The sequence below is a fragment of the Pseudonocardia benzenivorans CB1190 genome (genome assembly GCF_000196675.2).
In the GTDB taxonomy this organism is placed as follows: Bacteria; Actinomycetota; Actinomycetes; order Mycobacteriales; family Pseudonocardiaceae; genus Pseudonocardia; species Pseudonocardia benzenivorans.
This window is the reverse complement of the sequence record NC_015314.1, coordinates 1-57,671: the sequence shown is the minus strand read 5'-3', so window position 1 is coordinate 57,671 and position 57,671 is coordinate 1. Positions and strand designations below refer to the sequence as shown.

General features: G+C 69.9%; 45 protein-coding genes and 8 pseudogenes (1 of these 53 running past the window's edge). 29 read left to right on the top strand and 24 right to left on the bottom strand.

All coding sequences use genetic code 11. The features are described 5' to 3' along the window. The 5 genes from PSED_RS33830 to PSED_RS33810 all read left to right on the top strand — a co-directional run. On the top strand, positions 1–869 hold the 3' portion of the coding sequence (locus tag PSED_RS33830) for a right-handed parallel beta-helix repeat-containing protein (protein WP_013678717.1). Its footprint begins 580 nt before the window's first position; only the last 869 of its 1,449 coding nucleotides appear in the window; its start codon lies beyond the left edge, outside the window; the stop codon is at positions 867–869. A gap of 463 nt (positions 870–1,332) precedes the next feature. Continuing rightward, entirely contained in the window at positions 1,333–1,911 is a 579-nt protein-coding gene (locus tag PSED_RS33825; RefSeq protein ID WP_049803812.1) for a trypsin-like serine peptidase, read from the top strand. Between the two features lie 75 nt (positions 1,912–1,986). After that, on the top strand, positions 1,987–3,144 hold the full coding sequence (locus PSED_RS33820; protein ID WP_013678715.1) for a C40 family peptidase: 1,158 nt from the start codon (positions 1,987–1,989) through the stop codon (positions 3,142–3,144). Beyond that, positions 3,141–5,021 carry a type IV secretory system conjugative DNA transfer family protein gene (locus PSED_RS33815; protein ID WP_013678714.1) on the top strand — a complete coding sequence of 627 codons (1,881 nt, stop codon included), beginning with the start codon at positions 3,141–3,143 and terminating at the stop codon, positions 5,019–5,021. Before PSED_RS33820 ends, PSED_RS33815 begins: the two co-directional genes overlap by 4 nt. 238 nt (positions 5,022–5,259) lie before the next feature. Then, positions 5,260–5,673, top strand: coding sequence for a hypothetical protein (locus tag PSED_RS33810; RefSeq protein WP_013678713.1), 414 nt, complete (start codon positions 5,260–5,262; stop codon positions 5,671–5,673). Between the two features lie 519 nt (positions 5,674–6,192). Here the strand turns inward: PSED_RS33810 and PSED_RS33805 are convergent. The 8 genes from PSED_RS33805 to PSED_RS33770 all read right to left on the bottom strand — a co-directional run bounded on the left by PSED_RS33805 (position 6,193) and on the right by PSED_RS33770 (position 14,182). After that, positions 6,193–6,699, bottom strand: coding sequence for a flavin reductase family protein (locus PSED_RS33805; protein ID WP_407692858.1), 507 nt, complete (start codon positions 6,697–6,699; stop codon positions 6,193–6,195). A 28-nt stretch (positions 6,700–6,727) separates the two neighbouring features. Then, positions 6,728–8,122: an MmgE/PrpD family protein gene (locus PSED_RS33800; RefSeq protein WP_013678193.1), complete on the bottom strand. Its 1,395-nt coding sequence runs from the start codon at positions 8,120–8,122 to the stop codon at positions 6,728–6,730. An 85-nt stretch (positions 8,123–8,207) separates the two neighbouring features. Beyond that, positions 8,208–9,026, bottom strand: a complete 819-nt coding sequence (locus tag PSED_RS33795) for an alpha/beta fold hydrolase (protein WP_013678711.1) — start codon at positions 9,024–9,026, stop codon at positions 8,208–8,210. Further along, positions 9,004–10,611, bottom strand: a complete 1,608-nt coding sequence (locus PSED_RS33790; protein WP_013678710.1) for an amidase — start codon at positions 10,609–10,611, stop codon at positions 9,004–9,006. Before PSED_RS33790 ends, PSED_RS33795 begins: the two co-directional genes overlap by 23 nt. After that, positions 10,608–11,213, bottom strand: coding sequence for an NAD(P)H:quinone oxidoreductase (gene wrbA / locus PSED_RS33785; RefSeq protein ID WP_041763398.1), 606 nt, complete (start codon positions 11,211–11,213; stop codon positions 10,608–10,610). The genes PSED_RS33790 and wrbA overlap by 4 nt, the downstream gene beginning before the upstream one ends. A 47-nt stretch (positions 11,214–11,260) precedes the next feature. Beyond that, positions 11,261–12,424 (bottom strand): acyl-CoA dehydrogenase family protein, encoded by a 1,164-nt coding sequence (locus PSED_RS33780; protein WP_013678708.1) that lies wholly within the window; start codon positions 12,422–12,424, stop codon positions 11,261–11,263. Between the two features lies 1 nt (position 12,425). After that, a complete protein-coding gene (locus tag PSED_RS33775) occupies positions 12,426–13,646 on the bottom strand; it encodes a CaiB/BaiF CoA transferase family protein (protein WP_013678197.1) in 1,221 nt (406 codons plus the stop codon). Continuing rightward, complete coding sequence (locus PSED_RS33770) at positions 13,643–14,182, bottom strand: MaoC family dehydratase (protein WP_013678707.1); 540 nt, start codon at positions 14,180–14,182, stop codon at positions 13,643–13,645. The genes PSED_RS33775 and PSED_RS33770 overlap by 4 nt, the downstream gene beginning before the upstream one ends. A 140-nt stretch (positions 14,183–14,322) precedes the next feature. Between PSED_RS33770 and PSED_RS33765 the strand changes: the two genes are divergently transcribed. Beyond that, entirely contained in the window at positions 14,323–15,087 is a 765-nt protein-coding gene (locus tag PSED_RS33765; RefSeq protein WP_013678706.1) for a FadR/GntR family transcriptional regulator, read from the top strand. Between the two features lie 39 nt (positions 15,088–15,126). Here PSED_RS33765 and PSED_RS33760 read toward each other — a convergent pair whose 3' ends face one another. Then, positions 15,127–16,170, bottom strand: a complete 1,044-nt coding sequence (locus tag PSED_RS33760) for an LLM class flavin-dependent oxidoreductase (protein WP_013678705.1) — start codon at positions 16,168–16,170, stop codon at positions 15,127–15,129. A 250-nt stretch (positions 16,171–16,420) separates the two neighbouring features. Between PSED_RS33760 and PSED_RS33755 the strand changes: the two genes are divergently transcribed. Together PSED_RS33755 and PSED_RS33750 are read left to right on the top strand one after the other, a co-directional pair. Next, entirely contained in the window at positions 16,421–16,672 is a 252-nt protein-coding gene (locus PSED_RS33755) for a hypothetical protein (protein ID WP_407692857.1), read from the top strand. Further along, positions 16,669–18,084, top strand: a complete 1,416-nt coding sequence (locus tag PSED_RS33750; protein ID WP_013678703.1) for an amidase — start codon at positions 16,669–16,671, stop codon at positions 18,082–18,084. Before PSED_RS33755 ends, PSED_RS33750 begins: the two co-directional genes overlap by 4 nt. A gap of 567 nt (positions 18,085–18,651) precedes the next feature. Here PSED_RS33750 and PSED_RS33745 read toward each other — a convergent pair. After that, positions 18,652–19,410: a hypothetical protein gene (locus PSED_RS33745; RefSeq protein WP_013678702.1), complete on the bottom strand. Its 759-nt coding sequence runs from the start codon at positions 19,408–19,410 to the stop codon at positions 18,652–18,654. A 213-nt stretch (positions 19,411–19,623) separates the two neighbouring features. Here PSED_RS33745 and PSED_RS33740 point away from each other — a divergent pair, with 213 nt between their 5' ends. Then, positions 19,624–20,691, top strand: a complete 1,068-nt coding sequence (locus tag PSED_RS33740) for a tyrosine-type recombinase/integrase (RefSeq protein ID WP_013678701.1) — start codon at positions 19,624–19,626, stop codon at positions 20,689–20,691. 232 nt (positions 20,692–20,923) lie between these two features. Here PSED_RS33740 and PSED_RS33735 read toward each other — a convergent pair whose 3' ends face one another. After that, positions 20,924–21,088: a hypothetical protein gene (locus PSED_RS33735; RefSeq protein ID WP_013678700.1), complete on the bottom strand. Its 165-nt coding sequence runs from the start codon at positions 21,086–21,088 to the stop codon at positions 20,924–20,926. A 238-nt stretch (positions 21,089–21,326) separates the two neighbouring features. Between PSED_RS33735 and PSED_RS33730 the strand changes: the two genes are divergently transcribed. Then, positions 21,327–21,563 (top strand): hypothetical protein, encoded by a 237-nt coding sequence (locus PSED_RS33730; RefSeq protein WP_049803811.1) that lies wholly within the window; start codon positions 21,327–21,329, stop codon positions 21,561–21,563. Between the two features lie 154 nt (positions 21,564–21,717). Here the strand turns inward: PSED_RS33730 and merB are convergent. Further along, a pseudogene (merB, locus tag PSED_RS33725) lies at positions 21,718–22,361 on the bottom strand (organomercurial lyase MerB). 35 nt (positions 22,362–22,396) lie between these two features. Next, positions 22,397–23,821, bottom strand: coding sequence for a mercury(II) reductase (gene merA, locus PSED_RS33720; protein ID WP_013678699.1), 1,425 nt, complete (start codon positions 23,819–23,821; stop codon positions 22,397–22,399). Between the two features lie 126 nt (positions 23,822–23,947). Here merA and PSED_RS33715 point away from each other — a divergent pair, with 126 nt between their 5' ends. The 7 genes from PSED_RS33715 (at position 23,948) to PSED_RS33685 (ending at position 28,885) form a co-directional block, all read left to right on the top strand. Continuing rightward, positions 23,948–24,325: an ArsR/SmtB family transcription factor gene (locus tag PSED_RS33715; RefSeq protein WP_013678698.1), complete on the top strand. Its 378-nt coding sequence runs from the start codon at positions 23,948–23,950 to the stop codon at positions 24,323–24,325. Next, positions 24,322–24,621 carry a hypothetical protein gene (locus PSED_RS33710; protein ID WP_013678697.1) on the top strand — a complete coding sequence of 100 codons (300 nt, stop codon included), beginning with the start codon at positions 24,322–24,324 and terminating at the stop codon, positions 24,619–24,621. The genes PSED_RS33715 and PSED_RS33710 overlap by 4 nt, the downstream gene beginning before the upstream one ends. Positions 24,622–24,743: 122 nt before the next feature. Continuing rightward, on the top strand, positions 24,744–25,310 hold the full coding sequence (locus tag PSED_RS33705; protein ID WP_013678696.1) for a TlpA family protein disulfide reductase: 567 nt from the start codon (positions 24,744–24,746) through the stop codon (positions 25,308–25,310). Next, positions 25,310–26,269 carry a cytochrome c biogenesis CcdA family protein gene (locus PSED_RS33700; RefSeq protein WP_013678695.1) on the top strand — a complete coding sequence of 320 codons (960 nt, stop codon included), beginning with the start codon at positions 25,310–25,312 and terminating at the stop codon, positions 26,267–26,269. The genes PSED_RS33705 and PSED_RS33700 overlap by 1 nt, the downstream gene beginning before the upstream one ends. 81 nt (positions 26,270–26,350) lie before the next feature. Beyond that, positions 26,351–26,986, top strand: coding sequence for a vitamin K epoxide reductase family protein (locus tag PSED_RS33695; protein WP_013678694.1), 636 nt, complete (start codon positions 26,351–26,353; stop codon positions 26,984–26,986). Between the two features lie 124 nt (positions 26,987–27,110). After that, the gene (locus PSED_RS33690; protein WP_013678693.1) at positions 27,111–27,461 is read left to right on the top strand and encodes a hypothetical protein; all 351 of its coding nucleotides are present in this window, start codon (positions 27,111–27,113) and stop codon (positions 27,459–27,461) included. A gap of 47 nt (positions 27,462–27,508) precedes the next feature. Continuing rightward, positions 27,509–28,885, top strand: coding sequence for a dihydrolipoyl dehydrogenase family protein (locus tag PSED_RS33685; RefSeq protein WP_013678692.1), 1,377 nt, complete (start codon positions 27,509–27,511; stop codon positions 28,883–28,885). A 10-nt stretch (positions 28,886–28,895) separates the two neighbouring features. On the opposite strand, the gene PSED_RS33680 is transcribed toward PSED_RS33685, so the two are convergent. Then, complete coding sequence (locus PSED_RS33680; RefSeq protein WP_233899518.1) at positions 28,896–29,189, bottom strand: MerR family DNA-binding protein; 294 nt, start codon at positions 29,187–29,189, stop codon at positions 28,896–28,898. A 299-nt stretch (positions 29,190–29,488) separates the two neighbouring features. Here PSED_RS33680 and PSED_RS33675 point away from each other — a divergent pair, with 299 nt between their 5' ends. Next, complete coding sequence (locus PSED_RS33675) at positions 29,489–30,766, top strand: IS256 family transposase (protein ID WP_013672244.1); 1,278 nt, start codon at positions 29,489–29,491, stop codon at positions 30,764–30,766. 183 nt (positions 30,767–30,949) lie between these two features. Here PSED_RS33675 and PSED_RS33670 read toward each other — a convergent pair whose 3' ends face one another. After that, on the bottom strand, positions 30,950–31,618 hold the full coding sequence (locus PSED_RS33670; protein ID WP_013678691.1) for a recombinase family protein: 669 nt from the start codon (positions 31,616–31,618) through the stop codon (positions 30,950–30,952). A 192-nt stretch (positions 31,619–31,810) separates the two neighbouring features. Between PSED_RS33670 and PSED_RS33665 the strand changes: the two genes are divergently transcribed. Continuing rightward, positions 31,811–32,146, top strand: a complete 336-nt coding sequence (locus PSED_RS33665; protein WP_041763300.1) for an ArsR/SmtB family transcription factor — start codon at positions 31,811–31,813, stop codon at positions 32,144–32,146. 1 nt (position 32,147) lies between these two features. Then, positions 32,148–32,870: a cation efflux transmembrane domain-containing protein gene (locus PSED_RS33660; RefSeq protein WP_013678689.1), complete on the top strand. Its 723-nt coding sequence runs from the start codon at positions 32,148–32,150 to the stop codon at positions 32,868–32,870. Between the two features lie 104 nt (positions 32,871–32,974). On the opposite strand, the gene PSED_RS33655 is transcribed toward PSED_RS33660, so the two are convergent. Continuing rightward, positions 32,975–34,231 carry an IS256 family transposase gene (locus tag PSED_RS33655; protein WP_173400073.1) on the bottom strand — a complete coding sequence of 419 codons (1,257 nt, stop codon included), beginning with the start codon at positions 34,229–34,231 and terminating at the stop codon, positions 32,975–32,977. Positions 34,232–34,497: 266 nt separating this feature from the next. Here PSED_RS33655 and PSED_RS35855 point away from each other — a divergent pair. After that, positions 34,498–35,731: pseudogene (locus PSED_RS35855) on the top strand (IS110 family RNA-guided transposase). A 26-nt stretch (positions 35,732–35,757) separates the two neighbouring features. Here PSED_RS35855 and PSED_RS33645 read toward each other — a convergent pair. Both PSED_RS33645 and PSED_RS33640 read right to left on the bottom strand, forming a co-directional pair. Beyond that, entirely contained in the window at positions 35,758–38,961 is a 3,204-nt protein-coding gene (locus tag PSED_RS33645) for a Tn3 family transposase (protein ID WP_013678688.1), read from the bottom strand. 119 nt (positions 38,962–39,080) lie between these two features. After that, positions 39,081–39,422, bottom strand: coding sequence for a DUF6247 family protein (locus tag PSED_RS33640; protein WP_013678687.1), 342 nt, complete (start codon positions 39,420–39,422; stop codon positions 39,081–39,083). Positions 39,423–42,073: 2,651 nt separating this feature from the next. Between PSED_RS33640 and PSED_RS33635 the strand changes: the two are divergent. The 8 genes and pseudogenes from PSED_RS33635 (at position 42,074) to PSED_RS33600 (ending at position 52,508) form a co-directional block, all read left to right on the top strand. Then, positions 42,074–43,116 (top strand): annotated as a pseudogene (locus tag PSED_RS33635) (IS481 family transposase). 1,347 nt (positions 43,117–44,463) lie between these two features. After that, positions 44,464–45,201 (top strand): ParA family protein, encoded by a 738-nt coding sequence (locus tag PSED_RS33630; RefSeq protein ID WP_013678684.1) that lies wholly within the window; start codon positions 44,464–44,466, stop codon positions 45,199–45,201. A gap of 3 nt (positions 45,202–45,204) precedes the next feature. Next, positions 45,205–46,080, top strand: coding sequence for a ParB/RepB/Spo0J family partition protein (locus PSED_RS33625; protein WP_013678683.1), 876 nt, complete (start codon positions 45,205–45,207; stop codon positions 46,078–46,080). A 210-nt stretch (positions 46,081–46,290) separates the two neighbouring features. After that, a pseudogene (locus tag PSED_RS33620) lies at positions 46,291–46,587 on the top strand (transposase); the annotation flags it as partial. A 199-nt stretch (positions 46,588–46,786) separates the two neighbouring features. Next, positions 46,787–47,855 (top strand): annotated as a pseudogene (locus tag PSED_RS33615) (IS110 family RNA-guided transposase). Positions 47,856–47,862: 7 nt separating this feature from the next. Continuing rightward, positions 47,863–48,846 (top strand): annotated as a pseudogene (locus tag PSED_RS33610) (IS256 family transposase); the annotation flags it as partial. A gap of 1,099 nt (positions 48,847–49,945) precedes the next feature. Next, entirely contained in the window at positions 49,946–50,530 is a 585-nt protein-coding gene (locus PSED_RS33605) for a class I SAM-dependent methyltransferase (protein ID WP_158511363.1), read from the top strand. 139 nt (positions 50,531–50,669) lie between these two features. Continuing rightward, on the top strand, positions 50,670–52,508 hold the full coding sequence (locus tag PSED_RS33600; protein ID WP_013678681.1) for a lipopolysaccharide biosynthesis protein: 1,839 nt from the start codon (positions 50,670–50,672) through the stop codon (positions 52,506–52,508). A gap of 6 nt (positions 52,509–52,514) precedes the next feature. Here PSED_RS33600 and PSED_RS33595 read toward each other — a convergent pair. From PSED_RS33595 to PSED_RS33570, 6 genes and pseudogenes are all read right to left on the bottom strand, one after another. Continuing rightward, positions 52,515–52,928, bottom strand: a pseudogene (locus tag PSED_RS33595) (ATP-binding protein); the annotation flags it as partial. Positions 52,929–53,228: 300 nt separating this feature from the next. Further along, entirely contained in the window at positions 53,229–53,732 is a 504-nt protein-coding gene (locus tag PSED_RS33590; protein WP_013678679.1) for a hypothetical protein, read from the bottom strand. 6 nt (positions 53,733–53,738) lie between these two features. Continuing rightward, complete coding sequence (locus PSED_RS33585) at positions 53,739–53,927, bottom strand: hypothetical protein (RefSeq protein ID WP_041763297.1); 189 nt, start codon at positions 53,925–53,927, stop codon at positions 53,739–53,741. 126 nt (positions 53,928–54,053) lie between these two features. Then, positions 54,054–55,499 (bottom strand): annotated as a pseudogene (gene dnaB, locus PSED_RS33580) (replicative DNA helicase). 2 nt (positions 55,500–55,501) lie between these two features. Continuing rightward, positions 55,502–56,494 carry a hypothetical protein gene (locus PSED_RS33575; protein ID WP_143771177.1) on the bottom strand — a complete coding sequence of 331 codons (993 nt, stop codon included), beginning with the start codon at positions 56,492–56,494 and terminating at the stop codon, positions 55,502–55,504. A 576-nt stretch (positions 56,495–57,070) separates the two neighbouring features. Further along, positions 57,071–57,241: a hypothetical protein gene (locus tag PSED_RS33570; RefSeq protein ID WP_158511362.1), complete on the bottom strand. Its 171-nt coding sequence runs from the start codon at positions 57,239–57,241 to the stop codon at positions 57,071–57,073. Between the last annotated feature and the right edge of the window lie 430 nt (positions 57,242–57,671).

Here is a 57,671-nt window from a genome sequence, read left to right as displayed (position 1 = left end):
TGATCACCGGCGGCGGTGAGGGCAACGGGCTGGTGTCCCTCGACGGCCGCTCCTGGGTCCGGCTGGTCGGGCTGACCATCCGCGGCTCGTCCAGCCACGGCATCTACGGCGACAAGATCGACCACATCGTCGTGCGCCGCTGCGAGGTCGCCGACTCCCAGGACGGCGGCATCGTGCTCTCCGACGGCCAGGACGTGCTCGTGCAGGGGGCCAACGTGCACGGCAACAACGCCCGCGGCACCTCGGCCAGCAATGAGGCCATCTCCATCGTCGGCACGAAGACCTTCGAGATCGTCGGCTCGGCCGTGCACGACAACGGCGAGGAAGGCATCGACGCCAAGTACGAAGCCGCCGACGGCCTGATCCACGACAACCAGGTGTGGGGCAACCGCGGCCCGAACATCTACCTCGACTCCGCCCACGACCTCACCGTCACCGGTAACCAGGTGTGGGGGGCCACCGAGGCCAGCAAGTCCGGCATCGGGCTGGCCGTGGAGAACTACTCCACCACCCGCCGGCTCGCGAACGTCACGGTCAGCGACAACGTGGTGCGCGACAACGTCGGCGCCGGGATTGACTTCTGGGTCGAGTCGAGCGGACAGCTCTCCGACGTCACGGTCACCGGCAACAAGCTCGGCGGCAACCGCCGCGGCGCGATCACCTACAACACCGACTCCCTGGCCGGGATCACCGTGCGCGCCAACACCTTCGGCGACGGCAACACCCCACCCGCCGCGCACCCCGGCGTGACCCTGCTCGGCAACGTCACCGGCGCGATCCCCGCCGTCACCAGCGCTCTCCTGGGCAGCGGCTCCGGCTCGGACTCCGGCGCGAGCGGTTCGCAGCCGCTTCTCGGGACGGACCAGTGACCACCGCCGCGCGCCCAGCCGCCTCGACCGCGTCCACCCAGCGGAGCAGGGGGTCAGACCGGTCATCGCGCACGTCCTGGCCGCAGCAGTTGCTATGGCGCTGGTCGTGCCTTCGATGGCTGCCTCCGTGCCGCCAGCTCCCGCACCACAGGCTCCGGTCGCCGCGCTTCCCGCCGCCGGGGCGCCGGCCGCCGCGCTGCCCGCCGCCGGGGCGCCGGGGGCCGAGTCTCGGGTGCTGGTCCTTGCGCCTGCTCGGCCCCTGCGAGACGACGTGGCCGGACCGGCGCAGGCTCGGCCGGCCGCGCCGAGCTCTACCCGCGCGGCCAGCACCGGCGCCAGTGGCGCGTTCTATCAGGCGGAGCAGGCGATCTCGGTCGGGCAGATGCTGTCGTCGCAGAGCTCGTGCACCGCCACGGTCGTCTCCTCGAGGACCGGCAGTGTCGCGGTCACCGCGGCGCACTGTGTGTACTGGCCCGCGTCCGGGCCGATGGCCGGTGCGTTCCCGGGCCGCGGCTGGGTGGCGCTGGATGAGTTCATCCCCGGCCGTACCGGGGACGCGACGCCGTTCGGGCGCTGGCAGATCGAGCGGGCCTGGGTCGACTCCCGGTGGCGCGACACCGGCGACATCGCCTACGACGTCGCGTTCCTGCGAATCCGTCCCCTGAACGGGCGCAGCGTCCAGGACGTCGTCGGTTCGGAGGGCATCGCGTTCACCGCGCCCACGGCCGGTACCGCGATCACCGCGCTCGGGTATCCGGTCGAGGCGCCGTTCGACGGGCGCAGCCTGCGGCGCTGCTTCACCAGCGCCGTCGTCGTCGACCGCAGCAGCGCGAACGCGCTGGCGATGCCGTGCGCGATGACCCCGGGTTCCTCGGGCGGGCCGTGGCTCGCCGGCTTCAACCCGGGCACCGGCGCCGGGACCGTCGTCGCGGTCACCAGCTTCCACAACGACGACACCGGGCTGCTCGCCGCCCGCCCCCTCGGCGACGTCGGCTACGCGCTCTACCAGGCCGCCGACCAGGCACAGGCGGGCGCCGCGTGAACTCCGGCACCGCCCACCAGGGCAAGGGCCGGGTCCGGGTCCGGGGCCGTCGGCCGGTGGGCAGGTAGGCCGGCGGTGGGGTCCTCACGCACGACGGTGGTCGTCGCCGCGGGCGCGGTGTGGTTTCTGCTCTGCACCGCCGTGCTGGGCGGGTTCGCCGCGATCGCCACCCTCGGCGGCGCGCTGGCCGGGGGCTGCGGCGGCGACGGCGGCACCGGCGGAGGCAGCCAGCAGATCGGGCCGCGGTCCTGGTCGGCCGAGCAGACCGGCAACGCCCAGACCATCGTCGAGATCGCCGTCGCCCGCGCCCTGCCGCGGCGGGCGGCGGCGATCGCCGTGGCGACCGCGATCGTGGAGTCCCAGCTCAACAACGTCACCTACGGCGACGCCGACTCCCTCGGGCTGTTCCAGCAGCGCCCCTCCCAGGGCTGGGGCAGCCCGGCCACCATCCTGAACCCGGCCCTGTCCACCGCCACCTTCTACGACCGGCTGCTGCAGGTCCCCGGCTGGCCCACCCTGCCGGCCGGGGTGGCCGAGCAGGCCGTGCAGCGTTCGGCGTTCCCCGAGCGCTACGCCCCCGCCGAACCCCCCGCGGCCGCGCTGGTCGAGCGGTTCTGGAAGGGCCCGGACAATCCGCCCCCGCCCACCGACACCGCGCCCGCGCCCGGCGGCGACGCGGCCGCGCAGGCCGCGGCGTTCGCCACGCTCGGCTGCGCCGACCAGGGCGGGTCGAGCATCCCGCTCTCTCCCGAGGATCTGGACCGCCACCACATGCCGCCCGGGTTCACCCTGCCCGCCGACCCGCAGCAGCGTGCCGCGGTCTCCTACGTCATCTCCAAGATCGGCGCCCCGTACGTGTGGGGGGCCAAGGGCCCCGACGCGTTCGACTGCTCCGGGCTGATGCTCGCCGCCTGGGCCTCCGCCGGCGTCCCGATCCCCGCCGGGACCGTCAGCCAGAAAAACGCCGGCACGCCCGTGGGATCGCTGTCCCAGCTCGCCCCCGGGGATCTGCTGCTCACCCCCGGCTCGCTCGGCTCGCCGTCCAACCCGCGCCACGTCGGCATGTATGTCGGGCACGGCGTCGTCGTCGACGCCTACGACAGCTCCACCGGCGTCATCGTCTCCCCGCTGTCGAAATGGACCCCGCAGATCGTGACCATCCGCCACATCGCCGGCCCGCCCGGCGAACCCGCCCCGCCACCGTCGGCGCTGGCCGCAGGAGCCCCCCGATGACCCGCAGCAGCAGTTCCAGCTTCCTGGGCCGCTCCGCGGTCTCCGACCAGGACCTCGCGCTCGCCGCACTCGGGTTCGGGCTGGCCATGGCCGCCTTCGCCGCCGGCGGCCTCCTGGTCGCCGCACTCACCGTCGCCGCCTCTTTGGCCGGGGGCGGGCTGTTCTGGGCCATGCCCGGGCAGGTCGTGCGGCTGGGGTTCGCGATCCTGACCCACCCTGCCGACCCCGGGGCGGCCGCCGGAGCGCCGTGGTCGGCGAGCCTCGCCGGTCACCCGGGCCTGTACTGGGTCACCGCGGCGGTGCTCGAGCTGGTGTTCTTCACCGCCGCCGGACTCGCGGGGGTGTGGGCGTGGCGGCGGTGGGGGCCCGGCCCGGCCGGGCACGCCACCCGCGCCGAGATTGCCCGCGAGCTGTCCCTGTCTGCTGCGCGGCGCACCGCCGCGTGGACCCGCCCCAGCCTCTCCTCCGCCGAACGGCGCCACGCCCCGCTCGAGGAGGTGGCGGCGCCGCTGCACCGTGATCGCCGCGGCCGCCGGCTGTGCACCCCGTTGGAGAACCCCACCGGCACTCTGGCCCCGACCCAGTCCGGGAAGTCCCGCCGCGACCTCGTGCACAAAGCCCTTGCCGCCCCCGGGGCGCTGCTGTGCTCGACGACCAAACCCGACCTGCTCGAGTTCGCCGCGCTCGCCCGGACCCGCCGCCCCCTGGCCGGGCCCGTGCTGGTGTTCGACGCCACCGGCGCCACCAGCTGGCCGGCGCGGCTGCGCTGGTCCCCGATCCAAGGCTGCCACGACCTGCCCACCGCCTACCGGCGCGCGCACACCATGGTCGAAGCCTCCGCGGTCGCCGTCGAAGCCGGCGGCGGCGCCGGAGCCGGGAACGACCGGGTCTTCCGGGAACGCGCCACGTTCGTGCTCGCCGCCTACCTGCTCGCCGCCGCGCTCTACCACCGCGGGATCGACTCGCTGATCCGGTGGGCCACCACCAAACCCGCCGACCTCGAGCCCGTCTCCATGCTCGAACGCCACTACCCGCAGATCGCGGCGAACCTGGCCGCGGAGATCGGGATGGTCGCCCGCACCGCCGACGCCGTCTGGATGTCGGTGCGGCGGGTCATCGAGCCCTTTCTCGACCCCACCCTGCGCGACCTGTGCTCCCCCCCGCCCGGGGACGGGTTCAACCCCCGCTCGTTCATCGGCCGCCAGGGCTCGGTGTTCCTCATCGCCGGTGAACACCAGGCCGCCCAAGCCACCCCGCTGCTCACCGCGTTCGCCGAGCACTGGCTCACCACCGCCCAGGAGATGGCCCTCGACTACCCGACCCGCCGCCTCGACCCGCCGGCCACCGCGGTGCTCGACGAGCTGCCCAACGCCACCCCGCTCCCCCAGCTCCCCGACATCGTCTCCGACTCCGCCGGCCGCGGCGTGATCATCCACTGGGCCGCGCAGTCACTGGCTCAGCTCGAAGACACCTTCACCCCCGCCCGGGCCCGGCAGCTGCTCGACAACACCACCACCCTCAGCGTCTGGGGTGGGCTCAAGGACTCCCACGCGCTGGAATGGCTGTCCACCCTCGCCGGGCACCACGACCAGGTACGGGCACAGCACCACAGCGAGGGCTGGTGGAGCGGCGGCAGCCGCAGCTCATACGGCATCGAAACCGTCCCCACCCTGCGCCCCGGCGACCTGCGCACCCTCCAACGGGGCCGGGTCCTCGTCCTGCACCGGGCACTGCGCCCGTTCCTCGCCCGCAGCGTCGACGTCACCCAACGCGCGGACTGGGACCAGCTACGGGCCGACGTCGACGGCGTCCGGACTGGCCGCCTGGCAGTCGATGGCCGCGGCTTCACCCCAAGCAGTCAGGCGGTCCAGCGGTAACGCCGGTCGGTTCGGCGCCGAAGCGTTACGTGTGCGCCGCTCCCTGCTCGCTATTGCCGCCCTGACCGCTGTCAGCCTCCTGGCTGCCTGCTCCAATAGCGCGACGAAGTCACCGCCAGTGGGCTTCGGCGTACCCGCAACAACGGCTGTTGCGTCGACAGACACCAACGCTGACGCGAAGACACAAACCCCGGCGGACATCGAGACTTATGGCCCGCGAGTTGAGCTGCCCGGGGGCATGCTGCTCAAGCAGCTTGGCAAGGTCGCGGAGACGAAGGCCACAGACAACCCCGGCCCGTGGGCCGCGCGGATCGTTCTCGACTCGATCACTCTCGATCCGAAGTGCGACCAGTACCTTCCCGCGCCGACCCGCGGGCACCGGCTACTCCTAGCCGTCCGTGTGGAGACCTCGGACACCTGGGGCTCGGGACTGGGAGTCCCGCAGTCGAGTTCGTGGTCCACGGTCGGTGAAGACGGAGTAACGGAGGGCCCAACTCAGATCGGTTACGACTGCCACTCGGGGAAGGCACTGCCCTACGAGATGAGGCCGGCTGCGAAGTACCGCGGCGAGGTCACGCTCGACACCGCGAACACGAAGGGGCAGCTGATCCTGAGCAATCTCTTCGCGTGGGACTATCCGATTCGCGCGTGATGCAACTCAGCCACGGGGGGCGCGCACCGGCGCAGCCGCTATTCCTCGGGTAATCACTCCTTGGCGGCTACCACGACACACGACACCCACGTTGACCCGGGGCACAGCCCCGCTCTTGACGCTATCGTTGAAGGACGCGGTCCGGGCCGGCAGCGAATGCCTCGCCTCGACGTCCGTTCGCGTGGAATACGAAGACTCTTCAGGCCGGCAGGTTCTCGCGATTGGCGTTTTCGGCATTGCTGTCAGTAGGTCTCGGCTCCCGGCCCAGCATTCACCGAATGTGACGGCGAAGGCGTTGATCACAGGGGCTCCTAGCGCATCGCCCATCGGGTGCGACCCAGCTCAGCGCCGGCTTGGCCTTACCCCTGCGTGGACTCACAGGGTCCGATGTCGTCATTTACAGAGCCCATCCCGTCGGACCTCCGCCCGGCGCGTCGGGCAGGAAACACCGATCTTGAAACAGCCCCAAGGCGGACCAGCGTCTGGAACACCCCTCTAGTAGCGTTGCCACTACCCGCGTTAGCAGAGTTCGCGGACGGTGCGGTAACGACTTCCGTGAAAGATGATCGGCGGACTACTAGGTCGAGCGCGGAGTGAGTGAATCCGGAGAAGTACGATCAGGTGGTCACCCGCCGGCACTTCTTGCTCGAGCGAGCAGTTCAGAAAAGACACTGACCCGTCGATTGCTAGGGCGCCTCCATAGGAATCACTGGTCGTAAGCCCGTCGAACCGCCGCTCAGTTGGGCCGGCGAGGCGTGTGGCGATCTTTTCCTGTCGTGCGCCGAGCACGCTGAGTCCGAGTCGTGGGCTAGTTCGCAGATGAGGCCACGTGGTTGACGAGTGTTGGACACAGAACGACACAAGAGGTGGGCGCAGCGACACCGGGACGAAGGAACTGACGACCATTCCACGTGGACGCTTGTCGGCAAGTGCGCAGATTCCGACTACCCCGGTGGGGTGGCACCCATAAGCTGCGCGGAGGCTGGTGTCATTCAACTCGAAAGCACCAGGACTGTTTGGGTCGATCAGGGACTCTAGTGCTGTGGGACTGCGGTTAGACGCCACGGCAGGCCTCCGCGAAGTCCCGGGCGGGGGTGTCGTCGCCCAGTCCGAGGATCGCGGTGCGCACCCGTTCGGTGGTGGCCTCGTCGGTGACCAGCGCCATCGACCCGGCGAACTTCTCGGCGATCTCCGCGTTGGTGAGCGGCCGCTCGTCGTGGCCCCGGTTCACCTGCTCGCGCCGTGTCAGCACCCGCCCGTCGGTCAGCTCGATCTCGACGTACCCGGAGTAGGCGCGTGGGAAGGCGCTCTCGTCGTCGGGCGACACGCTGACCCGGCGGGCGAGGTCGAGGATCTCGGTGTCGTGCAGCGCCTCGTCCTCCAGCTCGGCGAGCCCGAACCGGCCGCGCGAGAGCGCCGCGGACACGACGTACGGGAGGCTGAACTTGGCGTCGTACTCGTCGCGCGGCGCCCACTTGGCCTCGGCGGGCTCGCAGACGACCTTGCCGGGCACCGGGTGGATCGCGCAGCGGACGGCGGCGATGTCGGCGGGTCGCAGACCGTGCTCGGCGCGCAGGTCGAGCACGGCGTCGGCGAACGCATGGATGAAGTGGCAGATCGGGTAGGGCTTGACCGCGGTCCGCATGAGCTCCCACTGCGTGCCCAGGCCGGCGCCGAGCGCGCCGGGGTCGGTCTCCCGCCCGGCGAGGTGGGTGTTGAACAGCCCGAACCGTCCCTCGTAGACGGCGGGCGGGCCGCTCCAGCCGAACCGCGCGAAGCTCGCCGCGGTGATCCCGCACATCGCCGCCCAGCCCGGGTGCTGTCGTTTGGTCCAGGAGCCGTCCTCCAGGAACTCCAGCAGCCCCGCCGACATCGACCCGACGATGCCCTGCGCCGCGACGAGACGGTCCGCGTCGAGGCCCGCGAGCTTGCCGGCGGCCACGGCCGCGCCGAACGCGCCCGCGACGGCCGTCGGGTGGAAGCCCACGTCGTGGAACCCGCCGGCGCCGCCCAGCCCGACCCGCGCGGAGACCTCCACCCCGAGGACGTACGCGGTGAGCAGGTCGCGCGTGGTGGCACCGGCCGTCGTCGCCGCGGACAGCGCCGCGGGCAGCGCCGCCGCCGTCACGTGCGTGACGGCGGGGATGTGGGTGTCGTCGAAGTCCATGCCGTGGATGAGCACGCCGTTGAGCACGGCCGCGTCGCGCGGGTCGAGCCGGTCGGGCATGGCGAGGACGGGATGGTCGCCCGCGGAGAGGGCGGACAGCGCGTCGCGGGCGACGGCCGGGAAACCGTAGGCCGTCGAGGCGAAGGCAAGGCCGACCGCGTCGAGCACGAGGTGCCGCGCGCGCTCCAGCACCTCGGCCGGGATGTCGCCGTACTCCAGCGCGGCGCCGAACTCCGCGATCCGGCCGGACATCATCGTGCGGGCCGGGCTCTCGATGCTCACAGCAGTACCTCCGGGTTTAACGAAACCTTGTGTTGCCGCGACAGACTCCACAGAACGATGGTCATGTTTCGAACTCCGAGCACAATCAAGTCTTCGAATTGGATTTGCGCAAGAAGTTCATCACCGCAGAGGTCAATCGTGTCGCAGACTCGGGGTGGGTACTTATTGCGTGAGGCGCGTCCGGGAGGTAGAGCATCTCGTGGGCGGGTATACGACCAGCGACTTCCGCACCGAGGCGCGGACCGGTGATCCAGTCGTGTGGGCCGGACTGAATAATCAGGGTAGGGCACGATATTTGTGGAAGATCCGGAATGGTGTTGTGAGTACGACTGGCGTCGATCAGTGCCAAATGCCCATCAGTCGCATAACGGATGTCTGCCCAGGATCCCTGGGGGCCGAGGAGGTCGTCGTGATGTGTCGCGAAGTAGTCCGGTAGGTAGCACATGGTCGCGCAGGCACTCTGGAAGGACTCAAACGAGTTGAGTCGGAGCTGGTAGAGCGCGTCGAACTGGGCCGCCAGCAATGGATCTGCGTAAGCCCACGATTGTCCGAGGATCGCGCTGATCACGATGTCTGGATGACGGAGGGCGACCTGTTGAGCGATGCATCCGCCGAGTCCACCCCGTCCGTACAGGTGCGCCTGTGGAATGCCCAGCGCGGTCAGGAGAGCGCGCACATCGTCGGCGTAGAGATGAGTACTGGGTTCCCTGCCCAGCCCGCCAATAGATCGCCCGATGCCTCGATGGTCGTAGACGATCAGCTGGAACTCGTCCAGCAGCTCGCGGGGGTAACTCGCGAACCCGTGCCCGGCGCCCGTCCCCCAGCCGGTAAGGCACACAACGGGCGTCCCCTTGCCTATGACTTCGTAATACATCATGAAGTCATCGATCGGGACGTGTGGCACGACGCCTCCTACGGTGCAGTGATGGGATCGGCTCTTGGGCGGGCACGTGGCTTTGGCTCAGCCCGTTTGCCAGCGGTCCAAGAAATGGGTCAACGCCTCCTGGGTCGAGGCGGCCCGAGAGATACGCCGAGTCCGTCATCGCTCCGTCGGCGCGGACACGAGTCATGGTCGGCCCTCCCTTTAGGAGCGTAAGGTCGGGCGCGAGGGGTGTCTGGCGGGAGAGGCGCTCGAATGCGTGCCCGGCTCGACAACAGGCATTCTCGTTCCAGGGGCGGGCTGTGAACTGGATCGACAGTGGCATTCCGGCGGTGGTGAGACCGGCGGGGACCGCGAGAGCGGGGAACCCTGTGAGGTTTGCGTGTGCGGTCAGCAGCGCGTACCCGTGATGGAGGGGTACGGTCTCGTTGTCTATGGTGAGTTCCAGCTGGTCCAGCCGGGGGGCAGTGGTCACGGTGGTGGGCGTGAGCAGGACGTCGACCGGGTCCAACGCGGCGTAGGTGCGACGCTGCGCGTCGGCGCGTCGCTGGAGGAGCTCGAAGTAGGCGGCTGCGGCCACTCCGCGACCGGTGCCCAGACGGCGGACCGTCACGGGATCCATGCTGTCGTGATGGTTCGCGTGGCTCTCGTGCACCCACGATGCTTCCGCGAAGACGATTTCGTAGGACAAGTCGTGTAATTCCCGGGCCGGCGGCAGTCCGGTGAGCGGAATGATCTGGGCGCCGGCGTCACGAAAGATGTCGGTGGCGTCCGCAACCGCCCGCGCCGTCGCGGAGTCGACAAGCGACTCCCACCACTCCGGCGCGATACCAATACGGAGAGAGCGAACGTCCACCGCTGAGTGCGTCGGCTCATAGTCGGCGGGGACCGTGCGCGGATCATGCGGGTCGAATCCGGCAATGATGTTCAGCAGCCGGGACGCATCCGAAACCGTGCGGGCCATTGGACCGACGACCTCGGCATGCCACGAGCACGGCATCACGCCGCGGCGACTGACTCGCCCCATCGTCGGCTTCAGACCGACGACGCCGCTCCAGGCTGCCGGCATTCGGACCGAGCCGCCGGCGTCGGTCCCGACGGCGAGGGGAATGGTGCCGGCCGCGAGGCCGGCGGCCGCTCCGCACGAGGATCCGCCGGTCCAGTGCTGAAGGTTCCAGGGGTTACGCGTGGGCCCGAAGCTGGGGTTGAGCGGACCACCGATGCCGAACTCGGTCGTCGCGTCCTTTGTCACGACGATCGCGCCCGCGGCGCGGAGTCGGGCGACGACTGTGGCGTCGGTCTGCGCGCGTCGACCCAGATAGATGCTGGAGCCGCCCGTGCACGGATGGCCAGCGACATCGATGACGTCCTTGACCCCAACGGGGATGCCCTCGAGAGGGCGAGGCGCCCCGGCGCGCCAACGCTCCGTGGACTGGGTTGCAGCGTCAATGGCGGCATCCGACGTGGTGTGCCAATGGGCATTGATGACCGGATTGACCGCGGCGATGCGTTCAAGCGTGCGGGAAACTATCTCTCGTGGAGAGAACTCGCCCTTATGGTAGCCGGCGAGGATTTCGGATGCGGTGTCGGGGACGAGGTCGCTCGTCACGTCGGAGTCCCAACGAGTCGTCGGGTGACTTGCGTCAGCCGAACACCTTGGAGCCTGCAGGCCTGCAGGGCCTCGTCGTCGGGCGCGGCCGATTTCCGGGACACGAACGAGCCCCCGTAGGGGTTGCCGGACTCCATCAGATGTGGGTCGGTGTAGCCGAGCGGGACGACGATCGAGCCCCAGTGGTAGAAGATGTTGTTGATCGCGAGGATCGTTGACTCCAGGCCGCCGTGTCGTGTCGAGGCGCTGGTGAAGGCCGTCCCGAGCTTGTCGACGAGCTTGCCCTGCATCCAGAGTCCCCCGGTGGTGTCGAGGAACTCCTTGAGCTGGCCGGCCGGCCCGCCGAAACGTGTGGGGCTCCCGAGTGCGATGCCGTCGGCCCATTCGAGGTCGGCGAGGGTGGCGGTCTCGTCGTAGGGGTTGTCCTCGACCCAGGCGCGCCAGCGCAGGTTGCGATCGATCGCCTCGGCCGGGGCGAGCTCGGCGACGGGCCGTACCCGCACTTGGGCGCCCTCCTTGGCCGCGCCCTCGGCGAGCGCCTCGGCCATCGCCGCGACGTTGCCGGTCGCGGAGTAGAACACCACGGCGATACGCGGCGCCAGGTGGTCACCGCTGATCGGGTTACCGCTGCTCACCTGATCACCGCCGGTCACGAGATCACGGCCTTGCCCGCGAGCAGCGACTTCGCGACGACGGTGCGCAGCACGTCGTTGGTGCCCTCGCCGATCGACATCAGCGGAGCGTCGCGGTAGAGCCGCTCGACCTCGAACTCCGTGGAGTAGCCGTACCCGCCATGAATACGCATGGCATCCATCGCGCACGACAACGCCGCCTCCGACGCCGCGATCTTCGCCATCCCCGACTCGGTGTCCATCCGCACCCCCTCGTCCATCCGCGACGCCGCCCAGTACGTCATCAACCGGGCCGACTGCAGCGCCACCGCCATCTCCGCCAGCCGCAGCTGGATCGCCTGGAACTCACCGATCGGCCCACCGAACGCCGTCCGCTCCCGCGCGTAGGAAAGCGCCTCGTCATAGGCCCGCTGGGCCACACCGACGCTGCGAGCGGCGATGTTGATCCGGCCGGTCTCCAACGCCGACAACGCCTGCTGCAGCCCGCGGCCCTCGACCCCACCGAGCAGCTGCGACGCCGGGACCCGCACGTCGGCGAGCACGACCTCGCACGACTCGGTGCCCTTGTAGCCGAGCTTGCCGATGTCGGCGGTGACCTCGAACCCCGCCGAGTCCGCCTCGACCAGCAGGATCGACATCCCCCTGTGCGCGGGCGTCGCGGCCGGGTCGGTCTTGACCAGCACCGGCAACGGATCGGCGTGACGCGCGTTCGTGATCCACATCTTGGTGCCGTTGACGACGTAGTCGTCCCCGTCACGCTTCGCGACGGTCGTGATGCCCTGCAGATCGGTCCCCGCACCCGGCTCGGTCAGCGCGATCCCGGTCCGGCGCGCACCCGTCGCCAGCTCGGGCAGGTACTTCTGCTTCTGCTCCTCGGTCCCGTGATGGGCCAGCATCCAGCTCGACACCGAGTGGCTGCCCAGGATCCCCGCGATGCCCATCCAGCCACGCGAGATCTCCTCGAACGTCAACGCGAAACTCACATTGTCCGCGCCCAGCCCGCCGTACTCCTCCGGGATCACCAGACCGAACAGGCCCAGCTCGCGCATCCCCGCGACGATCTCGGTCGGGTAACGGCCCTCCCGTTCCCAGTCACGGGCGACCGGCACGATCTCCCGGTCGACGAACTCGCGCAACGTCTGCCGGAACAGCCGCTGCTCGTCGTTCAGCCCGAAGTCCATCTCAGTCCTTCCCCATAGCGGTCGCGCCGAGTGCACCGGATGCGCGTAGCGCCGCGATCCGGTCGTCGTCGTAGCCGAGCCCGCGCAGCACCGACTCGGTGTGCTCGCCCATCGCCGGCGCCGCGCGGGTCGGCGCCCGGTCCTCGCCCGGCGGCCCGACGCGCACCGCGGACCGCAGCGATCTCACCGTCCCGAACCGGGGATGCGACGTCTCCGCCACGAGCTCACGCGACAGGGTGTGCGGGTCGGCGAGCGCGCCCGCGACATCGTTGATCGGCGCACACGGGATCGACGCCGCATAAAGAGGTACCAGCCACTCGTCGACGGTGCGCCCGGCGAAGATCTCCTCCAGCAGCGGGACGATCACCTCACGGTGCCGGGCCCGGTCGGCGAACGTCGCGAACCGCGGGTCCGCGGCCAGCTCCGGGCGCCCGATCACCACGGTCAGCCGCTGCCAGAACTTCTCCTTCGCACACCCCACGACGAGCCAGCCATCGGAGGCCTCGAAGGCCTGGAACGGGATCAGCGACGGGTGCGCCGAGTGCCGCGTGCGCGCCGGCTCGAAGCCGGCCGTCATGTGCCACGTGCCCGGATAGGTCAGCAGGCTCACCGCGGTGTCGTAGAGGCTGACATCGCAGTCGGTGCCGACACCGTCACGCCGCGCCGCGTGGATACCCGCCAGCAGGGAAATCGCCGCGACGTAGCCGCCGGAGTAATCGACGAGCGAGATACCGGTCTTCTGCGGCGCCCCGCCCGGCTCACCGGTCAACGACATCCACCCACCAAGCGCCTGCAGCACGTAGTCGTAGCCCGGCTCGGCCGCCCGCGGCCCGGTCATCCCGAACCCGGTCAGCGAGCAGCACACGATCCGCGGGTTGACGTGCGCGAGATCGGCGTAGCGGATGCCCAGCTTCGCCGGCACGTCGCCGCGCAGGTTCGAGTAGACGGCGTCGGCGCCCCGGACGAGGTCCTCGAACACCTCGCGCCCACCCGGGGTACGGATGTCGAGCGTGATCGACGACTTGTCCCGGTTGAACGACTCGAAGAACAACGAGTCACCGTCCTCGGCATACGGCGGGACGTGCCGACCCACGTCACCGCCCACGCTCGGGTCCTCGATCTTGACGATGTCCGCACCCAGCTCGGCCAGGTGCATCGACCCGAACGGCCCGGCACCGTACTGCTCCAGGGAGATGATCCGGACATCCTCCAACGGCCTCACACCCGCACCGGCTCATCGTCGAGGGTCATGGGCTTCGCCGCCTGCGGAAACGACGGCGCGGCATTCTGTGCGCCACGTCGGTGCACGTAGAACGTGCGACGGAAGCTGAGCACCTCCGTCGCATCCTGGTTCAACGTCCGGGTCCTGATGGTGACGATCCCGGCTTGCGGTCGACTCGCGGACTCCCGCTTGCCGAGCACGATCGATTCCGACCACAGCGTGTCGCCGGCGAACACCGGCGCCGTGAGCTTGAGATCGTCCAGGCCCAGGTTCGCGAACGCGTTCTGTGTGGTGTCGACCACGGACTGCCCTATCGCGATCGCGATCGTCAACGGTGACGCAACGAGCATCCGTCCGAACTCTGACGACTCCCCTACCTGCGCGTTGAAGTGCGCCTGGTTGGTGTTCATCGTCAGCAGGGTGAACCATGTGTTGTCGGTCTCGGTGATCGTGCGGCCCAACGGGTGCTGGTAGACGTCGCCGACCTCGAAGTCCTCGTAGAACCGGCCGGTCCAGCCTTCACGCAGCCCTGGCATCACAACTCCCTGAACGGTCATATGTCTGACATAATGAAGTCGCCGCCGCACGCGGCGAAAGTGGTCCCACGCCGGCCCCGGATCAACCTGCGACGTACGATGGCCGCGCGCCGTCGACGTCTGGAGTTGTGGCTGGTCAAATGGCAGGACATGTCACCGGCGACGCTGCGCCCGCCGCGACGGGCCGCAAGGTGCACCTGCGTGTGCAGCGGATCCGCCCCGCATATCAACAGATCGCCGATGAGCTACGCACGCAAATCGTCAGCGGCCAGCTCGGTAGTGGTGACCGACTTCCGAGTGAGCCCGAGCTCTGCAAGGCCTTCGGGGTCAGCCGCAGCACCATCCGCGAAGCGCTGCGGGTGTTGGCTAGTCAGAATCTGGTCGAGACCCGGCGTGGAGCGACGGGCGGGTCCTTCGTGTCCACACCCGACCCGGAGCGGAGCGTGGCCGCGCTGGGGGCCAGCCTCGGGATCCTGGTGGATACCCCGCGCCTGCATCTCGACGATCTCCTGGAAGCCAGGCTTCTCCTTGAGCCGATGGCTGCACGCCTTGCGGCCGAGCGCGCCGATACCGACACGATCAGCGCCGTGCTCGCTGCCGCGGATTCTCCACGGCAGCCATCGGACCCCAGGAGCTTCTCCGGACATTTCGACTTTCACTCCACGATCCTCATGGCGACCGGAAATCTACTGTTCACGATGATGGGGCAGCCGGTCGCTGACGTTTTGCGGACTCGACTGCACCGAGCCGAGGTCGTCAGTAGCGCAGAGTGGGATCAGGCCAACGAGTCCCACCGAGTTATCGCCCAGCACATCGCCGCGGGCGACCCGGCCGCGGCCGAGCAGGAAATGCGGAACCATCTCAATGACCTCCGCCCGCTCTACCAACGCGCCGGGTCCTGGTAGAGCGGGCGGACTGCCGGACCGAGCAGACTAGTACGGCTGTCATTTCAGTAGCGGGATGACTTCCTTGCCGAAGCGGTCGATGTCGGTCAGATAGTCCTGGAACGTCAGCATCATCCCGGACACACCGTGGACGGCACTCAGCTCCCTGAGCCTGTCCGCGACGGTCTTCGCATCGCCCACGATCCGCCCGATGGTGAACATGAAGCCGTCGGATCCGAGCATGATGTGCTTCGTCGACGCCTCGTCAGTCGACGTGTCGGTAGAGGCCATCCCCATCATGTTGGCAACGGCCTCGAAGTCCTGGTTCTGACGCCAGCTCTCGACCGCTTCTTCCGCTTCGGCAACGGAGTCCCGCAAGACGATGGTATACAGCGGGTAGGCGCCGACCCGACGACCGCTCGCTGCGGTCGCTTTCTGGAGACGTCCAGACTGCGCGGTCAGGTCGGCGACCTCCGGTTTGCCGATCAGGAACTGATAGTCGCCCAGCTCGGCGCAGAACTCGATCCCTCGATCGGAGCCCCCCGCGCACACAAGTTCGATCGGATGCTTCGGCTTGGGGCCGAGCATGCAGTCGTCCATCTGGAAGAACTGGCCCTTGAAGTTGGAGCGGCCGGTCTCCCACAGCTCCTTCATGATCTTCACGTACTCGGTCGCGTGGTCGTAGCGGTTGGAGAAGTGCTCGTCGCCCGGCCAGATGCCCATCTGGGTGTACTCGGGCTTCTCCCAACCCGTGACGATGTTCAGGCCGAATCGCCCGCCTGCCATGTCCTGGATCGTCGCGGCCTGCTTCGCGCACAACGGCGGCGGCGTCGTCAGGGTCGCCACCGACGCGTAGAGCTTGAGACGAGTCGTCCGGACGGCGAGGCCCGCCATTACCGCGAAAGAGTCGAGTGTGTGGTTCCACGGCTCGGTCGGGCCATCGAATCCACGCAGCTTGACCGGCGCGAGTAGGAAGTCGAAGCCGTAATGCTCCGCCTTCAGGGCCGTCTGCTCCATCAGGAACCAGTCCGGGATGAACTGTGGCGAGTTAGTGGAGAACACCCACCCGTTGTTCATCGTCGGCATGAAGAGTCCGAGCTTCATCTAGCCCTCCCGTCGAGTGGGACCCGCGGCGCGTGGTCAGGGAGGCTGGTCGCTCACCGACCGCCCCGCCTCAACCGACTCGTCCGCGAACCCGAGGCGACCATGCCTTGGTGGGGACGGACTTTAAAGGTCTGACATATTGACGTCAAGACGACCGGTGGGCGACGCTCTCCTCCGACAAGGAGCCCGCTGGTGCTCGTCAGAGCACCGGCGAGCACGCACCAACCTGTTCGGAGGACGCACGGTGTTGATGGACGACAGCGATCTCGCAGTTCCTGTTGTGGCCGCTCGCGCGGCACGCCTCGGGCGGAACCTCGATCCGAAGGAGACCGAGGAGCTGGCAGCTGCCGTTGCGTCCAACGAGGCGACGTATCAAGTACTCCGCGCGCGCCCGGTGAGGTTGATGTCCGGTCGAACCGACCACGCGCTCGGGGACGCCTGGCTGCGCCCGGGTGCCCTCGACAGCTCCGTCCCCGACTCGAACAGCGACGGTGAGCAGTGACTGCCGACGTCGCGACCCTGGGCATCGACGCCCTTCTCGACGCATACGCCCATGGCGACACCAACCCGGTCGAAGTCCTCGCGGCAAGCAGGGCAAGAATTGCCGCCTACGACGAGACGCTCAACGCGATCGTCACCGTGATAGCGGAACGCGCCGACAGAGCTGCCGAAGAGGCGGCGCGCCGGTGGGCAGCCGGCACGCCCCGCCCGCTGGAGGGCATCCCCTTCGGCGTCAAGGACGTCTTCGACGTGTCCGGTGAACGAACCACAGCCGGCTCGCGGCTCCACGCAGACCGCATCGCCACACAGACCGCCACGGTCGTCCGACGAGTAGAAGCCGCCGGAGCCGTCCTGGTCGCCAAGGAGGGCACGACCGAGTTCGCGATCGGCGGGCCGTGGAACCCGTTGAACGGGCCGGTCCGTAACCCCTGGGACACCGCTCGATGGAGCGGAGGGTCCTCGAGCGGATCCGCCGCCGCCCTGGCGGCCCGCTACTACCCGATCTCGATCGGTTCCGACGCGGGCGGCTCGATCCGAATCCCGTCGGCGTGGTGCGGACTCACCGGACTCAAGCCCACGCACGGCGCTGTCCCTCGTACCGGGGCCGTCCCACTGTCCCCGACCACAGAGACCGTGGGACCCATGTCGCGCAGCGCAGCGGACACGGCTCGCCTGTTCCAGATCATCAGAGGTCAGGACCGCCGCGACCCGCGGTCACAGCCCTACCCGACGCAGGGACGCGACGCCGTTTGGCCCCCGAAGAACGTGACGGTCGGCATTCCGGACACCTTCTTCTTCGAAGTCTGTGACGACGCAGTGAGGGCCGGATACGACGCGTTCGTCGACGTGCTCCGACAAGCAGGCGCCCAGACCAAGCACGTCCGTCTGCCGTCGGCGGAGCTTGCACAGACGGTGGGCTATCAGGTGCTGTTCACCGAGGCCGCGGTGACACATGCCGAGCACGCCAGCCGCCTCAAGGACTACGACCCCGTTCTGGTGCAGCGGATGCACGCCGGCCTGTTGACCTCGGCCGCCGACTACCTGCGTGCTCTGCAGTTTCGCCATGAACTACAGCTGGAGCTCAGCGACGTGTTCCGAGACGTCGACGTCATCGCGCTGCCCGCCGCTCCCTCCACCGCCCCCAACCTGGACGAACTTACCGTCAACATCAACGGTCGAAAGTTTCCGCTCTACGAGGCGCAATCGCGCTCCACGATGTTGTGCAACCTCTCAGGCGTGCCGGGCCTGGTCTTGCCAACGGGGCTCGACGAAGGAGGTTGCCCGACGTCCGTTCAACTCGTCGCGCCGCCGTTCCGGGAAGACGTTGCCCTGACCCTCGCGCTGGGCTTCCAGGAACTGACCGACAGCCACTGCGCCTTGCCCCCGTTGCTCGAACGGGAAACCGCGTCCTAGCGTCCGGGGGCAGCGAGTGTCGCCACACCGTCGTTGGGTCCTCGTGCACGTCGTACCCAGCGTGTGCTGCACGAACGCCCGGCGCGGCTGTGAGGAGCAGCCGTCCCGGATCTGATGCCGCGGTGGTCCTGCTGCTGCAGCTGCCCGCGGGGCCGGAACGGCCTCCGGCGCCCCGGGGGCCGAGGCACTGGCCTGCCCGGGCCCCTGCCCCTCTCGCGGCGACGTCGGGCTATCCGCGGAGTCGACCGTGTCCACGACAGCGTCAGGGCGCGTTGCGCGGCCTCCGGCTGGTCGTCGCCGCCCGACTCCCACCCGTCGGCTCCGGTACCGGACCGGCGCTGCAGCCCGATGCTCGGCAGCGCTCGGCAGCGCTGCACCCCGCAGCGGGCTCGACCGCCGGGTTGTTCGAACCTGCACGAAGGGGCCGCGAACGGTGCCCACGCCGTTCCGGGCCGGTCCGCGGGACGTCGGTAGAAGGGTTCCGCGGCCTCCGCGTGCGCCGTCGCTGGTCGGAGACGACCGCGCGACGAGCCCCGGCGGCGCGACGCCGGCCGGCCGGGGGGTACCTCATATCGCGGCGAGACGAGCCCGCAGCGTGTCGAGGGCGCGCAACGTGCCGTGAATTCGGTGGTGGCGGTCCAGGCTGAGAACGGGGTCGCTTGAGCGGAGCTCGGCGACCACGAGCCCGGCGGCAGCCAGGGTGGCGGGTGTGAGCGCGTCATCGGAGTAGTCGGCGTCGACCTCGTCGAGCCATTCCTGCGCCGGGTGGGACGCGCACTGGTCCGGGTGAGCGGTGTGTTCGGCGTTCCCGCCGTCACCGAGGACCCGGCGGGCCTGGAGGAGCAGGGCGAGCAGTACGGCGCGGACCTCGTCGCGGTGGTCGTCGATCCAGGCCTGCCGCGCATCGCGGGCCCGGTGCTCGCGCCGCGCGGTGCGGGTGAGTTGTTCGTCGGGGCGGTCGTACTCGAGCAACCCGCTCAGCCGGTCGAGCCGGTCGCGCACCCCTTGCCGGGTGGTGATCCCGAGCGGCGCGCCGAGGTCAGCCAGGGACAGCCCCGCCGAAAGGCCCTGCCGGAGCAGCCGGCGTTCGGTGCGCCGGTCCTCCCACCAGCACCAGGTCCACAGCACCAGGGCGTCGGCGTGGTCGGCGGCGGCGACCCAGCGCGGCACCCCGACCGGGCCCCGGTTCAGCACGAACTCGAGCACGTCGCGCGGGTCGGTGCCCAGCTCGGACCGGCGGGGATCGTCGATGCGGGCGTGCCGGCGGTCGATCCGGGCGATCGCCGCGTCCCGCTCGACGGCCGAAATTTTCGGGGGCGTGGCCACGCGTCAGATTTTCACAGACGCAAAACCGGGCAGTTGGCAGCGCCGCGACGAACCCCCGCGGGATGTTAGGAACGGGCTCGATGGCTTCCGATAATGTTCAGTTAGCGGAAGTGAGGATCGCCCGGTTTCCCGCCGCCGACGCGGCACCGGCGCGACGGCGGCCGCGCGCGGTTATGACAGGTTCGGCGACGACCGAGGGGGCCAGGGGGCTCGATGAGCGACGCGTCTCCCCGGCCCTCCCCCGCCCTCGTGCCGCTGCCCGCCGGCGCGACGCCGCTCGAGCCGGTGGCTCTGGGGGACGGGGCGGCCGGATACGCGGCCGCGGCCCGGGCCCCGCGGACCTGGCAGGCCTACCGCACCGATTTCCGCCGGTTTCAGCGCTGGTGCACCGCCCAGTCGCCACCCGTCCCGGCGCTGCCCGCCACCCCCGCGACCGTCGCCGCGTATCTGGCCGCGCACGCGGCCAGCCACCGCCCCAGCACGCTGGCCCGCTGGTGCTCGGCCCTGGCCGTGGCCCACGACCTGGCCGGGCACCCCTCCCCCACCCGCGACCCCGCCGTGCGCACCGTGCTCGCCGGCATCCGGCGCACCCACCGCGCCCGCCCGCACCGGGTCGCCGCCCCCGGCCCGGACCAGCTGCGCACCCTGCTCGCCCCGCTCGACCCCGACCAGCCCCGCGACGCCCGGGACCGGGCGCTGATCCTGATCGGGTTCGCCGGCGCGCTGCGCCGCAGCGAGCTCGCCGCGCTCACCCTGGCCGACCTGGTCCTCGACACCGACGGGCTGCGGGTGTTCATCGCCGCCTCCAAGACCGACCCCACCGGCACCGGGCACACCCGCGGCCTGGCCTACGGCACCCACCCCGACACCTGCCCGGTCCGGGCCTGGCAGGCCTGGCTGCACCACCGCCACCCCAGCCACCCCAGCCACCCCAGCCAGCCCGTCCCGGACCGCGGCGGGCACCCCGCCCCCGCACCCCCCACCCCGCGCGCGGGGAGCGCGTTCGTGGGCATCGACCGCTGGGGGCATCTGGCCACCCGCGGGCTCAGCGACCGGGCCATCGCCGCGATCATCAGCGACCGGGCCCGGGCCGCCGGGCTGCCCGGGCACTGGGCCGGGCACTCCCTGCGCCGCGGGTTTGCCACCACCGCCTACCGGGCCGGCACCGCCGAGATCGCCTTGATGCGCCACGGCCGCTGGCGCTCCCCCGCGGCCATGCGCGGCTACATCGACGAGGGCACCGTCTGGACCGACAACCCCAGCCGCACCCTCGGCCTCTAGCCACCGAGCCCGCAACGCCGGCGGCCGGTAACGAGCGGGGACTGGGGCGGTCCTCCGCGACCCGCCGCGACCCGCCTGCCACTGCCGCCGAACCGGCGGGTGCCGCTCCGTGCCGGCCGCGAGCACCGATCGGCCGGTCCGGCTCCGCCACCGACCCGCGGGGCGGGCAGGTGCCGTCACCGGGCGCGGCCCGGTCTCCCCGAGAGGTCGAGACCGGCCCGCCGGGGCTCGCTCACCCAAGCCAGAGGACATCGAGCACGTCCACCCGGCGTTGCGCCTCGAGAATCAGATAGGTCACCAGGCCCTCGCCGGCGGCGCCGAAGGCCAGGGTGCGCACCGGCGCGTCCGGGTTGGCCAGGTTGAGCGACTCGCCACCCCACGGCGCCAGCTCGAGCATCGCGCGCACCTCGGCAAAGGCCGCCAGCGCCCCGGCGGGAGGGCCTCGATCTGGGCGCGCGACTGCGCATCGACGCTGACCTGGTACACCCCGACGACGCCGCCGGGCTACAGCGGGTGTGAGTAGTTGAGGTACAGGAAATCCCGGTGAGATTGATCTTGCTTGGGTTCGCCTACCTGGGGTTCAGCCAAGGTGAGGCCAAAAGCCACAATGCCGCGATGAGCGCGGTCCTGAGGGCATGAACATCGAGGTCTTGGTCGTGCCGGACTGCCCGAGCGAGGAGCCCGCGGCCGACCTGCTGCGGCGAGCGCTGGACGATATTGGTCTGCGCGACATCGGGTTCGCCACCCGCGTGGTCACGGGGCAGGAAGAGGCCGAGCGGATCGGCTTCACCAGCTCGCCGACCATCCTGGTCGACGGACGCGACCCGTTCGCAGAACCGGAGGGTCAGCCGAGATACGGCCGGAATGGATAGCAGCGCGATCTTGAGTGTGTGATCGGTGCCCCTGCGGACCGATGTGACACAGAACGTTGCCGAGTCGCCCCAACCGCCGGAGTGGATCTCCGCAGGTCGCCCGGGGCGGCTCGGGCTCTGTGTCACACGGCCGGTGCCCGTCCGGGGACGGGATTCAGCAGCAGCCGGGCGGCGTGTCGCCGGTGAGGAGCGCCTCGGTGAGGGGTCGGCCGAGCCGGTACGCCTCGAACACGGGCAGGACGGTGGCGCCAGGGTGCTGATCGAGCCGGTCCTTGCCCGCGTCGGGGGTGGCGAAGAAGTGGACCTGGTTGCAGAAGGCGGTGCGGATGGAGGCCGGGGCGTCGGGACGATCGAGACGACGGCGGTGGTCGGCTCCACGCTGGTGACCTGGTCCGGTTCGACGGTGAGGCGGACGGGGGTGCCGGTGGCGTGGCAGGGGGAGGTGACGCGGGCGGGGCGGCCGAGGACGGCGGGGAAGATGAGGGTGTCCAGCGCGCACCAGGTGTAGAGCTTGCGCCCGTCGACCTCGAAGTGGTGCGGGGTGGGGTTCTGGGTGAGGCCGCTGCCGGTGATCCGGCCGCTCTCGTCGTATTCGGTGTCGGGGTTGGCGGCGAGGGCCCCGCGGACCTGGTCGGGGGTGCGGCCGGTGGCCTGGGCGATCTGCTCGACGGTCACGGGTCGGCCCTGGGCGAGAAGTTGGAGGAGCGGGCGCCACAGCCAGGGGCGGGCGCTGGCGGCTCCGCCGCCGTTGAACGCGGCGGTCAGCCGGGTGGCGAGCTGCTGGGCCTGGGAGTCCATGGGCGCGGGTCCTTTCCGGTGGTGGGTGGGGTGGGTCAGCCGGCGCAGCAGGAGAGCTTGGCGACGTCGGAGGTGAAGGTCTGGGCGGCGAGCTTCAACGCTTCGGCCATGGTCAGGTAGGGGTGCCAGGTGTGGGCGAGCTGGTCGACGGTCATCCCGGCGGTGATGGCGTAGGTGGCGGCGGTGATGATGTCGCCGGCGCTGTCGGCCAGGACGTGGGCGGCCAGCAGCTTCCCGCTGCCGCGTTCGGCGATGAGCTTGACCAGCCCGCGGGTGTCCCGGTTGACCAAGGCTCGGGGGACGTTCTCCAGCGGCAGGGTGCGGGTCTGGTGGGCGATACCGGCCTCGGTCAGCTGGGCCTCGGTCATCCCGACCGAGGCGATGGCGGGGCTGGTGAAGGTGACCTTCGGCAGCGCGGTGTAGTCCAGGGTGCGCTCGACGCCGTCCAGGGCGTTGTCGGCGACCAGGGTTCCGTGCGCGGCGGCGACGTACACGAAGTCCGGGTGGCCGGTGACGTCTCCGGCCGCCCAGATGCGCGGGTTGCCGGTGCGCAAGTACTCGTCCACCACGACCTCGCCGCTCTCGCCGGTCTTCACCCCGACCCGCTCCAGGCCGAGTCCGTCGGTGACGGGCCGTCGTCCGGTGGCGATCAGCAGGCGACTGGCGCGCACCTGCTGCTCACCGTCGGGGCCGGTGAGGGTGGCGAGGATTCCGTCGCCGTCGCGGCGGACCGCACGGAGCTGGGTGCGGGTGTGGACGGTGATGCCCTCCTCGCGGAAGATGTCCTCGATTCCGGCGGAGATCTCCGGCTCTTCCCAAGAGGCCAGACGGGAGCGGACGGCCAGGGTGACCCGGCTGCCGAGGCGGGCGAAGAGCTGGGCCTGCTCCAGGCCGACGTAGCCGCCGCCGAGGACCAGCAGGTGCTCGGGGAGTTGCTGGAGTTCCATGGCGGTGGTGGAGGTCAGGTGGTCCACCTGGTCCAGGCCGTCGATGGGCGGCGCGGTGGGGGCGGAGCCGGTGGCGATCAGGTAGTGGGCGGCCTCGATGGTGGTGGTGCCGCCGTCGTTCAGCGCGACCTGCAGGACGGGGCCGTCGGCGAAGGTGGCGGTGCCGTGCACGATCCGCCAGCCGTACTCGGCGGCCAGGTCGGTGTACTTCTCCGCCCGCAGCTGTCCCACCAGCGTGTCCTTGCCGCCGATCAGCGCGGGGAAGTCCAGCGCGGGCTCGGTGGCCTGTATGCCGGGGAACCGGCTCGCCGCCTGGGCGCCGTGACGGGCCTCGGCGGCGGCCAGCAGCGCCTTGGACGGCACGCAGCCGACGTTCACGCAGGTGCCGCCGGTGATGCCGCGCTCGACCATCACCACGCTCCTGCCCTTGTTGCGGGCCGCGATGGCCGCGGCGAACGCGCCGGCGCCCGAGCCGATGATCGCCAGGTCGTAACCGGTGTGTGCCTGGAGCACAGCACTACCTCCCTCAGTGGGGTCCAGCGCCGCACGCCGGACCCATTCCTATGCGCCTTGCCGTATTGCAGATGGCCACCTTACTATGCGGGTAAGCAAATAGCTGCTGGTGGAAAGGCCCTGCCCATGAATACCCCTGTCCTTGCCGGATCCCCGGCCACGGCCGAGGTGCCGTGCACACACCTGGACACCACGGCCCGGTTCTTCCGCGCGCTCGCGGACCCCACCCGGCTGAAGCTGCTGGAGTTCATCCAGCGCGGCGAGCGCACCAGCGCGGAGTGCGTCGAGCACGCCGGGATCTCCCAGCCCCGGGTGTCGGTCCACCTGTCCTGTCTCGTGGACTGCGGTTACGTCAGCGCCCGCCGGGACGGCAAGAAACTGCGCTACTCCGTCGGCGACCCCCGCGTCGCTGATCTGGTCATGCTGGCCCGGTCGCTGGCCGCCGACAACGCCGCCGCCCTGGACTGCTGCACCCGCATCCCCGGAGAGGGAGAGCAGCGATGACGCCTCCGCCCACCCAGCCCGGTGACCGCCGCGGCGGCCTGCTCGGCACCCTCGCCGTGGTCGGCGTCGCCCTGCTGTCGATCATCTGCTGCGCCGGGCCGGTACTGCTGGCCAGCGGCGCCCTGGCCGGACTCGGCGGGGTGCTGGTCAGCCCCTGGCTGCTGGCCCCGGCCGCGGTCCTGATGGCCGGCGCTCTCGCCTGGTGGCTGCGCCGCCGCACCGGCAACGGCGATGCCTGCTGCCCCCCGGCCACCCGCACCGACCCGCACGAGGGCGACCTGCTCCGCAAGCACTGACCCGGTCGGCACAGGCTCCCCGCCTCCCGTTCTGCCGGCCACCGCCGCGCTCCCCCATCCGCTCCCTGCCGACCGGGACCACCCGTCCAGTCCCGGCCTTTCGAGGAAGGCCCGCACCACCCATGACCTCACCGCCCCCCACCGCCCGCCGCACCCGCCTGCGCCGCCGTACCACCCTGGCTCTGGCTGCGGCTGCCACCGCTGCGCTCACCCTGTCCGCCTGCGGTACCGACACCAAGGCGAACACCTCCGGTACGAGCGCCAGCAGTGGCAATGCCTCTGCCAAGGCGGACACCGTCACCCTCCTCGACGACACCACGCTGGCGGTGCCCGCGAACAAGCCCTCCGCCCTGTTCTTCTTCTCGGTGGGCTGCGGCGAGTGCGCCGGCGGCGCCAAGAACCTGGACAAGGCCGCCCAGGCGTTCGACAAGGCCGGGAAGAAAGCCAACTTCCTCGCGGTGGACATGGACCCGAGCGAGTCGAAGCAGACGATCAGGCAGTTCCTCGACTACATCAAGGCCCCGACTCTGCCCGCCACCATCGACAAGGGCGCCACCTTCTCGCTCCGCTACCAGGTGAGCGCACTGTCCACACTGATCGTCGTCGACCCGCAGGGCAAGGTCACCTACCGGGCCACCGACCCCTCCGCCGACCAGATCCAGGACGCCCTGAAGAAGGCAGGCGCGTGATGAACGGCCTGCTCGCCCTCGCCTTCGCCGCCGGGATGCTCGCCCCGGTCAACCCCTGCGGCTTCGCCCTGCTGCCCGCCTGGATCACCGCCGCCCTCGGCGAGAACGACACCTCCCCGGTGCCGGTACGCCTCGCCCGCGCTCTGCGCTCCGGCGCCGCCCTCACCCTCGGCTTCGCCGGCACCCTCGCAGCCGCCGGACTCATCGTCAGCGCCGGAGCCCGCGCCCTGATCCAAGCCGCCCCCTGGCTGGGCCTGGCCACCGGCATCCTCCTGCTGCTCCTCGGCGCCGTCATGCTCACCGGCCGCACACCCAGCCTGCGGCTGCACCTGACCACCGGCACCCGCCAGTCGGCGGGCCCGCCGACCGCCCGGCGCATGGCGGCCTTCGGCGTCGGCTACGCCGCCGCGTCCCTGTCCTGCACCTTCGGCGTGCTGCTCGCCGTCATCGCCCAGGCCCAGGCCACCGCCAGCTACGGCGGACTCCTCGCGGTCTTCGCCGCCTACGCCGCCGGATCGGCCGCCGTCCTGCTGCTCGTCGCAGTCACCACCGCCGCCGCGGGCGCCGCCCTCACCCGCAAGATCACCACGCTGGCCCGGCACGGCACCCGCATCACCGCCGCCATCCTCGTCCTCACCGGCGCCTACCTGGCCTGGTACTGGTACCCCGCTGCCACCGGCGGCCCCACCACCGCCGCCCCCGGCGGCGGCCTCGCCACCTTCTCCGCCACCGCCACCGCCTGGATCCAGGGCCACACCACCGCCATCGCCGTGACCGCCCTGGTGGTCGTCCTCGCCGTGGCGGCCGCCGCCATCCGCCACCGCACACGGCAGCCGGCCCCCCACTCCACTCCCTCCGGGACAGCCCCCTCCGCCGCTGCAGCGGACGACTGCTGCGCGCCCCAGCCCGTCCTCACACCGGCCGCCACCGACCGCGACAGCGACGGCCACTGCTGCTGACCCGCGCCCACGCCCAGACCCGCCGCGGCCGGGAACAGACCAAGCCCACGGCCGCGGGCGACTGCCGGAACGGAACCACCCATGACCACGACAGCAGCCCGCGACACGGCCTTTCCGGCCGAGCGGAGAAGCCCGCACGCCACGATCGGCGCCGACCGGTTCCTCGCGCTCCTGCTGATCCTGGGCGGCTTGCTCGGCCTGCTCGCCTCGGCCGTGCTCACCCACGACAAGATGAAGCTGCTCGCCAACCCGAACTACGTCTCGGCATGCAGCATCAACCCCGTCTTGTCCTGCAACAACATCATGAAGAGCTGGCAGGCATCCACCTTCGGCTTCCCCAACCCCTTCATCGGCTGGGTCGCCTTCCCCGCCGTCATCGCCATCGGCGCCGGACTGCTGGCCGGCGCCCGCTACCGGCGATGGCACTGGTGGGGCCTGCAGGCCGGCACCGTCTTCGGTATCGGCTTCATCACCTGGCTGCAGTACTCCTCGCTGTACGCCATCGGCGCGCTGTGCCTGTGGTGCACCCTCGTATGGGCCGTGACGATCCTCATCTTCTGGTACACCACCGTGCACAACATCCAACACGGGCTCATCCCCGCCCCCGACCAGGTGCGCCGCGCCGTGGCCGAGTTCCACTGGACGGTGCCCGTGCTGTGGATCGGCACCATCGCGGTGCTCATCCTCACCAAGTGGGGCAGCGCCCTGTGGGCCTGACCCCTCCTCCCCAGAACCCCGGCCCCGCCCCCCCGTCGGGCCGGGAGGGTGGCCGGCTGCCGCACCCCCCGGGCAGCAGCCGGCCACACCCTCACCCCGTCCGCCCAGCCCTGGAGCCCGGTCGATGCGCACGGCGCCCCCCAATGCCCTCATCCGGCTCCGCCGGATGCTCGGCCACCTGCTGACGGCCGCCCTCGCCGCGCTCGGGGCCCTCGGCACGGCCCTGGGCACCGGGCTGGCGATGATCGGCCTGTGCTGCGGCACCCCGGTCCTGACCGCTGCCGGTGCGGGAGCCGCCGCCGGAACCGCCGGGGCCGTCACCCACGGTCCCGCCGTGTGGCCGTTCTTCACCGCCGCGGCCGTACTCTTCACCGCCGCATGGCTCCTGCACCGCCGCACCACCCGCCGCGGCTGCCGCACATCACCCGAACAGACCCCCGCCTCACGCCCGCACACCCCAGACCACACAAGCTAAGCCCCGAATCCATTCGGCCAGGCGGAAAGCACGAAAGGAGCCTTCTGATGGTTCAGCGGTACGACACTCTGGTGATCGGCGGCGGCATGGCCGGACTCCCCATGGCGCTGCGCGCCGCACGGCACGGCCGGGTCGCCTTCGTGGAGAAGGAGAAACTCGGCGGCACCTGCCTCAACCGCGGCTGCATCCCCACCAAGACGATGATCGCCTCCGCCGCGGTGGCCCACCAGGTGCGCCGCGCCGCCGAGTTCGGCGTGACGACCACCGCCCCCACCGTCGATCTCGCCGCCGTCGTGGCCCGCAAGAACGCCATCGTCGAGACGATCCGCTCCGGCTCCTACAAGACGGTCGGCCGCGCCGAGCAACTCGACTTCTATCCCGCCGAGGGGCGCTTCGTGGCACCGAGGCGGCTGCGCGTGGACCACACCGACATCGAGGCCGACAAGATCTTCCTGGTCACCGGTCTGCGCACCGCCATCCCCCCGATCGACGGCCTGGAGACCACCCCGTACTACACCTCGCGCACCGTGCTGGACCTCACCGAGCTACCCGAGCACCTGATCGTCGTGGGCGGCGGCTACGTCGGCTGCGAGTTCGCCCAGATGTTCGCCCGCTTCGGCTCCCGCGTGACCCTCATCCAGCGCGCCGAGCGGCTGCTGCCCGCCGAGGACCCCGACATCTCCGCCGCCGTCACCGACGGCTTCACCGCCGACAACATCACCGTCCTGACCAGCACCACCTGCACTGCCGTCGAGGGCCGTCCCGGACACATCCGGGCCGGCTGCCAGGGCGGCGAGACCGGCGAGATCACCGGCAGCCACCTGCTCATCGCCACCGGCCGCACCCCCAACACCGACACCCTCGGCCTGGAACACCTCGGCCTCGAGCCCGACAAGCAGGGGTTCCTGCCCGTCGACGACCTGCTGCGCACCCAGGCCGCGGACGTCTGGGCACTCGGCGACATCCGCGGCGGGCCGATGTTCACCCACACCGCCCGCGACGACGCCGACATCGCCTACCGCACCACCTACCGCGGCCAGGACCGCACCACCGCCAAACGCGTCGTGCCGCACGCGGTGTTCACCGACCCCGAGGTCGGCTCCGTCGGCCTGACCGAACCCGCCGCCCGCGCCGCCGGATACGAGGTCCTCATCGGCCGCCAGGACTTCACCGGAGTCGTCAAGGCCCGCGCCATCGGCAACACCCGCGGCCTGATCAAATTCGTCGTCGACGCCGCCACCGACCGCATCCTGGGCTGCCACATCGCCGGCCCCGACGGCGGGAACCTCGTCCACGAAGCCGTCATCGCCATGACCTGCGGCGCCACCTACACCGACATCGCCCGAGCGATCCACATCCACCCCACCCTCGCCGAAGGCGTCAACACCGCCGCCGGCGGCGTCCACCGAGAGATCGGCACCTGACCCGCGCGCGTCAACACGGGGTGCCGCCCAGGGCTTCGAGTTCGCCCGAGACGGCGAGCTGCTGCAGTGCCGCCCGCAGCCGGGCCAGCTCCTCGATGCGCTCCTCGGCCCGGCGCAGATGCTCGTTCAGCATGACAGCGGCCTGCCCGCGCCGGGCTGCGCTGCCGTCCACGACGGCCAGGACCTCACTGATCTCGGCGAGCGACAGCCCGGCACTCTGCGCGGCCCGCACGAACGCCAGCCGAGTCACAGCCTGCCGCGGATAGTCCCGGTAACCGGACGAGGTGCGCGGCGGCGCGGGCAGCAGCCCGACGTGCTCATAGAACCGGACCGTCTACGTACTCACCCCGGCGGACGGCACCTACCTCTGCACCACAGGGCGTACCTCGCCCCCCGCCACCGACACGCTCAAGAAGCCCTACTATCCCTTTCGGCCGAATCTCTCTGACCCTCAGGAAGAGGCCGAGCGGATCGGCTTCACCGGCTCGCCGACCATCCTGGTCGACGGGCGCGACCGTTCGCAGAGCAGGGGCGCGTGGGAGTGTCCGATCTTCGGTGTAACTGGTCTGTAGCTCCGGGCGTGTCCCGGGGGAAGGACCACCAATGACCGACACGATCGAGCCCATGCCGCGGGCTCGGATTGATCACCAGCAGTTCGCTCAGCAGTTGGTGGAGGCCGCCAAGGCCGACGGGGTGGAGCTCGTCGGCCCGGACGGGCTGCTCACCGGGCTGACCAAAACAGTGCTCGAGACCGCCCTGGAAGCCGAGCTCAGCGAGCACCTGGGCTATGACCGCCACGACCCGGCCGGGCGCGACGGCGGGAACTCCCGCAACGGCACCCGCACCAAGACCGTGCTCACCGAGATCGGCCCGGTCGAGATCGAGGTGCCGCGCGACCGCGACGCCAGCTTCGAGCCTCAGATCGTGCGCAAGCGCCAACGCCGCCTGGACGGGATCGACGAGATCGTGCTGTCGCTGACCGCCCGCGGCCTGACCACCGGGGAGGTGGCCGCGCACTTCGCCGAGGTCTACGGGGCCAAGGTCTCCAAGGACACCATCTCGAGGATCACCGACAAGGTCCTCGACGAGCTGGGCGAGTGGCAGAACCGCCCGCTCGACGCCGTCTATCCGGTGCTGTTCATCGACGCTCTCTACGTCAAAGTCCGCGACGGGCAGGTCACCAACCGGCCCTTCTACGTGGTCATCGGGGTGACCGTGGACGGGCAGCGCGACATCCTCGGGATCTGGGCCGGCGAGGGCGGCACCGGTGGGGAGGGCGCGAAGTTCTGGCTGCAGGTTCTGACCGAGATCAAAAACCGCGGGGTCGGCGATGTGTGCATCGCCGTCTGCGACGGCCTGAAGGGCCTGCCCGAGGCGATCACCACCGCCTGGCCGCAGGCGGTGGTGCAGACGTGTGTGTTGCACCTGATCCGCAACACCTTCCGCTACGCCTCCCGGCGCTACTGGGAGCAGCTGGCCAAGGACCTGCGCCCGGTCTACACCGCCCCGACCGAGGCCGCGGCCCAGGCCCGGTTCGCCGAGTTCGCCGAGACCTGGGGCGGGCAGTATCCGGCGATCATCGCGCTGTGGCGGGCGGCGTGGTCGGAGTTCGTGCCGTTCCTGGACTACGACGTGGAGATCCGCAAGGTCATCTGCTCCACGAATGCGATCGAGTCGCTCAACGCCCGCTACCGGCGGGCGATCAAGGCCCGGGGGCACTTCCCGACCGAGCAGGCCGCGCTGAAGTGCCTCTACCTGGTCACCCGCTCACTCGACCCCACCGGGAAGGGCCGAACCCGCTGGGCGATGCGCTGGAAGCCGGCCCTGAACGCCTTCGCGATCACCTTCGCCGGCCGTATCGTCCCCAGCAACGGAAACTAGCCGCCACCCCGGCCAGTTACACCGTTCCTCTGACACTCCCGGGCGCGTCCCGGGACTGATCTGCCGGGTGTACCGCACTCCGGACGGCCTTGCAGGTGTGCCGGGGGCGGAGCAGTTGCGGCAGGTACTCAAGGCCGCGGCCGAATTGGATTGCTGACATTCCCCGCCGGTGATCGGGCTCGGTCAGGCGGGGCCGGTGCTGCCTTCCAGTTGACGCGGGACGCGGGAGGTGCGGAGTTCGCGCAGGTCGGGGATGTGGTTGTAGAGGGTGCCGGCGGAGACGCCCAGCAGCTTGGCGATGGACTCGATGCTGTTCTCCGGGTTGGGCAGCATGTCGCGGGCCGCGCGGATGAGCTCGGGTGTGATGACGGTGGGGCGTCCGCCGGTGCGGCCGCGGGCGCGGGCGGCGGCCAGGCCCTCGTTGGTGCCGGCGACGATGAGTTCGCGGATGAACTCCGCCAGGGCGGCGAAGACGTGGAAGATCAGGCGCCCGCCCGGGGTGGTGGTGTCGAGGTTCTCGTGCAGCGAGGTGAAGCCGACCCCTTGCTCGCGCAGCTCAGCGACCATCGTCACGAGGTCTTTGAGGGAGCGGCCGTAGCGGTCGAGGGAGGGGACGACGAGGGTGTCCCCGCTCGCGAGGAAGGCGTGGCACGCCTTGAGCTCGGGGCGCAGGTCGTTCTTGCCGGACTTTTTGTCCGCGAAGATCCGGCGGCAGCCGGCCGCGTTGAGCGCGTCGAGCTGGCGGTCGAGTTTCTGCCCGCCGGTGGAGACCCGGGCGTAACCGATCTTGATGTCGGTGCGTACGGCGGGTTCGGCGAGAAGGAGTTCGGAGGGTTTCAGGGGCGCGCTCACCCCCGGATCTTCTCAAGAAACGGTGATCGGAGGTTGTTGAAGCACCGAGGTTTTTGAAGGAGTTTTTGAAGGCGATCCGGGGTCCGTGCGGATTGGTTTCATGATCGTCAATAAACGAAGGTTTTTTGAAGATCGGCACCGTCGAAACGATCCAAGGTTTCCTGAATTCAGGATGAGATGTACTGTCGTGGTGTGCTGACTGTTGCTTCCGACATCGAGGTGCTGGCCCGGTTCGGCCGCGCGCTCGCCGACCCGATCCGCTGCCGCATCCTGCTCGCCCTGCGCGACGCCCCTGCCTACCCCGCCGACCTCGCCGACGCCCTCGGCGTCTCCCGCACCCGGCTGTCCAACCACCTCGCGTGCCTGCGCGACTGCGGCCTGGCCGTCACCGTCCCCGACGGCCGCCGCACCCGCTACGAACTGGCCGACGAACGCCTCGGCCACGCACTCGACGACCTGCGCACCGCCGTGGTGGCCGTCGAGACCGACCGGACGTGCGTCGACGCCGACGAGAAGGGCTGCTGCTGAGATGGCCGCCGAGATATCGATATCCCTCGGGCCCTCCCCGGCCCGCCGCGACGTCCTCGCCCGGCGGATACGCCTGCTGGTCGCGGCCACGATCACCTACAACGTCATCGAGGCGGTCGTCGCCATCACAGCGGGCACCCTCGCCTCCTCCACCGCGCTGATCGGCTTCGGCCTCGACTCGGTCATCGAGGTCTCCTCGGCCGCCGCGGTCGCCTGGCAGTTCTCCGCCCGCGACCACGCCGTACGCGAGGCCCGCGAGCAGCGCACCCTGCGGATCATCGCTGTCTCCTTCTTTGCGCTCGCCGCGTACGTCTCCGTCGACGCCGTCCGCGCGCTCACCGGCACCGGGGAGGCAGAGCGGTCGATCCCCGGCATCGTCATCGCCGCCCTGTCGCTGGCGATCATGCCGTTCCTGTCCGCCGCCCAGCGCCGCGCCGGGCGGGAACTCGGCTCCGCCTCCGCGGTCGCGGACTCCAAGCAGACGCTCCTGTGTACCTACCTGTCGGCCGTGCTGCTGCTCGGCCTGGTCCTGAACGCCACCCTCGGCTGGTCCTGGGCCGACCCGATCGCCGCCTTGGTCATCGCCGCCATCGCCTTCAAGGAAGGCCGCGACGCCTGGCAGGGCAAGGGATGCTGCGCACCCACCGGCGCTGCGGTGGTGCCGTCCGCCGGCGCCAAGGAGGACGCGTGCGGCTGCCAGCCGGGCTGCGACTGCTGCAACTGACCTGACTGCCCGCACTCACACAGGGCCCCGGCGTCGACCGACGCCGGGGCCCTCAGCTTTCCTCGGGAGTGTCAGAGGAACGGTGTAACTGGCCGGGGTGGCGGCTAGTTTCCGTTGCTGGGGACGATACGGCCGGCGAAGGTGATCGCGAAGGCGTTCAGGGCCGGCTTCCAGCGCATCGCCCAGCGGGTTCGGCCCTTCCCGGTGGGGTCGAGTGAGCGGGTGACCAGGTAGAGGCACTTCAGCGCGGCCTGCTCGGTCGGGAAGTGCCCCCGGGCCTTGATCGCCCGCCGGTAGCGGGCGTTGAGCGACTCGATCGCATTCGTGGAGCAGATGACCTTGCGGATCTCCACGTCGTAGTCCAGGAACGGCACGAACTCCGACCACGCCGCCCGCCACAGCGCGATGATCGCCGGATACTGCCCGCCCCAGGTCTCGGCGAACTCGGCGAACCGGGCCTGGGCCGCGGCCTCGGTCGGGGCGGTGTAGACCGGGCGCAGGTCCTTGGCCAGCTGCTCCCAGTAGCGCCGGGAGGCGTAGCGGAAGGTGTTGCGGATCAGGTGCAACACACACGTCTGCACCACCGCCTGCGGCCAGGCGGTGGTGATCGCCTCGGGCAGGCCCTTCAGGCCGTCGCAGACGGCGATGCACACATCGCCGACCCCGCGGTTTTTGATCTCGGTCAGAACCTGCAGCCAGAACTTCGCGCCCTCCCCACCGGTGCCGCCCTCGCCGGCCCAGATCCCGAGGATGTCGCGCTGCCCGTCCACGGTCACCCCGATGACCACGTAGAAGGGCCGGTTGGTGACCTGCCCGTCGCGGACTTTGACGTAGAGAGCGTCGATGAACAGCACCGGATAGACGGCGTCGAGCGGGCGGTTCTGCCACTCGCCCAGCTCGTCGAGGACCTTGTCGGTGATCCTCGAGATGGTGTCCTTGGAGACCTTGGCCCCGTAGACCTCGGCGAAGTGCGCGGCCACCTCCCCGGTGGTCAGGCCGCGGGCGGTCAGCGACAGCACGATCTCGTCGATCCCGTCCAGGCGGCGTTGGCGCTTGCGCACGATCTGAGGCTCGAAGCTGGCGTCGCGGTCGCGCGGCACCTCGATCTCGACCGGGCCGATCTCGGTGAGCACGGTCTTGGTGCGGGTGCCGTTGCGGGAGTTCCCGCCGTCGCGCCCGGCCGGGTCGTGGCGGTCATAGCCCAGGTGCTCGCTGAGCTCGGCTTCCAGGGCGGTCTCGAGCACTGTTTTGGTCAGCCCGGTGAGCAGCCCGTCCGGGCCGACGAGCTCCACCCCGTCGGCCTTGGCGGCCTCCACCAACTGCTGAGCGAACTGCTGGTGATCAATCCGAGCCCGCGGCATGGGCTCGATCGTGTCGGTCACTGGTCCACCCTCTTCTGTGCGGGGGTCATGAGGGCCTCTGTGGTAGGAAACGGTCGGGAGCCGGGGTGACGGCCCGCGTCGGTCGCCGTGAGACGGCCGCGATGACACTGCCGCCCCCGGTTCCTGCCCGGTCTGAGATCGACGACAGAGGGCTGCTGCGGTGTTGAGTGCCGGTCAGTGACCACTCGACTCGGGGCCGGGCTCTCGACCGTGTCCTGCCCACTGTGGACAGGAAGGCGACGAACGTGTCGCTGGTGGGTGCCGAGTACTTCGTGGGGATCGACTGGGCCGCGACGAACCATGCGGTATGCGTTCTCGACTCGTCCGGGCGTCGAGTCACCGGGTTCGGCGTGGAGCACACCGCGGCGGGGTTCACCGGTCTGATCCGCCGACTCGCCAAGCTGGGTGAGCCGGGCGGGGTGCCGGTGGCCATCGAGCGCCCGGACGGGCGGCTGGTCGACGCGCTGCTCGCCGCCGGCTACCCGGTGGTGGCGGTGAAGCCGAACGCGATCAAGACCTGGCGTGAGGGTGAGGTGATCTCCGGGGCGAAGTCTGATCCCGGTGACGCTCACGTGATCGCCGAGTACCTGCGTCTGCGCGCGCATCGGCTGCGGGCGGCGACCCCCCTGTCCGAGGACACCCGCGCGCTGCGTCTGGTGTCGCGCACCCGCTCGGATCTGGTCGCCGCCCGTGTCGCGGCGGGCAACCAGCTCGCCGCGCTGCTGGACACGGCCTGGCCCGGGGGCGAAGGAGATCTTCGCCGAGGTGACCTCGGCGATCAGTCTGGCGTTCCTTCACCGCTATCCGACCCCCGATCATGCCGCGCACCTCGGGGAGAAGCGGATGGCGGCGTTCTGCATCAAGCACGGCTACTCCGGACGTCGCAGCCCCGCCGAGCTGCTCACCCGGCTGCGCGCCGCACCGGCCGGTGTCAGCGGCGCAGTCGTGTCCGACGCGCTGCGCGACGCCGTCCTCGCCCTGATCGCGGTCCTGACCGCGCTCAACACAGCGATCAAGGACCTCGACCGGTCCAACGCCGCGCACCTGCACGCCCACCCCGACGGAAAGGTGTTCACCAGCTTCCCCCGCGCCGGACTGGTCAACGCCGCCCAGATCCGCGCTGAGCTCGCCGAAACCGACGCCTACTCCGGACCGGATGCCATCGCTGCCCTCGCCGGGCTGGTCCCGGTCACCCGCGCGTCGGGCAAGCACCACGCGGTGAGTTTCCGTTGGGCCTGTAACAAGCGGCTGCGCGTCGCGTTGACCACCTTCGCCGACAATTCCCGCCACTCCAGTCCCTGGGCCGCCGGCATCTACCGGCGAGCTATCGCCGGCGGCAAGGACCATCCGCACGCGATCCGGATCCTCGCCAGAGCCTGGGTTCGAGTGATCTGGCGCTGCTGGAACAACGGACAGCCCTACGACCCCGCCCGCCATGGCGGGGCAGCCCGCCAACTCAACCCACCGACCGCAGCCTGACGATCTTGAGGTTGACACAGAGGGTGTCATTGGTGGTCCTTCCCCCGGGACACGCCCGGAGCTACAGACCAGTTACACCGAAGATCGGACACTCCCCTTTCCTCGTCCTCGCCGTCTTCGGCGGCGTCGGGGTCGCGGAAGGGGCGCAGTCCGCGGCCGGGGCCGCTGGCCTTGATGTTGAACAGGTAGCGGCCCAGGAAGTTGATGTGCCGGTCCTTGAGCGGGGAGAGCCGGGCGACGTCCTCATCCTTGATGTCGTGGCCCTCCGCGCGGAGCTGTGCGACGGCGGCGTCCAGGTAGCGGGTGTTCCACAGGACCACGGCGTTGAGGACCAGGCCGAGAGCGGCGAGTTGGTCCTCCTGGCCCTCGCGGTACGCCTGGCGGATCTGGCCCCGGCCGCCGTGGCAGATCGCGCGGGCGAGCCGGTGGCGGGACTCCTGCACGGTGAGCTGCCGGTTCATCAGCCGCCGGTAGGTGTCGTCAACGGGATCGACCAAGGCGAGCAGGTGCATGGTCTTGTCGATCCGCCCGTACTCGGCGAACGCGGCACCGAGCGGGGTGGGGTGGCCCTCACGGCCGAACATCCGCAGCAGGTCGTAGGCCCGGACCTGGTTGGTGATGAGCGACCCGGCCACCCGGAGCATGTCCGGCCAGTGCGTGGCGATCCGCTTGAGGTTGACCTTGTTGCAGGCCACGGCCTCCAGCGGCCCGTACCCGGCGGCCGGCCCCTCGCCGTCGGGTAGGTCGGCCCGCCAGAACCGCTGGTCCGAGAGGTCACGGAAGCGCGGGGCGAAGCGGAAGCCGAGCATCTTGTACAGGCCGAAGGCCATGTCGCTGTACGAGGCGTTGTCGGTCGCCACCATCTCCGGCTTCACCCCGCCGTCCAGGTTCAGCAGGGTGTCCAGGGTGTAGAGGCTGTCGCGCGGGGTGCCGCGCACGACCATCGCACCGATCCCCGCAACCTGGTCGTTGACAGCGTTGAGCCAGGTCACGCCGCGTTTGTAGCCGTAGTACTTCGGCGAGGGGCCGGTGTTGATGCTCTTGACGGGGACGACGAAGCGCAGGCCGTCGACGGAGGCGAGCAGCCCGCCGCCCCACATCTGGGCCAGCTCGATCGCGGACTGGGCGGTGATGAGCGCGGCGTTCGCCGCGGCGATGGTGTCGGCTCGCAGATAGTTCTGATCGACGTGGGACAGGCGCGAGCGGGTCAGCGCCTTGCTCTGCGGATCGATGACCGGGGTCAGGCCGATGTTGCAGCTCTGCGAGACCAGCAGGGCGACCAGGGAGACAAGCAGGCCCTCCATGCGGGTGCGCCGGTCGGAGACGTGCCTGAAGGAGTCAAGGAACCCGGTCCAGGAGTGGACCTCGAACAACAGGTCCGGCAGATCGATCCTGGGGAGCATCGCCTCCGTGGTGGCCTTCAGCCAGGTCAGGGACTCCGGTTCGCCCACCGCGCCGAGCTTGTCCACCGACAGGCGGGCACGTCCCCCGCCCTCGGGGACGACGATCTCCACCTTCGCGTCGTCGCCGGCCTCGGCCAGCCGGTCGGCCATCTGCCGCCACGCCGCATCCAGCCCCCGGGTGAGCTGGGCCAGGTGTTCGCCCGCGTCCTCGGTCAGGGACAGGCCCGCCAGCACGTCCCCGCGCATTGCCTCCCACCGCGGACCGTCCAACAGCCTCGCGCGCGGGTCGGCCCACCGGTTCGACGGGGCGGCGAACACGTCGCGCCGGTTCAGCGCGCGGTGCAGCTGCTCCAGCACGCACACCACGTACGCGTCCCGGTCGACCGCGCCCTGCGGCAGCTTGGTGTTCGAGAACACCGCCCGCTTCCACATCGCGGGCACCAGCTCGGCGTCGACCTCGCGGGGCAGCAGCGGCCGGTCCTTGACCCGCCGGCGCGAGAGCGCGGGCAGGCGGCGCACCGCCTTCAGCAGGCGCCGCCCGGCCGGGGCCGCGTCCAGCGCGTCCGACTCGCCCAGCAGCGCCAGGAAGGGGCGCACAGTGTTGTAGCGCAGAGCCAGCTTCTCCCGCATCGCCGCCTCAGCCGACCCGTCGTCCTCCGGTACCAGGGCCTCGACGGTCGCGACCGCCCCGGCCACCGCCGTACGCGGCACCGCCTCCTCCACCGCCGCCCACAGCGCGGCCACGTCCAGGTCCGCGTCGTGCTCGGCGACCAGGTCCAGCTCCTGGGTGAGGATCTTCGACGCCTTCGCCAGGATGCGGGCCGCCTTCTCCAACTGCGGCAGCATCGCCAACCGCTCCCGCTCCGAGGCCCGCCGCGCGGGGCTGATCAGCCGGTTCGCCATCAGCACCGCGAACAGGTCCAGCGCGTCATCGACCGCCTGCGCCTCCAGCTGACGCACCACCGCCGTGAGCAGTGCGGTCCGCCGCGGCTCCGGCGCCCGCTCAATCGTCTGCGCCTTGCTCAGCTGCCCGTACCGGGCCAGCGTGGACAGCCGGTTCACCGGCACCCGCGACAGGTTCACCCGGCCCAGCGCGAACGCCGAGATCTCCCCCACCCGCTCCATGGCCCGCACCATCGCGGTTCCCGTCGACTTCACCGGCGGCGTCCGCAGCCGCTCCAGCTCCGAGACCCGCTTGCCCTCCGGCACCACCAGCAGCCCGGCCAGCGTCGGAGAGAGCGCGGGATCGGCCCGGTGCGCGGCCCGCGTCACCGCCTCGTACAGGCGCCGCTCGGCCACCGTGCGGGCCTCCGACACCTGCCGGGCCAGCACCGAGGCGCCCGGCAGCAGCACCCGGTTCTTGCGCAGCCACGTCACCGCGTGGTTGAAGAGGGCCACCGGCCCCTCGGCGTGCGTCCACGCCCGCCCGTACAGGAAACCGCGGAACTCCCGGCCCCACCGCCGGTCGGTGAAGTCCCGGTACTGGAACCGCTCCTGGATCTCCGCCGCGTGCTCGTAGACCGTCGACCGGCGCTCCCGGTACCGCTTCACGCACGAGGCGTCCGCGATGCCGAGCTGCCCGGCGAGGTACTCCACGGCCTCCCACGGCACTGCGAGCGGGTCCTCGCCCAGGAACCGGCCGACGTAGCGGACCGTGCAGATCTGCACCGCCATCCCAAGCCGGTGCGCGTCCGTACGACGCAGCGCGATCAGATCACGGTCGTCATCGTCGAGGAAGAAGAACCGCTCCAGCTCCGGGCGCGTGGGCACCTCAGTGAACGTCCCGTACGCCTCGGCCTGCTCATCAGTTAAGAACTCCACCGGCACGGCTGGACCGTAGCCAGCACCGACGCCCGTCCAACGATCTTTCCGGGAACCCCCGCGGAGCCTCCAGCCGGTGTGCTAGCCGACCATGATCGTTCTCACCGGGATTTCCTGTACCTCAGCTACTCACACCCGTACAGGCCGGCGCGGCGGCAGGTCTGGGCCAGCGGCTCGTCGGCCGGGACCGGGTCGCCGGTGAGCCGCTCGGCGGCGCGCCGGGCGATGGAGGCGAACCGGTCCGGGTCGCGCTGCAGCAGCGCCAGCCGCCGCCAGTGCTCCAGGCACCGGAACAGCTCGGTGAGCTCCAGGCTCTCCCGGGCGACCCCGAGCGCCCGCTCGTGGGCCGCAGCGAACCGGGGACGGTCCTCCTCCAGCAGCGCCGCACGGATCGCCGCGGGCGCCGCGCCCGGCCGCAGCGGATCACCACCCGGCGGTTGCGCGCCGTAGGACCAGGCTGCCGTCACGGGTTCAGCGGAGCGAGTCGCGGCGGATCGCGACGCCCTTCTCCGCTGCAGTCGAGGTAGGAAGACCCCACATGATCGAACAAATGTTCGAAATCCAGAACTCACAAAAGAGGACGGGACAGCTCCTGGCCGGGGGCTGTCCCGTCTAGCTCTCCACGTCACGGATGCCCAGCACGAACTCCGTGACGCCGGTGCCTCGGCGAACCGAAGCGATTTCCCCAACCTGCCGAGAAGGGGCGCCTTGCGTAGGAGAGGATACCCCGCTGCGCCGCGGTAGCGCGACGTAACGTCGTCGCGACACGCCGATCCGGTTGACCGGATTCGCCGGTGCTCGCGACCGGCTCCGTTCCGACACGGTGGTGGGGTCGCAGTAAACGCCGTTTAGCGGTGCACTCCGGAGCCCTGGCCGTAAACGCCGTTTAGCGCCGGCCGCACGGCGCCCAGGACAGGCCACACACTCCGGCCCAGACCACCTGCACCTCGGACTCGACGGTCGACGATGGCAGTACCGTGCCAAGCACGCCGGGGTCAGGGGTTGTGGCATTCGAGGGTTGCGGTGTCGGGCGATTTGACGGCACGCGCCACGGGCGGCGCCGCTCGGTAAACGGCGTTCATCGACCGGCGCTCCGGCGGGCAGTGCGGCCGCGTTCCCCAGCCAGACTGGCGGGCAGCATCCGACCCCGGTTCCGCTCGGGCGGGAGGGCATGCAGGGGCCAGCGCGTGCAGAGGTGGTGGGGTCGTGCCCCGGTCGGCATGACCTCGCCGCGACTGTGGGAGCCTCGCGCGGATGGGAGCTGGCGCGCTGTACGGGCCGCCCACGACCATTGGGTCAGGGAGGTGCTCCGTAAACGCCGTTTAGCCCGCCCGCCCGGGCGGGCACTGCGGCCCAACTCGCGGCACGCGCCAGGTTCGATCCGCGAGCCCCCGCCGACGACGCGTGAGCCCTCAGCGAGAGGCGCTCCGTGCCACACGCGGGGCCAGCCGGCCGCGCGCGGGTGCGGGTAAACGCCGTTTACGGGCCTGGGCAGCACGCCCCCGCCTCCCTGCTCGTGCCTCATGGACGGGGGCACGGTCAACGGTGGAATGTTGATGTCGAGTGCCTGGCGCCGCGGATTCGGAAGGACAGGGGGCTGCGGCCTCGGCGTGCGCGGCGAGTGAGCAGCAGCAGGCGAGTTCGCCAGTTGGCCGTCGGAGCGGGGGCCTCGGCCACCGCGGCCCTTTTTACGGGGCGGGCGTACCCAGGTCGCTCTTCGCAACACCCTGGCTGGTCATCGCGCCCTCGTCGCGTCAGAGGCGTCGCGGCGTCCCTCAGCGTTTCCGCCTGCACCGCCCCGGCGGTACCGGTGCGCGCTGCCGGTAAACGTCGTTTATCCCGGCCCTTGCTGACCATCGCACGTTGCCCTCCGGCTCTGTCGTGGAACAGCGGAGTCCCGCCCCGGGCACCCTGGTGGGTGTCCGCAGGCGCCGCACGGCACTGCATGGCGGGCTCCCGGTATCCGTCGATGGTGACCACGAGCCGGCGCCGACGGTCTGCTGGGCGTCGGGGGTGGACGGGACCGTCGGGTGAATGCGGTCCAGACCCTCCCGATGGCAGGACTCGGGAGGACAGAGCCTTCGGTGGCATCCGTCCTGCCGGCCCGGTGGGCCCGACGACCTCGCGGCGTGCGCCGCCAGGGGACGCATCGGCGGGCGCCGTCTTCTGCGGCCGGCGAGTAAACGACGTTTACTGCCCGGCAGCGTCGTCGCCACGGACGACAGCCGGGTTCGTCCGCCCTCCGGTGGGCTGCCGGCGCCGCCGAGATTGTCGACGGGGCTCCGTGCGTCTCCTGCGCGCCACGTCCTCGGCAACGCCGGCTTTGATGCGGAACTGCGTCCGTGACGGACACGGCGGCAGAGCGCTGGGTTCCCTGCCCGGAGCAGCCTGCGGTTACGACACCCAGGACGCGTCGCTGCGCGGCGCTCACGCAGCCACTCACCGCCCGCGGCCTTCCCGCCGGTCCCCGCACCCGGACCACACGACCCTCGCCGCCGTCGCATAAACGGCGTTTAGCGGCGATCGGCGTGCGGCTGGGCAGGCTGGCGGAGCAGGACGCCGCAGCGCCGAACCTCTAACCGAGCGTGAGCCGGGAAAGGAATCCCGGATCACCAACAGAATCCGCCTGACTGCCCGTCGACCCATCGCGCCGGGCCCGCTCGCTGTACGACGCGCCCGCGCCCAGGCCCGTCTCGCGGTCCTCGACCGAGGTAGCTGCCCGCCCACCGCCCGAGGCCGTCCCCACCCTGGCTCACAACTCCCGCACGACTGGTGGCCCGCGACGACGCGGGACCGGACTCCGAAACGGGATGCGTTGCTAAACGCCGTTTACCCCCCGTCACGGCCCGGCAGTCCCCGCGACGTGGCTGGATGGGCGAAGCCCGAGCTCCCATCCGCCGCCGACACGAGCTACCGCCGTGTCCCGGACCGTCGCCCCGCAGTCCTGCCAGTGTGGCACTGTTGGCGACAACACGCAGGTGCTAGCTGTCCCACCTACGGAGGTTGGTGACGCGGCGGGAGTAGACACGCCAGGGCGGATGATCTTGATGTAGGGAGGACCTCCGGGCGAGGTGTGGAGCTGTCGAGGAACCACACCGTCGGACCCCGGAGGTCCTCAGTGCCGCACCGTAATGCCCCGCTGACCATGGAAGGCAGGCGCCGGTTGTGTCTGCGTGTCGACGCCGGCCGCCCGAAAGCCCATGTCGCTGCCGAGGCCGGGATCTCCCGGCAGTGCCTGCACAAGTGGCACACCCGCTGGCGCGCCGAGGGGGAGGCCGGGCTGGTCGAGCGCTCCTCGCGGCCCTGCCGCTCGCCGCGGCGTACCCCGCCGGAGCTGGAGGCCCGGATCGAGCGGCTGCGCCGCGATCGCCAGCTCGGCCCGGACCGGATCGCCTTCGAGTTGCGCCGCGAGGACGGCACTCGGGTCTCCGCGGCCGGGGTGCATAACGTGCTGGTCCGGCTCGGGATCTCGCGGCTGCGCGACCTCGACCCGCCTACCGGGCAACAGCTCCGGGAGACCGATCCGGCCACTCGGGTGCACGGCCCGAACCGGTGGCGCCGCTACGAGCGGGCCCGCCCCGGCGAGCTCGTGCACGTCGATGTGAAAAAGCTCGGCCACATCCGCGACGGCGGCGGCTGGCGAGCCCACGGCCGCGACTCCGCCCAGTCCCGGGCTGCCCGCTCCGGGCCGCGGGTGGGCTACGACTACGTTCACGTCGCGGTCGACGACCACTCCCGGCTGGCCTACGTCGAGGTCATCAGTCTTGCTGAGGGCGGGGAGAACCAGCACGCCTGCGCCGGGTTCGTCCGCCGCGCCACCGCCTGGTTCGCCGGCAACTACGGGGTCACCGTCGAGCGGATCATGACCGACAACGCCTGGGTCTACCGCAAGAGTCGCCTGTTCGCCGCCACACTCGCCGAGCTCGGCATCGCCCACCGCCCCACCAAGCCCGCTGCCCGTGGACCAACGGCAAAGCCGAACGCTTCAACCGCACCCTCGCCGTCGAATGGGCCTACGCCGCGGTCTACAACTCCTCCGCCGAGCGTGTCGCCTCGCTACCGGCCTGGCTACACGGCTACAACCATCACCGGCCCCACACCGCGCTCGGCGGCCACCCACCCGCCCACCGCGTCAACAACCTCTGCCGCGACGACAGCTAGCCGCCAGGCCGGCTACCTAAACGCCGTTTACCCTGGTGCGCCAGCGGGCCAACGCTGCGCGGGCGTGATCCCCGCTGACGTACTGCCCCCGCCGAGGGACTGCCGCCCGCCCCGCCCAGCCCGTAGGTACTGACCCGACTGGCCCACAACGCCCGGGGCCGAGGCCATCGGTGCGTGACTCGCATCGTGGGCAGCCACCGCCCCGCAGCCCCGCCGAGGCGCCCGCGCCTGACCACGAGCCGCTTTCGTCGTCGGGGTAAACGCCGTTTGCTCGACCCCGGGTCAGCTCTGCATTGTCCGGTCGTCGGATGGAGTCCGCCCGGCACGGGCTGCCTCATCCGACTCCGCCGACACCCGTCCCACATCGGGAGGTGTTCAGCCACGTGCGCCCTGGGCAGTCCACCCTCGTGGCGACCGAGCGACCTCAGAAAGTGCGTCTCGTCGAGGACCGACCTGGCGTCTGCTTCGGCGGCCGGCTCGTGCTCAACGGCGTTTATCGCGGAGGTGGAACCTGGCTCTGACGCCGATGTGCTCTGGAACGAACAGCCTCACCGGTAGCACCGTTCGCCGGCCTGTGGCGCGGTCTCGCCCGTCGGTGCTCGGCCCGCCCATGAGGGGCGACCCCGGGTGGGGACACAGGACCCGATGGCACCCTCACCGGTCCATGTCGGCGGGGCCAGATGACTGGCCGAGCCCAAGCGCCTTCCACGATGAATGTCCCCACGTCCGACTGAGGCCGACCGACCCGCAATCTGCGGGTCAGCAGCCACACGGCGGACCCGGCCCCGCCCCGCCGCGCCGACGTCGTCCTTATCTACGCCATCACCGGGAAACACCACCAAGCAGAGGTGGCGGTCAGATCGCCGCGACGGATGCCGGCCGGTGCACGTACCGAACGTCGCCGCAGTAAACGGCGTTTATCGACGCGGCGCGCGAACCTCCTTGTGCTAGTCCGAGCCCGTCCGGTACCGCCGCGGTTCGTCGAACGCGACCGGCCCTGGGTGCACGCCCCGACCGTAAAGGCCGGGCGCCGATAAACGCCGTTTACGGGCTGACTCGTTAGGGTTCGACGGCGACGGATTCGACGACGGAAAGGTGACGATCGGCGCGTCGCCACGTCGGCGCCGCATTCGCGCTCACTGCGCCAAGGTGGGCCCGGCCAGTCCTTTGATCTTCAATCAGATGCCGCGATTGGGTCGCCAGGAGGGGCGACACGTGGCGTCCTGCGACGAGAAGTACTCGACATCCCGTCGGAGCGTCGTCGCAGCACACGGAGACTGATCTGGCAAGATGCGCCTCGATCCGAAGTACCGCCCGCCGGGTGGGAAGCAAACGGAGGGGTTCTCTATGGCGCGGGTCCACGTCATCGCCAATCAGAAGGGCGGGGTCGGCAAGACCACCGTCACGGTCAACTTGGCGGCCGTGGTCGCCGATACGCTCGGGGGCAGCACCGACCAACCACGGGTACTCGGTGTCTCCACCGACCCGCAGGCATCAATGCTCGAGTGGGCAACTCGAGTGGGCGACGCGCTACCGTTCGATTTCGAGCAGTGCCACGATCGGCCCGAGGTCCTTGGGAAGCTTCGGGGCATCAAACAGTACGACCACATCTTCGTCGACACTCCGGGCAGTCTCGAGGACGAGTCGATTCTCCGCACCGTGCTTGCCCAGGCCGACGATGTGATCGTCCCGCTGGAGCCGGAGCCGATGTCATTCTCGCCGGCCGCACGATCGATCAGCCGAGTCGTCGAGCCCGCCGGTGTTCCGTGGCGGGTCCTGTTGAACAACTGGGATCCGCGCGACGGTGAGGGCGACCTGCAGCAGACGCGGGGGTTCGTCGCGGCGAAGGGTTGGCCGTCGTTCAACACGGTCATTCGGCACTACAAGCTGCACACCCGGGCGTCCGCGGAAGGCGTCACCGTCGTGCAGTACGCGAAGAACCGGGTTGCACTGGAGGCGCGCCAGGACTTTTTCAAGCTCGCGCTCGAGGTACTGGGGAGCAGCAACGGCGGAACTCCACGCCACTCCAACGGCCGGCCGAAGGAGAGTGCCGTAAACGCCGTTTACTCCGGGGTCGAGGGCTGATACATGGGGAAGCGCGTCGATCTCGCGGCTCTCGCGCAGGAGGAAGTACCCGACTTCGCTCCGACGACCCGTCAGCCCACCCCGCTGCAGGAAGTCCCGCCGCCCGCACCCGATGCACAGCCCGAGGTGGCCGACCTGGGCGAGTCCACGCTGCCGCTCGCGGACATCGCCCCCAATCCGCTGAACCGCCCCGGCGCCGAGGACGAGACCGATGATGACGAGTTCCGTGAACTCGTCGACACGATCCGTACGCACGGAGTGCTGCAACCCATCCTGGTCTGCTCCGCGGACGCGTTCACCAGCAGATATCCCGATCACGCGGGCGCGATCGACGGTGCGAGTTGGGTAGCGCTCATCGGGAACCGGCGGGTGCGGGCCGCCGCGGACGCCGGCCTCACCGAGGTGCCGGCTGTCGTGAACGACGACCGCATCACCTCCATGTACGAGGTGATGCTCGTCGAGAACGGGCATCGCAAGAACCTCTCGCCCCTCGACGAGGCCGAAGCCATGTCCCGGGTGCTGAAGGAAGAGCACATCACCCAGAAGGAACTCGCGCGCCGGGTCGGGCGTACCGCCATGTACGTCAGTCAGCGCCTCGCGTTGCTCAACCTCATCCCCGAGCTCCGCAACGCGTTTGCCGTCGGAATTCTCAAGCTCGAGGTGGCCCGCCAGATCGGGACGCTCCCCGAGGACGAGCAGCAGGCCATCGCGGATGCCGGTCAACCGTATCGGCTGCAGCCGGCGGGCGGGCCCAAGTCCGGTGTGTCCACACGACGCATCTCGGCCGGCACGCCCCAGCAGGCCGCGGAGTCCATTCGCAAGCTCTTCACTCCCGACGAGCTCGCCGAGTTGATCCGCCTGCTCGGCACCCGCAGCTAGAGTCGCCCGCTGCGTGGTGGCCAGCGTCGGTTGGCCACCACGCAGCGGCTCCGGGCCCAGCACGTGTAAACGGCGTTTACCGTCCTGCCCAGTGGGGTCCGCCAGGGTGGTGTGCGACCCGACCCTGGTGAGGGGCGTGGCGTAGACGTGTAGGGCGGCCATCGCGTGATCTTCTGGAGACCTTCCACAGTGCTTCAGGAGTTCCACGCGATGACCGCACCCTCCAGTATCGACCCGACCCATTTCCTGCACGAGCAGCTGTCCCAGGCGAGTCCCGACCTGCTGCGACAGATGTTGACCACGTTCATCAACACGCTCATGTCCGCCGATGCCGACGCCGTCTGCGGGGCGGCGTGGGGCGAGCGTTCCGAGCAGCGCACGAACACCCGCAACGGCTACCGTCACCGCGACTTCGACACCCGCACCGGCACGATCGACGTGGCGATCCCGAAGCTGCGCAACGGCTCCTACTTCCCCGACAGTGAGAATGATCAGCGAGAGCAGGCCGCTCGCGTCTGACTCGTTCCCTGACTGACCGCGGTGTCTTCAGCCAGATCCGTCGACGGGACCGCGGCCTGCTCTCGCACTGGCCCGGGCGGGCGTCGTGACCTCATAGGAGCTTGACCCCAGCGCCCCGTCACTGTCTTGTCCGCCGCCCGTCCGGGCCCGTGGCATCGGGTTCGCACGAGAGAACGGCAGGACGAGCGTGGCCAGCACGGCGGAAGAGATCTACGGCGGTGTCGACACCCACGGCAGGACCCACCATGCCGCCGCCGTCGACGGGCTCGGCCGAGTCCTCGGCGACAGGGAGTTCCCGGCCACCAGAGCCGGCTACGCCCAGCTGATCGGCTGGCTCAAGTCCTTCGGGCCCGTCGCTCTGGTCGGCGTGGAAGGAACTGGCGCCTACGGCGCCGGGCTGGCCACGGCCCTGTCAGAGCACCGGGTGCAGGTAGTCGAGGTCGACCGGCCCCACCGCCGTGCTCGGCGACGGCAGGGCAAGTCTGATCCGCTCGACGCGCTGGCGGCAGCCCGGGCCGCGCTGTCCGGAGAGGCCAGCGGAGTGCCCAAGACCCACGGTGGGCCGGTCGAAGCGATCCGCGCCCTGCGCGTGGCACGACGCGGCGCGGTCAAGGCCCGCACGGCCGCGCTCAACCAGCTCCACGGCCTGCTCGTCACCGCTCCTGCCCCTTTGCGCGAGAGCCTGTCCGGGCTCTCGTCGATGATGCTGGTCCGTCGCTGCGCAGGATTTCGCATCGACGACTCTCGACTCGCCGACCCGACGATGGCGACCAAGGCAGCCCTCCGGGCGGTCGCTCGACGCGTCCAGGCGCTCCTGGAGGAGGTGGCCGCCGCGGACCGTCAGCTGCGGCCGCTGACCCAGCGCACCGCGCCGCGGACCACTGGGCTGCTGGGCATCAGCACTGAGATCGCCGGCCAGCTGCTGGTCACCGCTGGCGACAACCCGGACCGGCTGCGCAGCGAGGCCGCGTTCGCACACCTGTGTGGGGCCGCCCCGATCCCGGCGAGCTCCGGGCGTCGCGATCGCCACCGTCTCAACCGAGGTGGCGACCGGGCGGCGAACGCGGCCCTGCACATGGCGCTGGTGACCCGCCTGCGCTACCACGAACCCCACCCGGGCCTACGTCGCGCGACGCACCGCTCAAGGTCTGTCCAAGAAGGACATCATGCGGTGTCTGAAGCGCTTCCTCGTCCGCGAGGTCCACGCGGCCGTCCTCGCCGACTTCTCCGCATCCCGCGCCCTTGACAGTGCATAGGAGCATCTGGCTGCTCGAACGCCGCCGCCGCGCCGAACGAGCCCTCACCACGCGCCACCTGCTACCTGCTCGGGGTCTCGACCCGCCGAATGGAGAAGCTCGTCGAGTCCCTGGGGATCACCCGGCTGTCGAGGTCGCAGGTCTCGACCATGGCCCAGGAGCTGGACGCCCAGGTCGAGGAGTTCCGGTCCCGCCCGCTCGATCAGGGCCCCTACACGTTCGTCGCCGCGGACGCCCTGGTGCTCAAGGTCCGTGAGGGCGGGCGGGTGGTCAACGTGCACGCCCTGCTCGCCACGGGTGTGAACGCCGACGGGCATCGAGAGAGATCCTCGGGCTGCAGGTCACCTCCGCCGAGGACGGCGCCGGCTGGCTCGGGTTCTTCCGCGACCTCACCGCCCGCGGGCTCAGTGGTGTCCGGCTGGTCACCTCCGACGCCCACGCCGGCCTGGTCGCAGCGATCGGCGCGACCCTGCCCGGGACGGCCTGGGAGCGGTGCAGGACGCACTATGCGGCCAACCTGATGGCCGCGACCCCGAAGGCGTCCTGGCCGTGGGTGCGGGCGCTGCTGCACTCGGTCTACGACCAGCCCGACGCCGTCTCGGTGCACGCCCAGTTCGACCGCGTCCTCGACGCCGTCGCCGACAAATTGCCGAAGGTGGCCGAGCACCTCGACGACGCCCGCGCCGACGTCCTGGCGTTCACGAGCTTCCCGAAGGAGCTCTGGCGCCAGGTCTGGTCGAACAACCCCTCCGAGCGGCTGAACAGGGAGATCCGGCGTCGCACCGACGTGGTTGGGATCTTCCCGAACCGCGACTCACTGATCCGCCTGGTCGGTGCCGTGCTCGCCGAACAGCACGACGAGTGGGCCGAAGGCCGCCGCTACCTCGGCCTCGATGTCCTCGCCCGGGCCCGGATCACCGCCGTCCCCGCCACCACCAGCCCTGCCGAGGAGGTGACCTCCACCGACACGATCCCGGCGCTCAGCGCCTGACCGACATCCAGAAGATCACGCTCAGCCGTCACACACCACGCCAGGGGACTTGACCTGTGTGATCGCGAAGGCACTTCGTGTCAGCCAGCACTGCACTGGGTCCGAGGGGTCAACGGTCGCGACGACGAGGTGGTGCACCGAGCACCGTAGGGCCCGGTAGTGCGTCGGGGCGAAGCCCGATTCCGGTCGGCGTCGACGACGTGGAGCCCGAATTGACCGTTAGATAACTCTTCGCTCACTCGTACCTGGTCTCGACTACATAACGTGGTGTCGGCGGGCCGCAAGCGGTGCCCGGAACGTTGTGGGGGTCGCATGTCAAGAGCCGTCGCGTGCCGGATAGCCATGGTTTCCTCTGGCCTCGTCGCCTGGGCGCTCGCGCACGCCCTGACCGGGACCCTCTTCCCCTACGGCCGCTGCTCGCGGGATTTGGATCACGTAATAGGCCCAGTTCTGCTGACCGGAACGGCGGCCGTAGCGACGTCGTTCCTCGCCGTGGCTGTGGCCGCGCTCTCCGCCCCAGATGTCAAAGGCCCCACAAGGCGATCAACATCGCTCCGCACGAGCGTCCGTTGGGGAACACTGTCGCCTGCAGCGTTCGCGACCATCGAGCTCGTCCAGCATCTGACGGCCGGCCAGCCGGTCGTGTCTGCCATGGTCGCTTCGACAAGCCTGTGGATACACATCACGCTCGGCATCGTCGTCGCCCACGCGGTCCAGGCTTGTACCGCTGCCCTTCGCGGCACCCTGCGGATTACCCACGCTTACGTTGCGGTTCGTCACGCGGTGGCGTTGAGCGTCGAATTGCCACCGCGATGCCGGTCCCTCCGCCGGTTCACGGCGATGTTGAACAGCCGGGGGCCTCCTGCGACAGGGTTTTGTCCTGTACTCGTGCCCGCACTCGCTCGGTCGATGGCCTAAATCAGAGGTCTTGCTCGGGCGCGGTCACGCCGCCCTGATCCCGAAGGCCTTCATGAGTTTCGTACAGCGAACCCTCAAACGCACCCTAACAACGCGCTCGCGACAGACAAGGCTGGCTGAAGTGCAGCGCGACTTCCTGGCTGGCTTGGCGCTAGAGGAGCTGAGCCCTTACGCCGGAGCAATGAACGACGTCGAGACCTTCTACGGAACGCCCCCGACCTGGTCAAGCCGGGAGCACGATCGACCGATCGAACGCGGTCGGCTCCTCCTGCAGTACGCGTACCAGCAGGCCACCGCGACTGCGCCGGCCGAGCCCGTCATAGCCCTCGACTGGCTTGAGAACCGCGGCGTCGGTGGTCGCCATCTCGACCTCGGGTCGGGTGTGGGCCTGACGACGCAACTGTTCGTCCACCGTGGGTGGCGCTCTTCGCTGGCCGAGGTGTCAGCGCCGGTTCTGGACTTCGCCAGGTTCAGGCTCGGTCGGCGTGACGTCGATGCCGACATGATCGACCTGTCGGTCGACAAAGAATTGCCGCGCAATCGGTTTGAGGCGATCACTGCCTTCGGTGCGTTAACCCATGTCGGCGACGTCGACAGCGCCGCGCAGGTGGTGTGTAGGGCGCTTGCGCCACGGGGAGTGCTCTTCCTCGAGCGCAGCCGGCTCTCGACACCCGATCAGCGCCATCGGGTCGGGTTAGCGCTGCGCCGAAGCGGTCTTCGTCCGCTCCGGGTCACCCCGCACGTCACCGCGTACCGAGCGACGTGACCCGCCCCTCGCCCCGACGAAACTTCGGCGATATGGCGCACCGGTGGCGAATATGATCGGACCGAACGGGGTCTCTGGGCGCAGGTCCGTCCGTGATCGAGTCAAAGAATCGACACGTATCGCGGTATCTGATCCTGACATGAGCAATCTGTCCGGGACGCTGCGACGTGGCGCGAGCTACTCGGGGATCGCGCTCGTCGCAACGCAGCTCATCGCATTCGCCCAGACCTTGGTTCTCGCCCGGCTACTCACACCCGAAGAGTTGGGCGTCTACGTCGTCGGAACGATTCTGACTGGCTTCCTGGTCACCGTGTCCGAGGGTGGCCTGCGCCTGGCGCTGGTCCAACGTGACAAAGACGTTGGTCGTGCCGCGGAGACCGTCTTTTGGGTCACCGGGGGCATGGGTGTTATTTTGGCTGCCGGCGCGCTCGGGGCTGCTCCATTGGTCGGCGTCATTTTCAACGATCCGACGGTCGCGCTCATCGCTGCGGCTAATGCCGGAACACTGGTCATTCACGGCCTGACGAACGTCCCAGACGGCCTGATGCAGCGGCGATTCAACTTCCGTCGCCGGCTCATCGTCGACCCGGCCCGCGTCGTCGTGTTCGCGGTCGTGACGATCTTGTTCGCAGCGCTGGACTACGGCGCGTGGTCTCAAGTCATCGGGAACTACGCGGCAATGATCACCTGGCTCGGACTGTCGTGGGCTTTCGCCGGCTGGTGGCCCGGGTTCGCACGGCCGTCGGTACGCACGTGGCGAGAGATGGCTCGCTTCGCCTACCCGCTTCTGCTGCAGGCGCTCGCTGACCGGATCCGTACGGCCGGCGAGACCGCGATCCTCGGACGTAGCTTGTCTACTGACGCGGTGGGGCAGTACCGCTACGGGCAACGCCTGTCTCTGATCCCAGCCAACGCTGTGGTCCAGATCGGCTCGTACGTGTTGTTTCCCGCGATGTCTCGTCTGGCGGACGACCCGCCGCGGCTCACTGATGCGTTCCTTCGTGCTCTTCGCCTCGCCTGGATCCCGTCGGTAGGCGTTGCCGCCTTGACGTGTGCGATCGGTGAGCCCGCGGTTGTGCTCCTGCTCGGCGCCGAATGGCGCGAGGCCGGCCTGGCTTTCGTCGCCATGTCGGGCTACGGACTGGGCATTGCCCTGGAGGCAGCGGGCTCCGAGGCCATCAAGGCGACGGGTCGCACACAGCTGCTCAACTGGACAACGGTCGCGAGCATCGTCCTCGGCATCGGCTTGCTCGTGGCGTTGGTTCCGTTGGGGCTCATCGGTGTCGGCCTCGCGATCTCGGCCACGGAGCTGACCGTCGGCGTGATCGTGCTAGTCCTGACACACCGCGTCCTGCCGTTCCCGGCGACGCGGCTGATCCGCATTCTCGTTGTCCCCACGGCGATCGCGGCGATTTCCGCTGCTGGCATCGGCCTCGCAGAGCAGGTGTGGTTACGCTCCGACGAACACGGCACTGTGGCCGGTCTGGCCCTTCTCGGGGGGCAGACCATCGCCTTCATCGTCTTGTTCGTCGCGGGGCTCGCCTCGACCGCACCCGCATCAGCGCGTCGTGTGTTCGGGTCGGTGCGCTACCGGCTCCGCCGCGGCAGCGCCCGACTTCGGGACAACGCCCCTGACCGCACCAGCAACCTCGACCACACACCCTTCGAGGCCGCGACTGTCGTGTTGCCCGTGATCGACGCCGATGCCACGATCGTCCTACGCGTACGTCCCTCGCAGCGGTCGATAGAGGCGCCGACCGTGCGCCTAGCGGCCATTCGAGCGGTGCCCCCACCTGAGGGCGTCCCGCCCTTCGAGGCGGCCACCGTCGAAGACAGCCCCGGTGTCACCCCTCCCCAACTACCGTCTCCCCGACCACGGCCATCCGGACCACGGCCATCACCCAGGCCACACCACGATGCCGAGTGGCGGCCGTCACCCCGGCCCCGCCGTCCTCCGCCGCGGGCCAGAGGCAGGTGAGGCCAAGTAGCCGGCCTGAGCAGCCTTGATCCCGAGTCCGACCGCCAGGTGTGTCTTCCCGAGGCCGGGTGGGCCGAGCAGGATTACGTTCTCGGCCTTCGCGACGAATGTGGCGGTGGCCGGGTGGGCGACCACGTCGCGGCGCAGGCTCGGCAGGTGCTCGAGGTTGAACTCCTCCAGCGTCTTGACCTGTGGGAAGTGGGCGGTGCGGATGCGCATCGTGGTGCCGGCGGACTCGCGTTCGGCGACCTGGCGTTCCAGGACCGCGGTCAGATACTCCTCGTGTGACCAGTTCAGGTCCCGGGCCTGGGCAGCGAGGTCTTCCCAGACACGGCCGATCGTCGGGGTCTTCAACGCCCTGCTCAGGTAGGCCAGCTTCGAGCCCAGCGCGGTGAGCTTGCGCGCCACGGCGGACGCCACCGCTGGGCGTCCAGTCCGCGGCCGCCGCTGGGCCAGTGCGGTGACGTAGCGGTCGAGGTGCACCCGGCGTGCGGCGAAGACCGCGACGTCGACCTGGTCGCACCAGTTGAAGAAGTCGGTAATGTCGTTTGGCACGGCGGGTGTGCTCGCACCGGCAGCTGAGCAGAAATGCCGCCGGGACACGATGTCGCCGTCCCGCGCGCTCAACCTCGAGCGGCTAAGCCTGCTCCACGCTTATCCGGACGGTGCGTTCATCCCCGGCGAGATGCGCGGGCCCGTCCAGTGTCGTGATCACCGAGTTCACGGAGCGAGTTTCACCGGGATAGATGTCGGAGCAGCTAGAGGGGTGAGCGCCAGGGCGAATGAGGAGAGGCATAACCCAAGGGCGAGAGCACCGACGGCGAACCACCAGAAGATCACCTTGCGGTGGGCTTTGTCCTGGTTCTTCTCGTAGACCTTTGCGCGCGTAGCAGCAAGGTGCGCAAGGGTACGGGCCTTCGACGACCCGGTCATCTTGACGAGTACTCGAGGCTCTGGAACGTCGTTGAACTTGGCGACGGCAAAGGCGGCAACTGCTGCAGCGAAGGAGAGGCCGTCGGCGACGTAAGCCAAGACTGCGAGCACCTTCAGTGGCGCTGGGTGGCTGCCGCCGGCCAGGAACTGAGTTGCGGTGGCTGCAACGCCTGCGACAAGCGCGGCCTTCGTATCGACCTGCGACCGAGCGGACGTTTGCCGGGTCAACGCGTCGGCGATCTCCTTGTTGATCAGTTCGAGCGTTGACTCCTGGTCCTCAAGGCTGGCCACGTAACATCAGCGGCTCTCGGAATCGTCACCGTGGGCCAGCTCGATGACGTTGTCCGGGTCCGGCCGCTGGGAGCCTTCAAAGGTTGTCTGAAGAGACTCAAGGGCGTACTCCGTGATGAAGTCATCGCCTACCGAGATTTCCTGCGGTACTGCAGCCTCTGAGTTGTCGCCCGGACTCTGCTCGCCACCCGCCATGCAGCGAGTATCTCGCTGAGCATCGGATCAGCCAACCTGCCTCCCGAACCGGCTGGCTAAGTGCAGTGCATTGGCGAGGTGCCCGCTCGCCTGCGGATCACTGCGGCTAGCCACTCCCCTCGCATATCAGGATGAGTCGCCAAGGTGGGCGAGGTCGGTGAAGCGGCTGTAGTGCAGCTGGTGCGCGACGGTGATCGTGCTGGTCGGGCCGTTACGTGCTTGGCCAGGATCAGGTCGGCCTCGCCCGCACGCGGATCGTCGCGCTCGAACGCATCGGGCCGGTGCAGCAGGATCACCATGTCCGCGTCCTGCTCGATCGAGCCCGACTCACGCAGGTCCGACAACATCGGACGCTTGTCGTTGCGCTGCTCCGGCCCACGGTTGAGCTGGCTCATCGCCACCACCGGCACCTCGAGCTCCTTGGCCAGCAACTTGATCTGCCGGGAGAACTCCGAAACCTCCTGCTGCCGTGACTCCACCTTGCGCCCGGACGTCATCAGCTGCAGATAGTCCAGGATGATCAGCTTGAGGTCGTTGCGCTGCTTGAGCCGGCGCGCCTTGGCCCGGATCTCGGTCAACGTCAGGTTCGGCGAGTCGTCGATGAACAACGGCGCCTCGGAAATCTCCGACATACGCCGCGCCATCCGGGTCCAGTCCTCATCGCTCATCCGGCCCGCCCGCATGTCGGCCAGCCGGATCCGGGCCTCGGCCGACAACAGCCGCATCACGATCTCGGACTTGCTCATCTCCAGCGAGAACACCGCGGTCGTCATGCCATGGCGGACCGGGCACGAGCGGGCGATGTCGAGCCCGACCGTGCTCTTCCCGACGCCCGGCCTGGCCGCGACAACGATCATCTGGCCGGGATGCAGACCGTTGGTCATCGCGTCGAGGTCGGTGTAGCCGGTCGGCACGCCGAAGGCCATGCCGCCGCGGGCGGCGATGGCGTCGATCTCGTCCATCGTCGGGGCCAGCAGTTCCTCGAGCGGGGTGTAGTCCTCGCTCGTGGTCCGCTCGGTCACCTCGTAGATCGCCGCCTGCGCCCGGTCGACCACCTCGTCGACATCACTGCCGTCGGCACCGTGGTAGCCCAGCTGCACGATCCGGGTACCGGCTTCGACGAGCCGCCGCAGGATCGCCTTCTCCGCGACGATCTCGGCGTAGTAGGCCGCGTTGGGCCGCGGTCGGGACCGTCGCGATCAGCGTGTGCAGGTAGGGCGCACCACCGAGACGGATCAGCTCACCGCGGCGCTGCAGTTCCGCCGACACCGTGACCGCATCCGCCGGCTCACCCCGACCATAGAGATCGAGGATGCAGTCGTAGACGGTCTGGTGCGCGGGCCGGTAGAAGTCGTCCGGGCGCAGGATCTCCACGACGTCGGCGATCGCGTCCTTGTTCAGCAACATCCCGCCGAGCACCGACTGCTCGGCGGTGAGGTCCTGCGGCGGCTGACGATCGAACGGTGAAGCCGCGGTCCCCGCGCCCGGAGGGGCCGCTCCTCGGAGGCCGCCACGGGCTGCGCTCGGCGGCGACAGGTTGTTGTGGCGGGCGTGGCAGTGTGCCGCGGTCATCCTCAGCACCGTCGGTCGTGGGTGCGAGTCGACACCGGGAGACCCCGCACCCGGTCGTCGCCCGAGTCCTGGGCGCGGCGCTTCTCACGCAGCTGGTCGAGGTGTTCGCGCAGTGCCTCTCGTGCCCGTTTCCGCACTCCCGGCTCAGCCACGGGTACGGGCTCAGCCACGGGCGGCTGTGGCCGCCGCACTGACGCGACTGCATCGCGCGGCAACTTTGTCGTCATGCGGTGCCCGGTCACGTGGCCCGGAAGCTCTTTCAGCCTGCCCTGCCACGGACGCAGCCGAGCGCCGAGCACCGCGAGCGGATCGTTCACGCCACGGGTGAGGTCTCCCCGCGGTCTGTCGCGTCGGTCGGGATGGAACTCCACCGCGTAGAGCAGACCGGCGATCGACGCTCCGTCGTCCCACCACCGCTTCAGGAGAGCCCGGGCCCGCCAAATCTGGATCTTGCCATTTTTTCGGCCGTCGAGGCCGAGGTGGTGGATGAGACCGAGTGTTGCTGAGTGACGTGAGTTGGGGGTGGTGGGCACGGCGTAGGTCGGCCATTGGTTCTGGGCCTGGTGTGGTGACCGTTTGCCGCGTAGCGAGGGTTCTATGCCAACGAGAGATGTGGGGAGGTCGCCATTTTCATCCACACCGAAGTCAGCTGTGGTGACGGGCTGGACAAGAGGATCCATGGTGACCAGGGCGTAGGTCGGTGTACGACCGGTTTCGGTACCGAGGAACTCTGCTGACGCACCGCACTCCACGACGACCAGGACACCGCTCTCGCGAGCCCAGGCCAGCGCGCGGGAAACCGTGCGTGGTGCTCGGTTCCCGGCCGCAGCGAGCCGGTCGACGGTGAGGCCGCTGATCAGACCGGTCTCCCAGTCCATGTGTGCGACGAGCTGGTTGAGGATCTGTGTCCAGCTGCGGCGCTTGTCAGACCGCCACTCCTCGTCGTCGATGCGGCGCGCGAGGTATCGCAGTGCCTCTGGTTGCGAGGTCAGCACCCGATACCGGGCGTCGACGAAGTTCCGCCAGCCGGGATGAGGTTGAAACCTCGCCTCCTGGAGGCGGCGTCGAGCCCGTTCACGGCCGCGGGCCAGGGCTCGGGCCCGGGCTCTGGCCCGGGCGGCCGGCTTGCGCGCTCGTCCTGGACCGCTGCTCGGGCCTCGGTTCGGATCGCGGTACGCCGTGCCGCGCGGCGTCTGCGGTGGCCGGGTCACGTCGGCGGTGGCGAAGAGATGGGTGGGTGGGAGGCCCTGGGCGAGTAGTTCGCCGTGCAGGACGCATGTGGAGTTGCTGGGTCCGGAGGCAAGGGTGAACGCGCCGTGCTGGTAGCACGGGAGGCACCATCCTGCACCGGAATCAGATGCTGGCTGATTCGGGCGTGCGGGAATCGGCTCGTGTCGCGCTCCCGTTTTGTCCGGCCCAGGCTGTAACCTGGACACGCGAAAGCGCCCCTTCTTGGCAGGTTGGGGAATCCGCCCCGGTTCGCCGGGGTACCGACGTCAGCTGGGTGCTGGTCCAGATGACGCACGCTCTGAACCGAGGCGACTCCTGGCCGGGGGTCGCCTCGGTGCGGTTTACGAGGCCTTGTTCATCGGCAGCTCCTGTTGCCCGTGAGGCTTCGACGGCGCGGGGAGTTCGTCACGATGGCGCAGGCCAATCCGGATCAGAGCGGCGGCTGTCTCGGAGAACGACCAGTCCCGTGCTGCAGCTTCCTCGCGCAGCTCAGCGCTGTCGTCCGTCGGCACCCGTGTCACGATGACGTCCCGCGGTCCCTTGGAGGGACGCCCGACGCTGCGTGCGGCTGTCCGTTTGGCCATGTCGGCCATCTTGGCCGAATTTCTGAAATGGACGTGCGCGACACGCCGGTATCGCACCTCGGAGTCTCGGGCGGACTCGCACCGCCCGGGGGTTGGTTGCCTCGCCGCGCCCGTGGCGTCGTCACCTTCGCCCTACCTGGCCGCGGCAACTCGCACACACTGCCGCACCTCCTGCGTGCGATTCGGCCAGGTGCAGGGCTCCCCCCGACGGTGCTTTACAAGACAACGGCCGCGCTTTGACCGTGTTCAGGCTGGGAGCCCGCCACGGCCTCACAGCGCCCCCTCAACGACTCCACGATGGTCGAGGCACGCTTCGGTCCTCGCCTTTACCTTGCTGGCAAGCACCGAACGTGACCCG

Coding starts and splice junctions, on each gene's coding strand:
- PSED_RS33815 (WP_013678714.1), top strand. CDS start 3,141: ATGACCCGCAGCAGCAGTTCCAGCTTCCTGGGCCGCTCCGCGGTCTCC.
- PSED_RS33810 (WP_013678713.1), top strand. CDS start 5,260: ATGCTGCTCAAGCAGCTTGGCAAGGTCGCGGAGACGAAGGCCACAGAC.
- PSED_RS33780 (WP_013678708.1), bottom strand. CDS start 12,424: ATGGACTTCGGGCTGAACGACGAGCAGCGGCTGTTCCGGCAGACGTTG.
- PSED_RS33770 (WP_013678707.1), bottom strand. CDS start 14,182: ATGCCAGGGCTGCGTGAAGGCTGGACCGGCCGGTTCTACGAGGACTTC.
- PSED_RS33765 (WP_013678706.1), top strand. CDS start 14,323: ATGGCAGGACATGTCACCGGCGACGCTGCGCCCGCCGCGACGGGCCGC.
- PSED_RS33760 (WP_013678705.1), bottom strand. CDS start 16,170: ATGAAGCTCGGACTCTTCATGCCGACGATGAACAACGGGTGGGTGTTC.
- PSED_RS33755 (WP_407692857.1), top strand. CDS start 16,421: ATGGACGACAGCGATCTCGCAGTTCCTGTTGTGGCCGCTCGCGCGGCA.
- PSED_RS33740 (WP_013678701.1), top strand. CDS start 19,624: ATGAGCGACGCGTCTCCCCGGCCCTCCCCCGCCCTCGTGCCGCTGCCC.
- PSED_RS33735 (WP_013678700.1), bottom strand. CDS start 21,088: ATGCTCGAGCTGGCGCCGTGGGGTGGCGAGTCGCTCAACCTGGCCAAC.
- PSED_RS33730 (WP_049803811.1), top strand. CDS start 21,327: ATGAACATCGAGGTCTTGGTCGTGCCGGACTGCCCGAGCGAGGAGCCC.
- PSED_RS33715 (WP_013678698.1), top strand. CDS start 23,948: ATGAATACCCCTGTCCTTGCCGGATCCCCGGCCACGGCCGAGGTGCCG.
- PSED_RS33710 (WP_013678697.1), top strand. CDS start 24,322: ATGACGCCTCCGCCCACCCAGCCCGGTGACCGCCGCGGCGGCCTGCTC.
- PSED_RS33705 (WP_013678696.1), top strand. CDS start 24,744: ATGACCTCACCGCCCCCCACCGCCCGCCGCACCCGCCTGCGCCGCCGT.
- PSED_RS33700 (WP_013678695.1), top strand. CDS start 25,310: ATGAACGGCCTGCTCGCCCTCGCCTTCGCCGCCGGGATGCTCGCCCCG.
- PSED_RS33695 (WP_013678694.1), top strand. CDS start 26,351: ATGACCACGACAGCAGCCCGCGACACGGCCTTTCCGGCCGAGCGGAGA.
- PSED_RS33690 (WP_013678693.1), top strand. CDS start 27,111: ATGCGCACGGCGCCCCCCAATGCCCTCATCCGGCTCCGCCGGATGCTC.
- PSED_RS33685 (WP_013678692.1), top strand. CDS start 27,509: ATGGTTCAGCGGTACGACACTCTGGTGATCGGCGGCGGCATGGCCGGA.
- PSED_RS33675 (WP_013672244.1), top strand. CDS start 29,489: ATGACCGACACGATCGAGCCCATGCCGCGGGCTCGGATTGATCACCAG.
- PSED_RS33660 (WP_013678689.1), top strand. CDS start 32,148: ATGGCCGCCGAGATATCGATATCCCTCGGGCCCTCCCCGGCCCGCCGC.
- PSED_RS33655 (WP_173400073.1), bottom strand. CDS start 34,231: ATGCCGCGGGCTCGGATTGATCACCAGCAGTTCGCTCAGCAGTTGGTG.
- PSED_RS33630 (WP_013678684.1), top strand. CDS start 44,464: ATGGCGCGGGTCCACGTCATCGCCAATCAGAAGGGCGGGGTCGGCAAG.
- PSED_RS33625 (WP_013678683.1), top strand. CDS start 45,205: ATGGGGAAGCGCGTCGATCTCGCGGCTCTCGCGCAGGAGGAAGTACCC.
- PSED_RS33605 (WP_158511363.1), top strand. CDS start 49,946: ATGAACGACGTCGAGACCTTCTACGGAACGCCCCCGACCTGGTCAAGC.
- PSED_RS33600 (WP_013678681.1), top strand. CDS start 50,670: ATGAGCAATCTGTCCGGGACGCTGCGACGTGGCGCGAGCTACTCGGGG.
- PSED_RS33585 (WP_041763297.1), bottom strand. CDS start 53,927: ATGGCGGGTGGCGAGCAGAGTCCGGGCGACAACTCAGAGGCTGCAGTA.